At 64.5% G+C, this 57,671-nt stretch carries 46 protein-coding genes, 2 tRNA genes and 2 pseudogenes (2 of these 50 running past the window's edge); 22 read left to right on the plus strand and 28 right to left on the minus strand.

Annotated features, from left to right (window positions below):
- On the plus strand, positions 1-37 hold the 3' end of the coding sequence (locus tag AAC645_RS02290) for a calcium-binding protein (RefSeq protein ID WP_340313522.1). It extends 2,987 nt beyond the left edge of the window; 37 of the gene's 3,024 nt are visible here — the last part of the coding sequence; its start codon lies beyond the left edge, outside the window; it ends in the stop codon at positions 35-37.
- 25 nt (positions 38-62) lie between these two features.
- On the opposite strand, the gene AAC645_RS02295 is transcribed toward AAC645_RS02290, so the two are convergent.
- Together AAC645_RS02295 and AAC645_RS02300 are read right to left on the minus strand one after the other, a co-directional pair.
- Positions 63-1,868 carry a diguanylate cyclase gene (locus AAC645_RS02295; protein WP_340313523.1) on the minus strand — a complete coding sequence of 602 codons (1,806 nt, stop codon included), beginning with the start codon at positions 1,866-1,868 and terminating at the stop codon, positions 63-65.
- Positions 1,869-1,947: 79 nt separating this feature from the next.
- A complete protein-coding gene (locus AAC645_RS02300; protein WP_340313524.1) occupies positions 1,948-2,427 on the minus strand; it encodes an Lrp/AsnC ligand binding domain-containing protein in 480 nt (159 codons plus the stop codon).
- Positions 2,428-2,532: 105 nt separating this feature from the next.
- Here AAC645_RS02300 and putA point away from each other — a divergent pair, with 105 nt between their 5' ends.
- The 4 genes from putA (at position 2,533) to AAC645_RS02320 (ending at position 7,755) form a co-directional block, all read left to right on the plus strand.
- Entirely contained in the window at positions 2,533-5,631 is a 3,099-nt protein-coding gene (gene putA / locus AAC645_RS02305) for a bifunctional proline dehydrogenase/L-glutamate gamma-semialdehyde dehydrogenase PutA (RefSeq protein ID WP_340313525.1), read from the plus strand.
- A 176-nt stretch (positions 5,632-5,807) separates the two neighbouring features.
- On the plus strand, positions 5,808-6,557 hold the full coding sequence (locus tag AAC645_RS02310) for a prepilin peptidase (protein WP_340313526.1): 750 nt from the start codon (positions 5,808-5,810) through the stop codon (positions 6,555-6,557).
- A gap of 70 nt (positions 6,558-6,627) precedes the next feature.
- On the plus strand, positions 6,628-7,272 hold the full coding sequence (locus tag AAC645_RS02315; RefSeq protein WP_340313528.1) for a helix-turn-helix domain-containing protein: 645 nt from the start codon (positions 6,628-6,630) through the stop codon (positions 7,270-7,272).
- Positions 7,273-7,305: 33 nt separating this feature from the next.
- Positions 7,306-7,755 carry an SRPBCC family protein gene (locus AAC645_RS02320; RefSeq protein WP_340313529.1) on the plus strand — a complete coding sequence of 150 codons (450 nt, stop codon included), beginning with the start codon at positions 7,306-7,308 and terminating at the stop codon, positions 7,753-7,755.
- Between the two features lie 147 nt (positions 7,756-7,902).
- Here AAC645_RS02320 and AAC645_RS02325 read toward each other — a convergent pair whose 3' ends face one another.
- The 12 genes from AAC645_RS02325 to AAC645_RS02380 form a co-directional block, all read right to left on the minus strand.
- Entirely contained in the window at positions 7,903-8,271 is a 369-nt protein-coding gene (locus AAC645_RS02325) for a hypothetical protein (protein ID WP_340313530.1), read from the minus strand.
- 177 nt (positions 8,272-8,448) lie between these two features.
- Positions 8,449-9,957 carry an OprO/OprP family phosphate-selective porin gene (locus AAC645_RS02330; protein ID WP_340313532.1) on the minus strand — a complete coding sequence of 503 codons (1,509 nt, stop codon included), beginning with the start codon at positions 9,955-9,957 and terminating at the stop codon, positions 8,449-8,451.
- A gap of 38 nt (positions 9,958-9,995) precedes the next feature.
- Positions 9,996-11,009, minus strand: a complete 1,014-nt coding sequence (locus tag AAC645_RS02335) for a substrate-binding domain-containing protein (RefSeq protein WP_340313688.1) — start codon at positions 11,007-11,009, stop codon at positions 9,996-9,998.
- Positions 11,010-11,231: 222 nt separating this feature from the next.
- Positions 11,232-12,011: a phosphate ABC transporter ATP-binding protein PstB gene (gene pstB, locus AAC645_RS02340; protein ID WP_340313534.1), complete on the minus strand. Its 780-nt coding sequence runs from the start codon at positions 12,009-12,011 to the stop codon at positions 11,232-11,234.
- An 8-nt stretch (positions 12,012-12,019) separates the two neighbouring features.
- Entirely contained in the window at positions 12,020-13,309 is a 1,290-nt protein-coding gene (pstA, locus tag AAC645_RS02345) for a phosphate ABC transporter permease PstA (RefSeq protein ID WP_340313535.1), read from the minus strand.
- A complete protein-coding gene (gene pstC, locus AAC645_RS02350) occupies positions 13,302-14,687 on the minus strand; it encodes a phosphate ABC transporter permease subunit PstC (RefSeq protein WP_340313537.1) in 1,386 nt (461 codons plus the stop codon). The genes pstA and pstC overlap by 8 nt, the downstream gene beginning before the upstream one ends.
- A gap of 373 nt (positions 14,688-15,060) precedes the next feature.
- Positions 15,061-16,056: a sensor histidine kinase gene (locus AAC645_RS02355; protein ID WP_340313538.1), complete on the minus strand. Its 996-nt coding sequence runs from the start codon at positions 16,054-16,056 to the stop codon at positions 15,061-15,063.
- Positions 16,057-16,180: 124 nt separating this feature from the next.
- Positions 16,181-17,866 carry a tetratricopeptide repeat protein gene (locus tag AAC645_RS02360; RefSeq protein ID WP_340313539.1) on the minus strand — a complete coding sequence of 562 codons (1,686 nt, stop codon included), beginning with the start codon at positions 17,864-17,866 and terminating at the stop codon, positions 16,181-16,183.
- Positions 17,867-18,234: 368 nt separating this feature from the next.
- Entirely contained in the window at positions 18,235-19,041 is an 807-nt protein-coding gene (locus tag AAC645_RS02365; RefSeq protein ID WP_340313540.1) for an SDR family oxidoreductase, read from the minus strand.
- 19 nt (positions 19,042-19,060) lie between these two features.
- Positions 19,061-19,564, minus strand: a complete 504-nt coding sequence (locus AAC645_RS02370; protein ID WP_340313541.1) for a VOC family protein — start codon at positions 19,562-19,564, stop codon at positions 19,061-19,063.
- Between the two features lie 501 nt (positions 19,565-20,065).
- Positions 20,066-21,178 (minus strand): calcium-binding protein, encoded by a 1,113-nt coding sequence (locus tag AAC645_RS02375; RefSeq protein WP_340313543.1) that lies wholly within the window; start codon positions 21,176-21,178, stop codon positions 20,066-20,068.
- A 194-nt stretch (positions 21,179-21,372) separates the two neighbouring features.
- Positions 21,373-21,446, minus strand: a tRNA-Cys gene (locus AAC645_RS02380).
- A gap of 171 nt (positions 21,447-21,617) precedes the next feature.
- Between AAC645_RS02380 and AAC645_RS02385 the strand changes: the two genes are divergently transcribed.
- The 6 genes from AAC645_RS02385 to AAC645_RS02410 all read left to right on the plus strand — a co-directional run bounded on the left by AAC645_RS02385 (position 21,618) and on the right by AAC645_RS02410 (position 30,725).
- Entirely contained in the window at positions 21,618-22,262 is a 645-nt protein-coding gene (locus AAC645_RS02385) for a protein-L-isoaspartate O-methyltransferase family protein (protein ID WP_340313545.1), read from the plus strand.
- Between the two features lie 4 nt (positions 22,263-22,266).
- Positions 22,267-23,763, plus strand: coding sequence for a TolC family outer membrane protein (locus tag AAC645_RS02390; RefSeq protein WP_340313546.1), 1,497 nt, complete (start codon positions 22,267-22,269; stop codon positions 23,761-23,763).
- Between the two features lie 242 nt (positions 23,764-24,005).
- Positions 24,006-24,314 carry a DUF2497 domain-containing protein gene (locus AAC645_RS02395; protein ID WP_340313547.1) on the plus strand — a complete coding sequence of 103 codons (309 nt, stop codon included), beginning with the start codon at positions 24,006-24,008 and terminating at the stop codon, positions 24,312-24,314.
- 82 nt (positions 24,315-24,396) lie between these two features.
- Positions 24,397-26,427: a S9 family peptidase gene (locus AAC645_RS02400; protein ID WP_340313548.1), complete on the plus strand. Its 2,031-nt coding sequence runs from the start codon at positions 24,397-24,399 to the stop codon at positions 26,425-26,427.
- A gap of 221 nt (positions 26,428-26,648) precedes the next feature.
- Complete coding sequence (locus AAC645_RS02405) at positions 26,649-29,321, plus strand: valine--tRNA ligase (RefSeq protein WP_340313550.1); 2,673 nt, start codon at positions 26,649-26,651, stop codon at positions 29,319-29,321.
- A gap of 6 nt (positions 29,322-29,327) precedes the next feature.
- Complete coding sequence (locus AAC645_RS02410) at positions 29,328-30,725, plus strand: MATE family efflux transporter (protein WP_340313551.1); 1,398 nt, start codon at positions 29,328-29,330, stop codon at positions 30,723-30,725.
- A gap of 18 nt (positions 30,726-30,743) precedes the next feature.
- Here AAC645_RS02410 and AAC645_RS02415 read toward each other — a convergent pair whose 3' ends face one another.
- Positions 30,744-31,643, minus strand: a complete 900-nt coding sequence (locus AAC645_RS02415; protein WP_340313553.1) for a diacylglycerol/lipid kinase family protein — start codon at positions 31,641-31,643, stop codon at positions 30,744-30,746.
- Positions 31,644-31,759: 116 nt separating this feature from the next.
- Between AAC645_RS02415 and hemB the strand changes: the two genes are divergently transcribed.
- The 4 genes from hemB to AAC645_RS02435 all read left to right on the plus strand — a co-directional run bounded on the left by hemB (position 31,760) and on the right by AAC645_RS02435 (position 35,866).
- Positions 31,760-32,752, plus strand: a complete 993-nt coding sequence (hemB, locus tag AAC645_RS02420) for a porphobilinogen synthase (RefSeq protein WP_340313554.1) — start codon at positions 31,760-31,762, stop codon at positions 32,750-32,752.
- Positions 32,753-32,797: 45 nt separating this feature from the next.
- Complete coding sequence (locus AAC645_RS02425) at positions 32,798-33,337, plus strand: gamma carbonic anhydrase family protein (RefSeq protein ID WP_340313555.1); 540 nt, start codon at positions 32,798-32,800, stop codon at positions 33,335-33,337.
- Positions 33,338-33,424: 87 nt separating this feature from the next.
- Positions 33,425-35,230 (plus strand): aminopeptidase P family protein, encoded by a 1,806-nt coding sequence (locus AAC645_RS02430; protein WP_340313556.1) that lies wholly within the window; start codon positions 33,425-33,427, stop codon positions 35,228-35,230.
- A gap of 111 nt (positions 35,231-35,341) precedes the next feature.
- Positions 35,342-35,866, plus strand: coding sequence for a CAP domain-containing protein (locus tag AAC645_RS02435; RefSeq protein WP_340313557.1), 525 nt, complete (start codon positions 35,342-35,344; stop codon positions 35,864-35,866).
- On the opposite strand, the gene AAC645_RS02440 is transcribed toward AAC645_RS02435, so the two are convergent.
- Entirely contained in the window at positions 35,860-36,072 is a 213-nt protein-coding gene (locus AAC645_RS02440) for a hypothetical protein (RefSeq protein ID WP_340313560.1), read from the minus strand. The two genes, AAC645_RS02435 and AAC645_RS02440, sit on opposite strands and share 7 nt — an antisense overlap.
- 87 nt (positions 36,073-36,159) lie before the next feature.
- On the opposite strand from AAC645_RS02440, the gene AAC645_RS02445 reads away from it, so the two are divergent.
- Positions 36,160-36,234 (plus strand) — tRNA-Thr (locus AAC645_RS02445).
- 239 nt (positions 36,235-36,473) lie between these two features.
- On the opposite strand, the gene AAC645_RS02450 is transcribed toward AAC645_RS02445, so the two are convergent.
- Genes AAC645_RS02450 through AAC645_RS02460 form a run of 3 tightly spaced genes read right to left on the minus strand, consistent with a single transcriptional unit; the run spans position 36,474 to position 39,113 of the window.
- A complete protein-coding gene (locus tag AAC645_RS02450; RefSeq protein WP_340313562.1) occupies positions 36,474-38,147 on the minus strand; it encodes a recombinase family protein in 1,674 nt (557 codons plus the stop codon).
- On the minus strand, positions 38,140-38,589 hold the full coding sequence (locus AAC645_RS02455; protein ID WP_340313564.1) for a DUF2924 domain-containing protein: 450 nt from the start codon (positions 38,587-38,589) through the stop codon (positions 38,140-38,142). Before AAC645_RS02455 ends, AAC645_RS02450 begins: the two co-directional genes overlap by 8 nt.
- A gap of 2 nt (positions 38,590-38,591) precedes the next feature.
- Entirely contained in the window at positions 38,592-39,113 is a 522-nt protein-coding gene (locus AAC645_RS02460; protein WP_340313566.1) for a DUF3489 domain-containing protein, read from the minus strand.
- Between the two features lie 168 nt (positions 39,114-39,281).
- Here AAC645_RS02460 and AAC645_RS02465 point away from each other — a divergent pair, with 168 nt between their 5' ends.
- Complete coding sequence (locus AAC645_RS02465; RefSeq protein WP_340313568.1) at positions 39,282-39,551, plus strand: hypothetical protein; 270 nt, start codon at positions 39,282-39,284, stop codon at positions 39,549-39,551.
- A 3-nt stretch (positions 39,552-39,554) separates the two neighbouring features.
- Here AAC645_RS02465 and AAC645_RS02470 read toward each other — a convergent pair whose 3' ends face one another.
- Positions 39,555-39,713, minus strand: a complete 159-nt coding sequence (locus AAC645_RS02470; RefSeq protein ID WP_340313570.1) for a hypothetical protein — start codon at positions 39,711-39,713, stop codon at positions 39,555-39,557.
- Between the two features lie 457 nt (positions 39,714-40,170).
- Between AAC645_RS02470 and AAC645_RS02475 the strand changes: the two genes are divergently transcribed.
- Together AAC645_RS02475 and AAC645_RS02480 are read left to right on the plus strand one after the other, a co-directional pair.
- A complete protein-coding gene (locus AAC645_RS02475; protein ID WP_340313572.1) occupies positions 40,171-45,315 on the plus strand; it encodes an ATP-binding protein in 5,145 nt (1,714 codons plus the stop codon).
- A 121-nt stretch (positions 45,316-45,436) separates the two neighbouring features.
- Positions 45,437-45,847: a hypothetical protein gene (locus tag AAC645_RS02480; RefSeq protein WP_340313574.1), complete on the plus strand. Its 411-nt coding sequence runs from the start codon at positions 45,437-45,439 to the stop codon at positions 45,845-45,847.
- A 21-nt stretch (positions 45,848-45,868) separates the two neighbouring features.
- On the opposite strand, the gene AAC645_RS02485 is transcribed toward AAC645_RS02480, so the two are convergent.
- The gene (locus tag AAC645_RS02485) at positions 45,869-48,442 is read right to left on the minus strand and encodes a P-loop NTPase fold protein (protein ID WP_340313689.1); all 2,574 of its coding nucleotides are present in this window, start codon (positions 48,440-48,442) and stop codon (positions 45,869-45,871) included.
- Between the two features lie 272 nt (positions 48,443-48,714).
- Positions 48,715-48,862, minus strand: a pseudogene (locus tag AAC645_RS02490) (GcrA family cell cycle regulator); the annotation flags it as partial.
- Positions 48,863-49,023: 161 nt separating this feature from the next.
- Here AAC645_RS02490 and AAC645_RS02495 point away from each other — a divergent pair.
- Positions 49,024-49,812 carry a transglutaminase-like domain-containing protein gene (locus AAC645_RS02495; protein ID WP_340313576.1) on the plus strand — a complete coding sequence of 263 codons (789 nt, stop codon included), beginning with the start codon at positions 49,024-49,026 and terminating at the stop codon, positions 49,810-49,812.
- Between the two features lie 7 nt (positions 49,813-49,819).
- Here AAC645_RS02495 and AAC645_RS02500 read toward each other — a convergent pair whose 3' ends face one another.
- The 6 genes and pseudogenes from AAC645_RS02500 to AAC645_RS02525 all read right to left on the minus strand — a co-directional run bounded on the left by AAC645_RS02500 (position 49,820) and on the right by AAC645_RS02525 (position 56,443).
- The gene (locus tag AAC645_RS02500; protein ID WP_340313578.1) at positions 49,820-51,847 is read right to left on the minus strand and encodes an AAA family ATPase; all 2,028 of its coding nucleotides are present in this window, start codon (positions 51,845-51,847) and stop codon (positions 49,820-49,822) included.
- Positions 51,844-52,416, minus strand: coding sequence for a hypothetical protein (locus AAC645_RS02505; protein ID WP_340313580.1), 573 nt, complete (start codon positions 52,414-52,416; stop codon positions 51,844-51,846). Before AAC645_RS02505 ends, AAC645_RS02500 begins: the two co-directional genes overlap by 4 nt.
- Positions 52,374-53,699 carry an SIR2 family protein gene (locus tag AAC645_RS02510; RefSeq protein ID WP_340313582.1) on the minus strand — a complete coding sequence of 442 codons (1,326 nt, stop codon included), beginning with the start codon at positions 53,697-53,699 and terminating at the stop codon, positions 52,374-52,376. Before AAC645_RS02510 ends, AAC645_RS02505 begins: the two co-directional genes overlap by 43 nt.
- A gap of 182 nt (positions 53,700-53,881) precedes the next feature.
- Positions 53,882-54,512: pseudogene (locus AAC645_RS02515) on the minus strand (tyrosine-type recombinase/integrase).
- Between the two features lie 220 nt (positions 54,513-54,732).
- Positions 54,733-55,305, minus strand: coding sequence for a hypothetical protein (locus tag AAC645_RS02520; RefSeq protein ID WP_340313584.1), 573 nt, complete (start codon positions 55,303-55,305; stop codon positions 54,733-54,735).
- A gap of 427 nt (positions 55,306-55,732) precedes the next feature.
- Positions 55,733-56,443: a TetR/AcrR family transcriptional regulator gene (locus AAC645_RS02525; RefSeq protein ID WP_340313586.1), complete on the minus strand. Its 711-nt coding sequence runs from the start codon at positions 56,441-56,443 to the stop codon at positions 55,733-55,735.
- A 69-nt stretch (positions 56,444-56,512) separates the two neighbouring features.
- Between AAC645_RS02525 and AAC645_RS02530 the strand changes: the two genes are divergently transcribed.
- Both AAC645_RS02530 and AAC645_RS02535 read left to right on the plus strand, forming a co-directional pair.
- Complete coding sequence (locus AAC645_RS02530) at positions 56,513-57,553, plus strand: HlyD family secretion protein (protein ID WP_340313588.1); 1,041 nt, start codon at positions 56,513-56,515, stop codon at positions 57,551-57,553.
- A protein-coding gene (locus AAC645_RS02535; RefSeq protein ID WP_340313590.1) for an MFS transporter crosses the window boundary here: on the plus strand, positions 57,550-57,671 show its 5' end (the start). 1,375 nt of this gene lie beyond the right edge of the window; the window shows 122 of its 1,497 coding nt (coding positions 1-122); it begins with the start codon at positions 57,550-57,552; the stop codon falls past the right edge of the window. Before AAC645_RS02530 ends, AAC645_RS02535 begins: the two co-directional genes overlap by 4 nt.

Here is a 57,671-nt window from a genome sequence, read left to right on the forward strand (position 1 = left end):
GAACACGACGCTGATCGACACGGCGGATTTTGTCTAACAGGTTTTTCAGTTTCGGATTGACCTCACGCCGCCCGTCCATCCTGCGCATCTTCATGCTGAAGTCGAGAGGCGGTCATGACCTGGTCGCGTCCATGGCTTTTGGCAGCCAACAGGGCCGCATCGGCCGAGGCGACGAGGCTGGCGAACGCTATGCCGCCCGCCGGGGTCGCGGCAACGCCGATCGAAACCGTGATATGGCCGAGTATATGGCCTCGGAACGCGAGCGCAGCTGCGCGTATCTGCTTGCGCAGTTGCTCGGCCAGGGCTGCACTTGCCTCCTCGTCCGCATCTGGCAGCAGGATGGTGAACTCCTCGCCGCCAAATCTGAAGGTTCCTCCGGCATCGCCGACAGCGGCCGTCATCATGCCGGCCACGTGCTGCATGACCATGTCCCCAGCGTCGTGGCCGAACTCGTCATTGAAGCGCTTGAAATGATCGATGTCGATCATCAGGCAGCTGCATGGGCCAGGATGCGCCTCGCGTGCTCGCTGGTTGAGTGCGTCATCGAGACTGCGGCGATTGAGCAGGCCGGTCAGCGGATCGCGCGCGGCCAGGTTGGTGAGGCGTTCGCGAAGCCGCAGATTGGCCAGCGCCAGTCCGATATTCTCGGCCATCAGTTCCATGTAGAGCCGGGCGCTCTCGACGGTCGCTTCGGCGTCGTCAGGTGCTTCGAAATAGAGAAGGCCAATGGCATCGCCCTGCGCGGTCAGGGGCACGCATAGCGATGATCGCTCGACATGCTCGACATGAGGGCAGGCAATATCGTCGCGCCCGCTCAGATGTGGCCGGCCCCGGCGAAGACCCCAGCAGGCGCTGGCTGGGAGCGAGACCGTTTGGTTTACGGGATCAAGCCAGCTTCCGGCGAGTACCAGATTTTGCCGATGCTGGTCCAGAACGTAGAGATGACCGGGCAGGTCCGGGAAGGTCTGCGGGGAAAAGCAGGTGACCACCTCGGCAAGTTCGTCCTGGCTGTTGGTCGCTTGGAGCCGGTGCATCATCTGCAGGATGGCGTCCTTGATTCTCTGCTCGGCCGCGCGTTCGGCTTCGAGCCGCTCGCGCTCCAGCCCGTTATCGCGGAAGATCCCGATCGCCTGCGACATTTCGCCGATCTCGTCGCGGCGGCGATCAGGCGGAACCTCGACGCTGTAATCCTGCCGGGCAAGCCGCATGACGATGCCGGTCAGGCGCGATAGCGGCATGGAGACCCTGCGGCGCAGCACGAAATAGAGCACGCCCAGGAACAGTGCGGCCGTCAGCCCAAGCATGGTCCTGGCGATATCGGCGTAGCGGTCGCTCTTGATCTTCGCTGCCTGAACTTCGGCACCAGTCCGAACATTGACCAGTGAGCGAAAGCGCACGATCGGCTCGATCACCCCCTTCTGGGCACGCTCGTGATCCGGACCGAACAGTATCTTCGCCGCGGCGGGTTGCGCGCCTCGTTCAGCTTGCACCAGCGCGGCTCCCTCGATCACATCGAGTTCGCCGATATTCTGTTCCGCTTCGTCGAGCGCTAGCATTTCTGCAGGGGTGAGTTCGCGCTGTCGCAGCCGGGCTAAAGTCCGTTCCCGGGTTTTCGCTACCTGCTCTTCGTGCCGGAACGCACGCAGATGGCGCTCATTGCCGCGCATTGTATAGAGCCGGGCTTCGTCGGAGCGCTTCTCTGCCGAGATGGCCAGGTCGTCGCCCAGATCGTCAAGCTCGGCCCGCTGCTGCACAGCCACCCGTTCTTCGAGAATGGCGCTGGCCGAGGTGACGAACGCAATTGCGGAAACTCCGGTCAACAGCAATGTCGCGCCATAGGCGAAGTTGGTGATGGTGCTGATGCGCATCCCACCCGCTTATCGCGATGTGGTTAATGCGCTACTAAGATATTATCGGGAGGGGCAACCGGTCCGCTATTTCAGCGGCTTATACCGCCAGCCGCGTCGTCAGTTTCACCTCCTCCAGCACGGCATAGGTCCGCGTCTCGCGCACGCCCGGCATGGCGGTCAGGATGTCGCCGAGAAAGCTGCGATAGGCTGCCATATCGGAGACGCGGACCTTGAGCAGATAATCGAAGCCGCCGGCGACCATGTGGCATTCCATCACCTGGGGCACCCGGCGTACATGTTCGGAAAAGGCGGTGAAGACATCGTCGGTGGTGCGGTCGAGCAGCACCTCGATGAAGATCATCAGTGCCTGGTCGAGTTTCCCGGGATCGAGCAGCGCGGTATAGCCGGTGATTACCCCGCGCTCGCGCAGTCGCTTGACCCGGTCGAAGCAGGCCGCCGGCGAGAGGCCGCAGCGCTGGGCAAGCGCCTGGTTCGTGATTCGGCCATCCTCCTGCAGCACCCGCAGCAGCCGGCGGTCGGTTTCGTCGATCGGAACATGCTTCGGTGCAGCTGGCATGGTTCATCCATTTCTTCGAATATTTGGGCCTTAATATGAAGCACCTTCGCTGCGATCCGCAATATCATCGAGATTAGTCGGCAGGTTGTCGACGGTGGAGGATATATGGCGAGCCTGCTTTCGAACTGGGACATCATCGACTCCGGTAAATATGCCGACGAGGGCGAGGTCGTGCGCAGTCTGCTCGACCGCCAGCCGCTCGGTGAGCAGGATCGGGCGGAGGTCGTGGCCGAAGCGGTCGCGCTGGTCGAGGATGCGCGGCGGGCCACCCGCAAGCAGGGCGTGGTCGAAAGCTTCCTGCAGCAATTCTCGCTCGGCACCCGCGAGGGGCTCGCGCTGATGTGCCTCGCCGAGGCGCTGTTGCGTACGCCCGATGCCGAGACGCGCGACCGGCTGATCGCCGAGAAGATCGGGTCGGCGGATTGGGCGAGTCATCTCGGCCAGTCCGACAGCTTGTTCGTCAACGCCTCGACCTGGGGGCTGATGCTCACCGGTCGCCTGATCGATGTCGATGACGAGGCGAAGCGCGACCTCGGAGGCTTCCTCAAGCGGATGACGGCGCGGCTGGGAGAGCCGGTGATCCGCCAGGCGGTCGCGGCCGCGGTCCGGATGATGGGTGAGCAGTTCGTGCTCGGCCGCACGATCGGCGATGCGCTCGGCCGTGCCAGGCGCGAAAATTATCTCTGCTCGTTCGACATGCTCGGCGAAGGCGCCCGCACCGCCGCCGACGCCGCCCGTTACGAGAAGATCTATGCCGACGCGATCGAGGCAGTGGGGAAGGCGTCCAACGGAGCTGGGCCGGAATTGGGCCACGGCGTGTCGGTCAAGCTGTCGGCGCTGTCGCCGCGCTACGAGGCGGTGCAGGAAGCGCGCGTCTGGGACGAGCTCTATCCGCGGGTAAAGCGGCTCGCGCTGATCGCCGCCCGCCACGATCTGAACTTCGCAATCGATGCCGAGGAGGCCGATCGGCTGGTGATCTCGCTGAAGATGATCGAGCGGCTGGTCAGGGAACCGGAACTTGGCGGCTGGACCGGCCTGGGTGTTGTCGTTCAGGCCTATCAGAAGCGCGGCCTCGCGGTGATCGAGGCGTTGCGCGCGCTGGCGGAAAGCAGCGGGCGGCGGATCATGGTGCGGCTTGTCAAGGGCGCCTATTGGGATAGCGAGATCAAGAAGGCGCAGGTTGCGGGCCGCCCGGATTATCCAGTGTTCACCACCAAGGCGGCGACCGACCTGTCCTATCTGGTCTGCGCCAAGGCGCTGATCGACGCCAGCCCGGCGCTCTACCCGCAATTCGCCAGTCATAATGCTCATACGCTCGCCGCTGTGCGCGGCATGGCCGATGGCGCCGGGGTGACGATCGAGCACCAGCGACTGCACGGCATGGGCGAGGCGCTCTATGCGGCCGCGGCCAAGCGCTACGGGCCGCTGCGGCTGCGGGCCTATGCGCCGGTCGGCGGGCATGAGGAGCTGTTGCCCTATCTGGTGCGCCGCCTGCTGGAAAACGGCGCGAACACCAGCTTCGTCCATGGCCTGCTCGACGAGCAGGTGCCTGCCGAACTGGTGGTTGCCGACCCGATCGCGACGGTCGCAGCGCATCCCGCGCGCCATACGCGGATCGCGCTGCCCACGGACATCTATGGCGCCGCGCGCAAGAATCCGCTCGGCCGCGACTATACGCTGGTGGACACTCGCGAACGGGCTGCACGTGCTGTACGGCTGATGGCCGGCGAACGCGAAACGGCCGGCGCGATCGTCGACGGCCGCCTGGTCCCCGCGCCTGCCGAGCCGGTCACGAGCCCCGCCGGTCGGGGCCAAGTGATCGGATATTCTTCGGAAGCGAGCACCACCGACATCGATCGCGCCGTGATCGCCGCGCGCAAGGCGCAGCCGCGCTGGAATGCGCTGCGCGGCATCAGCCGGGCGGCGATCCTGCGCGCGATGGGCGATGCGCTGGAAGCGGAGATGGACCCGTTGGTCGCCCTGTTGTCGCTCGAGGCGGGCAAGACGCTAAACGACGGTGTCGCCGAAGTGCGCGAGGCGGTCGACTTCTGTCGCTATTATGCCGAGCAGGCGGAGCGGCTGTTTGGCGCGCCGACAATACTCGCCGGCCCGGTCGGCGAGGTAAACCAGATGGAGCTTGTCGGGCGCGGCGTGTTCGCCTGCATCAGCCCCTGGAACTTTCCGCTCGCAATCTTCACCGGCCAGGTCGTCGCGGCGCTCGCCGCCGGCAACGCCGTACTCGCGAAGCCGGCCGAGCAGACGCCGCTGATCGCCGCGCGCGCCGTCCGCCTGTTCCACAAGGCAGGGCTCGATCCGGCGCTGCTCGCGCTGCTGCCCGGCGACGGCGCGGCGGTCGGCGGCGCGATCGTGAACCACCCCGGCATCGACGGCGTCGCGTTTACCGGCGGTACCGAGACGGCCTGGGCGATCAATCGCCAGATCGCCGCGCGCGACGGACCGATCGTCCCTTTCATCGCCGAGACGGGCGGCCTGAACGGCATGTTCGTCGACACGACCGCCCTCAGGGAACAGGTCGTCGACGACGTCATCCTGTCTGCCTTCGGCTCGGCCGGGCAGCGCTGCTCGGCGCTACGCCTGCTGTTCGTGCCGCACGACAGCGCCGATGAGCTGATTGCGACGATCAAGGGCGCGATGGACGCGCTGGCCATCGGCGATCCCACCGATCCAGCGACGGATGTCGGCCCGGTGATCGATGCTGACGCCAAGGCTGCGCTTGTGGCGCACTATGAGCGGCTGAAGCGCGAGGCGGTTATCCTGCACGCTTGCGCTGAACCCGCGGACGGCGATTTCTTTGCACCGCTGCTGGCGGAGATTCCCTCGGCTGACTTCCTCGAACGCGAAGTGTTCGGCCCGATCCTGCACGTCGTCCGTTATGATCCGGCCGATCTGCCCGCGGTTGCCGGCAAGCTCGCCGCGCGCCGTTATGGACTGACGCTGGGCATCCACAGCCGGCTCGAATGTTTCGCCGAGGAGGTCCGCACGCTGGTGGCGGCGGGGAATGTCTATGTGAACCGCTCGATCATCGGCGCGGTGGTGGGCGTCCAGCCGTTCGGGGGCGAGGGGCTTTCGGGCACCGGCCCGAAGGCCGGCGGCCCGCATGCGCTGCTGCGCTATGCGACCGAGCGGGCGCTGTCGGTCAACATCACCGCGCAAGGCGGTGATCCCGCCTTGCTCAACCTTTGATCCAAAGGGTCTGGCCGGACGGCGTTGCGGGTCGCGAAGATCAGCAGCCGCCCAAGCAGGCCACAGCCGCAGGTTCCGATATTGCGCATCACGATCCCCACTATTCTTGCGGCTTCCGCTATTGCATGAGTGCGTGACGCCCGCATGACACGGGTGGAGCAGGGGTGGCACCAGCGATGCTGATTTGGGCCGGTGCGGTGCTGGGGGCGATCATCGGCAGCTTTCTTGCGACGCTGGTCATCCGATGGCCGGGGGGCCGCTCGATAGCGCGGGGCCGCTCTACCTGTGACGGTTGCGGCGCCCCGATCGGGGCTGCGCGACTGATCCCGATCTTCAGCTATGCCCTGCAGCGCGGGCGCGCCGCCTGTTGCGGCACCGGGATAGACGGCCTGCATCCGCTTGCCGAGATCGCGGCTGCGGGCATCGGGGCCCTGAGCTTCGCCGTCGCTGCGGATCCGGCCGATGCGCTCGCCGGTGCGCTGTTCGGCTGGCTGCTGCTCGCGCTCGCCTTATGCGATGCGCGGCACTTCTGGCTGCCTGATCGCCTGACCGGAGCATTGGCGCTCGCCGGGCTGGCGGCGGGCGCGGCGGGTATGGCGCCGCCGCTGGCGGACCGCCTGATCGGCGGCGCTGCTGCCTTCGTCTTCTTCGCGATGATCCGCCATGGCTACCGCTTGCTTCGCCACCGTGAAGGCATGGGCGGCGGCGACGTGAAGCTGTTCGGCGCAATCGGGCTGTGGCTCGGCTGGCGCATGCTGCCCATGGTAGTGCTGGGCGCGGCGTTGGCGGGGCTGTTGTGGTGCATTGTCGAACTGGCGCGTCGCCGTCCGTTGGACGCTGGATCGAAGTTGCCCTTCGGGATGTTCCTGGCGCTGGCCGGGTGGGCTGCATGGGTTGCAGACGCGGTGGGCTGGACCTCGCAATAGTTCGAAGATGCATGGCAAACTGGTCACAGCTGCCCTTTGGCACGGCGCCAAAGCGCGCTAAGGTCGTCGCATGGCCAAGCTCCTTTCCACCGCCGACGACGGCGGCCTCGCTACCGGATCCAGCGCCCCCCAGGTGGCCGAGCGCAGGCTGGAGCGCGCGCTCGGCATACAGATCCGGCAGCTGCGGCGGCAGAACGACCTGTCGGTGTCCGATCTCGCCTCGGCCGCCGGCATCTCCAACGGCATGCTCTCGAAAATCGAAAATGGCGGCATATCGGCTTCGCTGTCGACCTTACAGGGCATCGCCGTCGCGTTGAACGTGCCGCTGTCGTCGCTGTTCGCGTCGTTCGAGGAGCGGCAGGACTGTTCCTATGTGCCGGCCGGGCAGGGGCTCACCATCGAGCGGCGCGGCACCAAGGTCGGGCATGTCTACCAGCTGCTCGGGCATGTGCTGCGCGGGGATGTGGTGGTCGAGCCCTATCTGATCGTGCTGCGCGAAAACGCCGTTCCGCATACCAGCTTCCGTCACAGCGGAGTGGAGTTCATCTTCATGCTCGAAGGTGAAGTGACCTATCGCCATGGCAGCGAGCGCTACTCGCTCAGCGAGGGCGACTCGCTTCTCTTCGATTCTGGCGCGCTTCACGGTCCCGAGGCCCTGGTGAGTCCGACCAGCCGCTATCTTTCCATCATCATCTACCCTCGCGGCGAAGCCTGAGCGCTCAGCGGCGAAGACAAGGAGGGTTTCGGGATGCACGAATTGACTTTGACCCGGCTGATCGATGCGCCACGCGAGAAGCTGTTCCGAGCCTGGACCGATCCGGATATCATTCCCCGCTGGTTCTGCCCGCCACCCTGGGGCGTGTCGAAGGCCCAAACCGACCTCCGCGTTGGCGGATCGACCCTGATCGTCATGCGCGGACCCAATGGCGAGGAGGTGCCAAACCGCGGCGTCTATCTGGAGGTGGTTCCGAACGAGAAGCTGGTGTTCACCGATGCTTTCACAACCGCCTGGGAGCCCTCCGAAAAGCCGTTCATGACCGGGATCCTCACCTTCGAGGATGAGGACGGCAAGACGCGCTATACCGCCCGGGTGCGCCACTGGACTGCCGAGGACCTCGCACAGCATGAAGCGATGGGATTCGAGCAGGGTTGGGGCATCGCGACCGACCAGCTCGAGGCGATAGTGAAGACGATGTGAGGACCGGATCCAGCCAGCCTGAATGAAATGAATATGAAGGGTTTGGGGGTGGGCCGGCGATCGACGGCTCAGGGGCTTCCGGATCGCCACCGCGGGGGGACGGCGCCCACCCCCGGCCCCGCTGCAGGGAACAGCGGGGTGTTCGGATCAGTGTATGGCTCCACGCCGGCGGCGGCCGAGATAGGCGAGCAGGCCATAAGCCTGGCTGTGTGAGTAGCCGGCTTCGACAAGGCTCTGCACATGCTCCTTCGCGACGTCTCCGGCATGGTGCCGTGCCAGCGAGGCGAAGCGGCGTAACGCCTCGAGGCGAGGGTCAGCCAGCGGACGCGCGAGGCGGACGCCGAACGCCCACTCTACGAAGCGGCCCAACCGGCTGCCAGGGCCAATTTCCTCCGTGGCGTCGATCCGCTCGGCGAGGTCGATGACGCGCAGTTCGGTCGGCGAAAACTGCCCCACGTCGATGGCGGAAGCGGTTCTGGATGGGCCGTGAAGCGGCGAAAGATCGAGATAGGCCATGATCAGCTACCCTGCGATATGTTACAGATCGGTACGTCTGTGCTGATGCAGGTACCGTTCGGTAACATGTTCGTCAAGAGAGCCGCGCCCGTCGCCATGAAAGATATTCTGTCGAGGACACAAAAAAACGCACCGTCGGGATGAGCCGACGGTGCGCAAGTAAGGGTGGAGTGTTGTTTAGAAGTCGAGCTGCGACCGCAGGGTTACGGCGTCGACACCATATTTGTGCTGGAAGCCCGCAGGAGCGGCCGTAGTGAAGCCCGAGAAGGCGCGCGCCGAAGGGCCGCCGGAGATGTCCGAATGGGCGTATTGAAGCATGAACTTCACATAATCCATCGGCAGCCAGATGAGGCTGGCTTCATAGCCCTTAGAGACGCCACCATTGATATAGGTGATGCCGTTGCCGGTTAGCACCGTTGCCGGGCCGCCGACCTTGTCGTTGAGATCGGTGAAATCGGCGCGGGCGTTGATCTGGAGGGCGCCCATGCCGCCTTCGGTGACGGGGTGGAGAACCTTGGTACGGTCCCACTTGCCACCCTTGTAGCCGCGGGTTTCGCCGGTCAGGTAATAGCCGACCTCGACATAGCCGCTGCGGAACTGCGGATCGTCGATCGAGAAGTTGGTGGTGCCGGCTGCGTTGTTGATGCCGAAGACATGGCCCGGCTTGATGCTGCGAACCCAGACATGCTGATATTCGCTGGCGAAGTGGAACGACTTGTAGATCGCCGCAAGTTCGCCGCCCAGGATATCATCGCCCTTCGCCGCGATGGCGCCGGTATCGATGAAGCGCTCACCCGAAACCTGGGTGTAGGGCCGCTGGCGATAGCGGATATTCTCGGCGTCGGTGGGGGCTACGCGGTGCTGGAACTGGAAGCCGAGATGGCCCTGCACCTGGCCGATCATCGGCGAGTAATAGCCGCGAACGCTGGCCTGCCAGCCGGTGCGCGCGACGTTGGTGTTGGCGAGGTCCTCTGAATAGATGCCGCCGGCGAGGCCGAAACGGCCGGCTGGGTCGGTATAGGCGATGGTGCTGCCGAGGCGGCGGCCATAGCCCAGCGCGTCGGTCATGCCGGCACGCTCCATAAAGGTGGTGAAGCGGTTGCTGGTCAGCAGCTCGAGGCTGGACAGCGGATATTGATGGCCGACCGTGATGCTCCACGGGCTGCCGGGCTTTTGGTAGCTGATCACCATGTCTTCATAGTTGACGCCGCCCTGCGACAGTTCGAGCTCGAACTTGTAGCCGAAGCCGCCCGGCATGCTGCCTTCGGCGCCGACGATCAGGCGGCGAGCACGGGTGTTCCAGCCGAGATTGTTGGTGTTGACGCCTGATCCGGCGCTAGTGCCTGCGACGCCGACCGTGCCCGCGATCTTCTTCGGCAGCGAGACATAGCCCGCGTCGAACTGGATCACGCCCTTCGGCTTGAAGCTCCAGCCGGCGGTGTCGACCCACTGGGGGGCGCCTTTCCAGCTCGGCTCGGCCTTGGCGGCGCGAGAAGTGAGCTGCTGGACCTGCGCCTGCAGCGCCTCGACCTGCGCCTTCAGGAACTCCATGTCGGCGGCCGATGCCGGCTGCTCTTCGACGGTCTCGACCGGCGTATCGGCAGCAGGTGTGTCCTGGGCCTGAGCGGCGCTGGCGAAAGCCAGCGCGCTCGCTGCGACGAGCAGCATATGAACTTGAGTTTTCACGATATTTCCCCTTTTAACAATCGTTTCCACGCGAGCCGTTACTTGATCTCTGCGGGATTCAGCGGCGTCAGCGCGCGCGCGGCGGCGGCGCTCTTGGCGCGGATCGGTGCCGGTGCCGCGATCATGCCGCGCTTCACCAGATAGCCGCCCGGGCCCCAGGCCGCGTCCTTGGTGAACTCGGCGACATAGGCCTTGATCGCCGGGATGGCGCGGACGTGCGCGTTCTTCACATAGATGTAGAGCGGCCTCGAACCGGGATATTTGAACGAAGCGATCGAGTCATAGGTCGGCACGATGCCGCTGATCGCGATGCCCTTCAGCTTGTCGGCATTTTCTTCGAGATAGGAATAGCCGAAGATGCCGATCGTGCCGGGGTTGCTCTCGAGCTTCTGGACGATCAGGTTGTCGTTCTCGCCGCTCTCGACATAGGCGCCGTCTTCGCGGACGCCGGTGCAGATCGCCTTGAACTTGGCCTCGTCGCTCTTCTTGAGCGCGAGCATGGCGGGGCTGGTGCTGCAGCCGGCGGTCATGATCAGCTCGCCGAAGGCGTCGCGGGTGCCCGAAGTTGGCGGCGGGCCGAACACGCGGATCGGCGTTGCGGGCAGGCTGCCGTTGACGTCCTTCCAGGTCTTCGCCTTGTTCGGCTTGCCGAACGGCGTCTTGGCGAGGGCCTTGTAGATGTCGAGCGGGGTCACGTTGCTCATCGGCGTGGCTTTCGCCGTCGAGAAGGCGATGCCGTCGATGCCGACCTGGATCTCGGTGATCTCGGTCACGCCATTCTCGCGGCAGCTCTTGATTTCCGAGGCCTTGATGCGGCGCGAGGCGTTCTCGATGTCGGGGAACTGCTCGCCGACGCCGGCGCAGAACAACTTCATGCCGCCCCCGGTGCCGGTCGATTCTATGACGGGCGGCTTCATGTTCGGATTGGCTCGTGCGAGTCGCTCGGCGACCGCGGTCGCGAACGGATAGACGGTCGAGGAGCCAACGGCGCGGATCTGCGTGCGTGCTGCGGCCATGCTTGGAATGCAGGCCAGGCCGACGACACCGACCATCAGCGCCTTGTGACGAATGTACATTTTCTTCCCCCTTAGGTGGATGAGGCGAATGGCGACTCGCCTCATGGGCGGAGTCACTAGGCAGGGCCTGTGAAGCTGTCGTGACGCCGATGTTGCAATCGCGTGACAGCGGGGCGTGCGGGAGGGCCTGGAATCGAACAGCGCGCGACCGGTGTCCCGGCCGCGCGCTGCTTTATTGTTACAGTTGAAGGTCGCGGATCAGCCGTAGCGGCCGGTGATATAATCCTGCGTGCGGGTCTGGACCGGGTTGGTGAAGATATCCCCGGTGCCGCCATATTCGACAAGCTCGCCAAGGTGGAAGAAGGCGGTGCGCTGCGAGATGCGCGCGGCCTGCTGCATGTTATGGGTGACGATCACGATCGCGAAGCGGCCGCGCAATTCCGTGATCAGCTCCTCGATCTTGGCGGTAGCGATCGGATCGAGCGCCGAACAGGGCTCGTCCATCAGGATCACCTCCGGATCGACGGCGATGGCGCGGGCGATGCACAGCCGCTGCTGCTGGCCGCCCGACAATGCGGTGCCGCTTTCCTGGAGGCGATCCTTGACCTCGTTCCACAGGCCTGCGCGCTGCAGCGATCGCTCGACGATATGGTCCATCTCGCTCTTGCTCGAGGCGAGGCCGTGGATACGGGGCCCGTAGGCGATGTTCTCGTAGATCGACTTGGGGAAAGGGTTCGGCTTCTGGAACACCATGCCGACCCGCGCGCGCAGCAGCACGACGTCCATGCCCGAAGCATAGATGTCCTCGCCATCGAGCGCGATGCGGCCCTCGACGCGACAGCCTGCAACGGTGTCGTTCATGCGGTTGAGCGTGCGCAGGAAGGTCGATTTGCCGCAGCCCGACGGGCCGATGAAGGCGGTGACATTGTCCTTGTCGACGTCGATCGACACGTCCTTGATAGCCTGCTTCTCGCCATAGAAGACGTTGACGTTCTCAGCCGTCATCTTCAGCGATGCCGTGATAGCTGCTTCTTGCATGGTCGGGTTTACCACCGTCGTTCGAAATGGTTGCGGAGATAGATGGCGGTGGCGTTCATCGTCATCAGGAAGGCCAGAAGGACGATGATCGCTGCCGAGGTCTTTTCGACGAAGCCGCGGCTGACCTCGTCCGACCAGAGGAAGATCTGCACCGGCAGCACCGTCGCCGGCTCGGTTAACCCCGTCGGTGGCGACGATATGAAGGCACGCATGCCTATCATGATTAGCGGTGCGGTTTCGCCGAGCGCGCGCGCCATGCCGATGATGGTGCCGGTCAGGATGCCCGGCATGGCGAGCGGCAGCACATGGTGGAAGACGACCTGGACCGGCGAGGCGCCCATAGCGAGGGCCGCATCGCGGATCGAGGGCGGCACCGCCTTGATCGCATTGCGCGAGGCTATGACGATGACGGGCATCGTCATCAGCGCCAGGGTCAGCCCGCCGACAATCGGCGCCGACCGCGGCATGTTCATGAAGTTGAGGAACACCGCGAGGCCGAGCAGCCCGAAGATGATCGACGGCACCGCGGCGAGGTTGTTGATGGAGACCTCGATCAGGTCGGTCCAGCGGTTACGCGGGGCATATTCCTCGAGATAGAGAGCGGAGAGCATGCCGACCGGAAAGGCCAGCAGCGCTGTCACCGCCATCGTCAGCAGCGTTCCCTTGAACGCACCCCAGATCCCCACGACCGTTGGGTCGGTGGAATCCGAAGCGGTGAAGAAGGTTGTGCTGAACCCCGTCTGGACACTGCCCTTCGCCTTCAGCGCGGCAAGCTGGCGATCGGCATCGGGTTCGCCCGCACCTTTGGCGGCGGAGTCGATCTCGATCGAGGCGGGCACCCAGATATCGGCCTTTCGGGTGATCAGCGACGGATCGTTCTTGAGTGCCGATCGCAGCGACAGCCAGGCGCCGTCCGACAGGAGCAGAGGCCCGGTCTCGCCATAGGCGGCCGTTGCCGAAGTCGCCGCGAGGCTTTCCAGATCGAGTGTCGCCAGCGCATCGTCTGCGCCCGCGCCCTCAAGCGCCTTGGGCGTCACGCCCGCGGCGATGCTTGGAAAATCGACGGTCAGCCGTATCTCGGTCTGGGTGAAGCCGCCCAGGCCGTCGTACAGCATCTTGATCAGCAGGAAGGCGAGGAAACCGGCCGACAGGGCGACCGCGAACATGCCGACGGCGCGGAAGCGCCGCTCGGATGCATAACGCTTGGCAACGCGACGCTGCATCGCGTCGGATTTCCAGCCGCTCGCGTCGATCGTCATCGGCATCTCTCCGCCCGGCAGGTCCGCGGCGCTACTCATAAGCTTCCCGATATTTTTTCACCACGCGCAGGGCAATGATGTTGAGGATGAGGGTCACGATCAGCAGCGTCAGGCCGAGTGCGAAGGCCGCCAGCGTCTTGGCGCTGTCGAACTCCTGGTCGCCGGTGAGCAACTGGACGATCTGGGTCGTCACGGTGGTGACGCTGGCGAAGGGATTGGCCGTGAGATTGGCGGCGAGGCCCGCGGCCATCACCACGATCATGGTCTCGCCGATCGCGCGACTGACGGCGAGCAGCACTCCGCCGACCACGCCCGGAAGGGCCGCAGGGACGAGGACCTTGCGAATCGTCTCCGACGGCGTCGCGCCGAGCGCGAAGGAACCGTCGCGCATCGCCTGGGGTACTGCCGCGAGTGAATCGTCGGCCATCGAGGAGACGAACGGGATGATCATCACCCCCATCACCAGACCGGCGGCGAGCGCCGATTCGGAAGATGCGCCGGGGATATGCGCCCAGGCCGCGAAGTCGCGGATCGCGGGTGCCACCGTGAGCGCGGCGAAATAGCCGTAGACGACGGTGGGAACGCCGGCGAGCATCTCGAGCGCCGGCTTCATCCAGCGGCGCAGCCCGGGCTTGGCATACTGGGTGAGGTAGATGGCGCTCATCAGCCCGAGCGGGATCGCGACGATCATTGCGATGATCGCGCCGATGAAGATCGTTCCCCAGAACAGCGGCACCGCGCCGAACGCGCCCGACGAGCCGACCTGGTCAGCCCGCATCGCGGTCTGCGGGCTCCATTCGAGGCCGAACAGGAACTCGATCGGCGAAACCCTCTGGAAGAAGCGAAGCGACTCGAACAGCAGCGACACGACGATGCCGAAGGTGGTGAAGATCGCGATCAGCGACGCACCGAGCAGTACCAGCATTACGACGCGCTCGACCCGGTTCCGCGCGCGGAAATCACGGTGCAGCCGCGTCCATGCATAGCCGCCGCCGGCGAGCGCGAGCAGCGCAGCCGCTATCCCGCCCAGCATCGCATAATGATCGGCAGCGCTGCGATAGACCGGCGCCAGCTGCTCCGCGGCAGGATTGAAGCTCGCCTCGAGCGAGCCGTCGACGAGGCCGCGCATCTCGGCAAGCACCGAGTCGCGCTCGATGCCCGGCGGCGGCAGTTGCGTGGCCGATGGTGCATCGAGCACGGCCTGTGTCACCAGCCGGGGCGATACGAAGCTCCATATCGCGAGAAACAGCAGCGCGGGCAGGACGACCCACAACAGCATATGCGCGCCATGATAGTTGGGGCGCGAATGAAGGCGCTGGCCCGCTGCCGGCTTGAACAGCGCGGCGCGCGAACGCGCGGTCCAGAACGCGATCGCGCCCAACGCCAAAACTAACAAGGCAATCATCGACAACGACATAAAGATCTCTCTAGGGAGAGGCGAGGTATTTGCGGATGGGTGACCATGGGCTGCCCACTCTACCGCCTCAACGTCGCGTTGAGGCAGAAATTTAATATGTGCCCGAAACGATGGCAAAGGCGTATTGAACGTCTCCGGTTACCCTTTACCGACCTTTCCGTTGCAATTTCGTGACAGACCGGCGGTTCGCGGCTGTAGATCGTGTCGTGCCTGCCAAGCGCTTGTAACGGCACGTAATACCGGCTTGCGCTGACTGGAACCTGTGGAGCTCCTCCTCTTCGGGGGAGGGGCGAAGAGTCGGGCAGCGCACACGCGACTTTGTGACGGAGCGGTTCGCGCTGACCGGGATAGCGATGCTCCCGTCGAGCTGTCGTCAGTCCTGCGCCAGCGGTACCTTCAGATCGCACCGCGTTCCGCGATCGGTGGTCGTTGCGCTGCTTGTATGGAACTGGCCTCTCAAAGAGCGCGCCAGCAGATCGATCAGCTTCCTGCCGGTGCCCGCGCTGCCGGCATCGTTCAGGCCGACCCCGTCATCCTCGATGGTGATCAACACGTCGTCGCCCTCGGGGCGCAGCCACACAGCGACGGCACCAATGCCGTCGGGAAAGGCATGTTTGGCGGTATTAGTCAGGCATTCGTTGACGATCAGCGCGATCGCCACCGCGCTCTGCGCCGGCATTTGTACGGGCTCCGCGTCGAAGCTGAGCGACACGCCGGCGGGCAGCATGCCTTCGCGCACGCGATCGCATATCTCGCGGAGATGCTCGTGGAGCAGCACCGTCGAAAGGTCGGCGCTGCTCAGCGCGAGGTTCGAATAGGCTGCGGCGAGCGACTGCAGCCGCCCGGCGGCCTGCTTCAGTTCATCGCGCAGGCGGTCGTCGGCCTCGCCCGCGGCCTGCGACAGCAGCAGCGATGACGCGATCTGGAAATTATTCCGTGTACGGTGATCGACTTCGCGCAGTGCGAGTGACAGCAGTTCGACATGCCGCTGCTTCTCCTCCTGGAGCCGCATCGATGTCGCGCGGAACGATGCTACCGCCCACACCGTCAGCACCAGTGATGCGGTGGCGACGAGCAGGCCGATCGCGTCGGGCGTGCTGATCGCGAAATCGCGGCGCGGCGGAATGACGAAATACCAGATCAGCAGCTGACACCCCGCCGTGGCCATCCACCCCGAGCGCGCGCCTGCGATCAGGCTCGCGAAGATCACCGCGGGAAAGACGAACGCATAAGCGACGACCCCCGGGGCGAAGATGTCCACGAGCGCGCGTCCGATGACGGCAAGTCCAATTGCCGCCATCGCGATGACGATGTCGGTCGACAGTTTGGCGTTCCGCGCGGTCAGTCCGTGCGGGAGATCCCCGATCAACGCTATAACCCCTGCTCCTCGATGCCGGGCGAACGTTCGCCGGCGTGCCGTCGCCCATTACGGCAACATCATGTTACCCCCGTCTCGTGCGCAGCGGAAGCCGTTCCGGCCGGACGACATTTTTTTATCGGCCAGCAATCAGCCCGGCCTTGCGGAGATGGTCCAGTGCCTTGGCGCGGATTCCGGCATCATAGCCCAGCCGCGCCAGGAAACCCTGCGGGTCCTGTGCGATGGGCACGCCGATCCTCTTGAGCTCCGTCCAGGCGACACGCGCGCGCGGCAGATCGCCGATCATCGCATATCCAGCCGCGCTCACCAGATAGAATCGGCCATGCCGTCCGAACAGCGGCGGAGACATGTGCGACAGGGCCTCCTGGGCCAGCCTCGTGTCGTCACGGCCGATCGCGAGCAGCAGCAGCGGAGCATAGAAACGACCATCGGGATTGTCGTCGAGCGCGATGGCGCGGCGGATGAGTTCCTCAGCCCGCGTATCGCCGCAGTCGAGAAGATAGACGCCCGCGTCAGAAAGCAGAGCCGGATCATAAGGCTGCTGCGCGGCCGCGCGAAGCCCGAAGGCAACCGCCTGGGAACATGCCTTTCGCACCACGGCGATCCGCGCTCGCGCTGCATTGCCCCACGGGTTGAGCGGATCGATCGATCCCGAGATCTGCGCATGGCGTTGTGCGGTGAGCAGCAGCGCCGGCCGCTCGGCGGGATCGGTGTCCGAACTCACCATCTTCTCGATGGATAGCTGGGCCGCGGCGGCCTGGAGCTCGGCGTTGTTGGGATCCAGGTTGATGCTGCGCTCGACGCAGGTGCTGACATGATCGAGATCGTCGTCGGTGCGCTCCTTGCGGTAGCGGTGATAGAGCAGCAGGCAGCTATAGCCGGTCGCTTCCCGCCCGCCATGTTCTTGCAGCTCGTGGGCGGCGACGACCCCGGTAACGCGGCTGATGGTGGCGATCGCCGGCGCCAGCGCCTGATCGAGCGCCTCGCTGTCGATGCCCTGGTCGGCCGAAAGGCTGACGTCGCCGGACCAGATCAATCGATCCGGCGAGAGGCGTGTCAGGCGCAGGAACAGGCGCGGGCGCTCGCCGCCGACAAGGTCGGTTGCAAGGTGATAGCGCGCCGGGATGGCGAGCGGATCCGCCGTGCCCGAGCGGCGCTGGGCGCGGAAGTCATACATCCCGCTCCGGCCGAGCCCGTTGATCAGGGTCGCCCGGGCTAAGGTGCCGAGTTCGCCGCTTTTCGCCATTTCGGTTGCGCCGAGCTCGAGCACAGGACGTTCATGGCCGATGTCCGGCGGACTGAGGTTCAGGGGCAGGATCCGAATCAGCGCAGCGGTGCTCAGCAACAACAGGGCGATGAGCATTCCGGCCTGCCAGCCAAAGGTCAGCGGCGCGATGGGAAGCACGGGCGGCGGAGGCGCAACGACCGCATCTTCGGCCGCCGCTTCGACGGGCTGCAACGTCACCCGATAGCGCCCACTGGGGATAGTCAGTCGTAGCCCGCAGCTGGGCGGCTTGACGCTGTAATAACTGTCCAGCATCCGGCGGAGCCGGCCGACCTGCACACGCGGATAGCTGTCTGCCCGCGCGTCATAGTCCGGCGCGCGGCCCAGGCCATCCACCGCCACGGAATAGGCTTTCAGCTGGTCGCCGCGGCCCGCCACCGTTTCGCCGACCAGGAACGACAGCAGGCGCTTCATGATCGGAGCCCGCGCGAAGTCCGGCGAGGCAATCACCGACTGCAGCTCGCGGCACATCATCTCTGCGCTGTGTGCGGCTGAACCCGCAGGGGGTGGAGGCATATCCCCATCCAAGCGATTGGTCGCCAACTCACCCATATCACTCATGTCGAAGACGGCAGGTAGCGCGAATACCCGCGGGTGTCACCGCCGATTTCAGCCGGGGCCGGTGCTACGGTGTAACGGTAACAGAGACGGCTAGACACTGCCCAACTCGACGGGTTGTCCGCAGCAGCGGTTTAGCAGCATCACGCTGTCAGCCATCCGGCGGCGAGGCATTCTCCCGAAAGAGGATGCCTCGCCGTCCATATCTGGCGAAATTGGCCGATCGTCCTTTTGGCCCCCACCACCGGGCGATCGGCCTTTCCACTGCTCCAGGCATCAAGAAGTGCAGGTCCCTCCACGCCCGATGCGCGCGATGAGGGGATCGCTCAGGCCGCCGGTTGTGCGGCTTGGCCGTGCGCCTCGACGGAGGCGGCGATCTCCTCGCGCGTGGGATTTCGGCGCAATGTCAGCCCTCCGTTCACCTGCAAATTCTCGCCTGTCATGAAGCATTCGTCGGATGCGACGAAAACGCAGGCCGCCGCGATGTCGTCCGCGGTGCCCACGCGGCCCAGCGGGTAGCCGGGCAGGAATGCTTCGGCGATACCCGGAACGGCCAGGGCATCGGACGTCATCGGTGTCGCGGTGAGGCCAGGCGAAATCGAGTTCACCCGGATGCCCCGCGATCCGAATTCATGGGCGGCGACGCGGACCATGTGATCCGTGCCCGCCTTCGCGCCCATATAGGCGGCGTGGTCGTTCAGCATGATCTTCGCGGTCGCAGAGCTGATCTGGATGATCGAGCCGCCCTGATCCATCGCCTCGATCATTGCCTGCATGAACAGAAATGGTCCCTTGAACTGGAGCGCGCTCATCTGCTCGAACTCTTCCTCGGTGGTTTGGAGGAAGCCGGTCAGAAGGCCCCAGCCGGTAGCGTTCACGGCTATGTCCAGTCGCCCGAGCCTTTCCTTCCCCTGGGCCGCCAGCGCAAAGACCTCGTCGCGCCGGGTGATGTCGCATCGTATTGCATGGCCGCCGATCTCGCCTGCGAAGCGATCGAGTTCATCCATCTTGCGGCCGGCGACGACGACGGAGGCGCCCTCCTGAACGAGGCGACGAGCGATTACCTGCGCCATATTGTCGCGATTGGCCGCGCCGAGAACGATCGCGCCCTTATCTTTTAGCCTTCCAGCCATGCGATACCTGCCTTTCAGATCATGCGGACGGGGTTGCGCTGGCGTGCTTCAGCCGGCGGTTGGCGAAGTGGAACGGCCAATCCTCATCGCGAATCTCGAGGATTTCGATGACATTGCCGTCGGGATCGCGGCCATAGGTGCCGGTCACGGGCATGCCGGACTCGATCGGAGGGCAGTGAAACACCATGCCGGCCGCCTTCAGCCGCTCATATTCCGCCTTCGCGTCTGTCACGTTGAGCGCCAGGTGGGTGATGCCGTGGTTGATCACGGGACGCCTGGCATCGCCCGGCTGGGGCTCCGGCGACGAGAACTGGAAGAGTTCCAGGAAGCCCGTGCCCGTGCGCATCATCACGACGCGGGAGATGACATCATCCAGCTCCATCATCGCATCGATCGCGGCTATGGGTTCATCCCAGCCGCCATCATAGGCGACCTCGAACCCGATCACGTCGCGGTAGAAGGCCGTCAGCCGGTCGATATCCGGCGTAGAGATCGCGACATGATGGATGCCCGTGATCATCATCCATTCTCCTCGTCATTTTTTCCATTCCAGAGCGATCTCGCCTATCCGGCTGACGCTGTCGAAATCATGAGCTGCCTTGGCGACAAGCGCGTAGAAGGTCCGCCATCCGCGTAGAACTCGATCACCGCATGCGGCGTATGATGCTGGTTCGCTTCGCAGTAGAATATGGGGCATTCCAACGGGAACTGATGTTTTGCACAGGTGTTCGGCCGCAACCTCGCCAACCATCGCGGCGCGACATCGGCCTTCACCGTGGCCGGTCTGTGGTCCTTCGCCACGGCACGCGAGCCGAGAACCTACGGTGTCAGGCTGGGCCAGGAATTCTGAAGTCTGGGGACCGGAAAGTCCCGGAACCTTCACTAAAGACAGTATGACAAAGACAGTATGACTATGTCGTCGTCAGGGTTGGCGGGCTGTGGGCTCGCCGGACCCCGACGACGTATCGGGCGGATCAGGTCGAACTGGCATGGCGCTGGGATCAGCTACGCCCCGTGACTGCGACTAACCGAAGTCGGCAATGGTGAAGACGCTCGATCCGACATTCGCCACCAGAACCGCCGAGTCCGCGGACGCCCCGCCGTTGCTCGAATAGAACAGATAGGTATCGCTGCCGACGGCCAGGGCCGCCACTTCGCCATTGCCCCCGCGGGCGTCGAAAAGCTGCTGAGCGGCAGCAGCTGCCGCGGTGAGGCTCGATTGTACTGCGCCCGTAAGCACAATGGCGGGGGTGTACCCGACCGAAATGCGATCCGCACCGTCTACGAAGTCGGCGATGCGATCAGGGCCGGCGCTGACCATCGAACCCTGTCCCGAAACCACAAAAAGGTCCGAGCCATTGCCTCCGGTCAGGGTGTCGGTGCCGAGATCCCCCGACAGGATGTCATTTCCGTTGCCACCGAAGAGCTCGTCGTTGCCCTGGCCCCCGCGGAGCGAGTCATTGTCCGCGCCTCCGTCGATATGGTCAGCACCCAAGTTGCCGTTGATGGTATCGTTACCGTTGCTGCCGAGCAGCAAGTCGTTTCCCTTGCCACCGACAAGCCTGTCCGATCCATCCTCGCCATCTATGGCGTCATTGCCTGCATTGCCCTGCACATAGTCGCTGCCGGCTCCCCCGAGGATGACGTCATCCCCGTCGTTCGGGTTGGGGCTTGTTAAGTTATCACCCCAGATGTGATCATTCCCATCGCCGCCGACGAGGGTGTCCGCGCCCAATCCGCCGGATAGATTGTCATGGCCTGCAAATCCGATAAGAATATCATCGGATGCCCCACCTGTGATGCTGTCGTTGCCTGCCAGGATCGTGTCGATCGCTTCGAAGTCGGCACCGCGAACTACCCAGTCGACGAACTGGCCGACCTGTGTGTTCATGCCGGTAATCTGGAAGAGGGTTTGCCCGAAGATGGTTTCCGATATGCCCGTGATCGTGCCGCCTACCGGGTCTCCAAAGCTGTCGTAGGTGAAGCCGAAACCGGTAAAGGTGACATGGTCTCCAACGTCAACATCGACGACCAGCCGCGACGACGACCGTGATGCAATGTCACCGTCCAGAAGGAGCGAGAGATCCAGATCCGTGAAGTCGACATACGCACTCGCGCCGGTTGTGAATTGTACCATGACTACCCCCTGTTCGTTCCGCGGGAGCTTAGCCCATGATTAACGACGCGGACCAAAGGATTCGTCGGTTTTGCGCCATTTTGGACACGGTTTCGCAGCGCCGCGCGATCCCGCGCGATGGATGTCCGAACCGACGGCAACGTCGATACCCCGATGCCGACAAGGCAGGCGTTACGGATCAATGTTTTGGGAGATGGAGGCCCGAGCCGGAATCGAACCGGCGTGCAAGGATTTGCAGTCCTCTGCGTAACCACTCCGCCATCGGGCCAGCGGAGCGCGGCAATGGCGGCAGAGGGGCGGAATGTCAACTATGATCGGCGGCGATGGTCGCAATCCGGGGGGCGGTAATCGCGCTTGGCGGTGATGCAGTGACGCGGTAAAGCCTTGAACCTCGCCCTGCTGTATTGTAGGGATAAGACACCAATAGCGGGAAAGCCCAGTGACCGAGCAGAATTTCGAGCAGATGCGTCGAGCCATGGTGGTCAGCCAGCTCCGGACGACCGGGGTCAACGATCCGCGCGTCGTCGCGGCGATGGGCGAAGTGCCGCGCGAGCGCTTCGTGCCGGCCGACAAGGCGGTGCTGGCCTATGCCGATCTGGCGCTGCCGATCGGCGAGGGGCGTGAGCTCAGCCCGCCGATGGTGACGGGGCGGCTGTTGACCCAGGCGCAGGTGTCTCCGGGCGAGCGCGTGCTCGTGGTCGGCGCCGCCACCGGCTACACTGCGGCGCTGCTCGAGAAGCTCGGTGCGGATATCGTCGCGGTCGAGGAAGACCCCGAGCTGTTCGCGCTGGGCAAGAAGAACGTGCCGGGCGCGACCTGGATCAAGGCGGCGCTCTCGGCCGGCAGCAAGAATGGCGCAGCCTATTCGCTGATCGTGCTCGACGGCGCTGTCGAGGAAATCCCGCAGACACTGATCGACCAGCTCGCCGATGGCGGCCGGCTGGTCGGGGCGCTGATCGACGAGGGGGTTACGCGGCTCGTTTCCGGGGTTCGTGCAGGTCGGGGTTTCGGTATCACCTCTTTTGCCGATGCCGATGCGGCCCGTCTGCCCGGCTTCGCAAAGCCGGCTGCGTTCAGTTTCTGACAGGATGTCTTCGGTGAAGTTCAACCTGGGGGGCGCGGCGCCGGTGGTCCGCTGGAGCGTTTCGATCGCTGCGATGATGATCGCCGGCCTTCCCGGAGCGGCATCCGCCGATACGCTGCGCGACGCGCTCAGCCAGGCTTACGCCTCCAATCCGACGTTGACCGGCGCGCGCGCCGGACTGCGCGCCACCGACGAGGATGTCGCGATCGCGCGAGCCCAGGGCCTGCCCGATGTCAGCGCAGCCGCGAGCTACAATAAATTCGTCAAGCGCTCGGCTAACAGCTTTACCTCGCCCAAGGAGGCGCTCGTCGGCTCGGCGACCGTTACCGTACCGCTCTATGCAGGCGGGTTCGTGCGCAATTCGGTGGGCGCGGCCAAGGCCAGGGTCCAGCAGGGCCGCGCCAGCCTGCAGGCCACCGAAGGCGATGTGTTCACCAACGCCGTGGCCGCCTATATGGACGTGATCCGCGACAGCGCGATCGTCGATCTCAATGCGGGCAATGTGAAGGTGCTCGAAACCGACCTGCAGGCGAGCCGCGACCGTTTTCAGGTCGGCGACCTCACCCGCACCGATGTCGCCCAGTCGCAGGCGCGGCTGGCGGGTGCGCGCAGCAACCTGCAGTCGGCGCAGGCGCAGCTCGACGCCAGTCGCCAGGCCTATCTCGAAGTGGTCGGCAAGTTCCCCGACAATCTGGAGCCGCCGCCGCCGCTGCCCGGCCTTCCGGCGATGTCCGAAGAGGCAGTCGATATCGCGGTTACCAATAATCCCGATCTGGCCGCGGCGCGGCAGGCGGCGCGCGCGGCCGAATATGACATCGGGATCGCCCGGTCGCTGCGCATGCCGCGCATATCCGCGGTCGGCACCGGCGACTATACCGATTATCGCGGCACGCTGGCCGGCGGCGCCGCGGGCGTGAAGCAGATCGACAAGACCGCCACGCTGGGTGTGCAGGCGCAGATCCCGATTTTCCAGGGCGGCGAGCCCGGCGCTCGGGTGCGCCAGGCGCAGGCGCGCAAGAGCCAGGCGACTGAGGCGCAGACGGCGGCCGAGCGCGCGGTGATTGCCGACGCGCGCACCGCCTTCTCGCGTTATCAGGCGTCACTGGGCGTGATCGACTCATCATTGGCCGCGGTTTCGGCCAACGAACTCGCGCTCGAAGGCGTCCGCGCCGAGCAGGGGGTCGGCACCCGCAACGTGCTCGACGTGCTGAACGCCGAGCAGGAGCTGCTCAATGCACGCTCCACGCTCGTCTCGGCCAAGCGCGATGCCTATGTGGCCGGGTTCGTCCTGCTGGCTGCGATGGGGCGCGCGCAGGCCAAGGATCTCGGGCTCGATGGCGGCTCACTGTACGATCCGGTCGCCAACTATACGCGGGTCCATAACCGCATCTGGGATTGGGACAGCGACCCCAGGCCAAAGCCGGTCGCGACCTCAACGCTCGGCCAGCCGAGCTTTTCCGCGGTCCCGTCGCACAGCCCAGTGGCAAGCCCCGAGAAATAGCTTATATCGGGTGCATGGCCGATCCGCGTTCCGAACCCTCGATGGAAGATATACTGGCTTCCATCAAACGCATCATAGCCGACGATCCGCCGCCGCCCCAGGCCATACCGGCGGCGGCTCAGCGTACACCGGCAGCGCCCCAGGTACCGGCGGCATCGAGGCGGCCCGGCGAACCGATCCCCTCGCCGATTCCGCCATGGCCAAGGCGCAGCGATCCTCCGTCCGCGGATTCGATACTGGAGTTGACCGATCGCGCGCCCGAGCCTTTCGCGCCGCCGCCCGACCCATCGCCCCAGCCGGTGCAGCGCGCCGTCGAACGCCTGCGCCGCGCCGAGGCCGAGATGCCGCAGCCGGCGCCACGCCCAGTCCCGCGTGACCTGATGCCGCGCACTCCGGCGCCGCGGCCGAGCGGCGGCGACGTGACACTCGACGCCTTGGTGCGGGAGATGCTCCAGCCTCTGCTCTCCGAATGGATCGACAAGAACCTGCCCGACATGGTCGAGCGGCTGGTGCAGGCCGAGATTCGGCGGATGACGGAAAAGGACGGCTGATCTCTACAGCGCCGGTGGGTCACTGTACCACCTCGCTGATACAGCGCTTGGCGTCGGGCGAGGACTGGTCTACTCCCTTGCCATGCTGAAACTCCCGCTCCTGGCCCTTGGCCTTGCCGTGGGCATTGGCGCAGCCGCGCATGCCCGCCCGCTCACGATCAATGACGTAGCATCCTTCTCGCGCATCGGCGCTGCCGACGTGTCGCCAGACGGGCGCTGGCTGGTATGGGACCAGCGCGAGACCGATCTCACCGCGAACAAGGGTCGAACCGACCTGTGGCGACTCGACCTGTCGAGGAATGACGCCCTTCCCGAGAAGCTCGCCGCCGATCCCGCAGTCAATGAGGGTTCGCCGGCCTTCTCGCCGGACGGGCGCTGGGTGTTTTTCACCGCCGACAGGGGCGGGAAGGGCGGTATCTGGCGGGTCGCCATCGCAGGCGGGAAGCCCGAGCTGGTCACCGACCAGGATGTCGATGGCTTCAAGATCGCCCCGACCGGCGACAAGCTGCTGGTGTGGGCGGCGCGGCCGGTCGGCGCGAAATCGCTAGCCGACACCAAGCCCGCCGCCACCGGCGGAAGCGCGCGCATCTATGACGGCTACTTCATCCGCCATTGGGACACATGGAGCGACGGCCAGCGCTCACAGCTGTTCGTGCTGCCGCTGGCGGACGGCAAAGCCTCGGGCAAGGGCGTCGCGATCGAAGGCGGATTGGTCGGCGACACACCCTCCAAACCTTTCGGCGACGGCAGCGAGATCGCTTGGAGCCGGGACGGAAGGACCGTCTATTTCGCGCTGCGCGAGGCGGGCACGACCGAGCCGCTGTCTACCAACCTCGATATCTTCGCGGCCCCGGCCGACGGCTCGACACCGCCGGTCAACCTGACCGATTCGAACAATGCGACCGACACGATGCCGAGCGTTTCGCCTGATGGCACATGGCTCGCTTATGCGGCGATGAAGCGGCCCGGTTACGAGTCCGATCGGCTTGTGATCCAGCTGCGCAACCTTGCGACCGGGGAGGTCAAGCCGCTGACCGAAGCCTGGGACCGGTCGCCCGCAAGCCTGACCTGGAGTCACGACGGCACGGCGCTCTACGTGACCGCTCTGGAGACCGGCGAGGAGCCGCTATTCTCCGTCTCGGTCGCGAGCGGCGCTGTGACCCGGCTGACGGGTGCCGGCACCGCCGGGGGCGTGCTCGCGACCCCGAAGGGATATGTCTATACATTGAACAGCCTGACCGCGCCTGCCGACCTCTACGCCGCGGCCGGCAAGGGCGAGCCGGTGCGGCTGACCTCGGTCAACAAGGACAAGCTCGCCGGCATCGACATGCCGGGCGTCGAGCATTTCAGCTTCAAGGGCGCCAATGGCGACACCGTCTGGGCCTATGCGGTCAAGCCGGCCGGCTTGGCGCCCGGGGCGAAGGCGCCGATTGCCTTCCTGATCCATGGCGGGCCGCAGGGCTCGTTCGGCAATGGCTGGTCCTATCGCTGGAATCCCGCGGTATTCGCTGGGGCCGGCTATGGCGCGGTGATGGTCGATTTCCATGGTTCGAACGGCTACGGCCAGGCTTTCACCGACGCGATCAACCAGGACTGGGGCGGCAAGCCGCTCGAGGACCTCAAGCTCGGCCTCGCCGCGGCGACCGCCCGCTACAGCTGGCTCGACGGCAGCAAGGCCTGCGCGGCGGGCGGCTCCTATGGCGGCTATATGACCAACTGGATCGCCGGCAACTGGCCCGACGGGTTCAAATGCCTGGTGACGCATGCCGGCGTCTTCGATGCGCGCGCCATGGCCTATGAGACCGAGGAGCTGTGGTTTGATGAATGGGAGCATGGCGGCCCCTATTATGAGGTCCCGCAGAGCTACGAGAAGTGGAACCCGGTGAACCATGTCACCGCGTGGAAGACGCCGATGCTGTTCATCCACGGCGAGAAGGACTTCCGCATCCCCTATACCCAGGGCATCGCTGCCTTCACCGCCGCCCAGCGCCGTGGCGTCGAATCGCGGCTGGTGATGTTCCCGGACGAGAACCACTGGATCCTCAAGCCTAGGAACAGCATCCAATGGTATGGCGAGGTGCTCGGCTGGATGGACAAGTTCACCAGCAAATAACCTCGCCGCCCCTTGCTTCCTCTCACCGCTCATCCTGAGGAACCACTGAGCTTGGCGAAGTGGCGTCTCGAAGGATGGTCCGGTTCCTTCGAGACGGGTCTTCGACTTCGCTCAGCCCCTCCTCAGGATGAGCGGTGAGAGGAAGCTGTCGCTGAAGATACGAAAATCGTACCAAATAGGGTGGCGCGGTGCAGCATTCCCCCGCTAAAGCCACTGCCATCATGACGATAGACAAGACGTTCGACCCCGCAGCCATCGAGGCGCGCTGGTATGCCTATTGGGAAGAGCAGGGGCTGTTCCGCCCCGAGCGCCCCGATGCCGAGCCCTATACGATCGTCATCCCGCCGCCTAACATCACCGGCAGCCTGCATATCGGACATGCGCTCGACGATACGCTGCAGGACGTGCTGATCCGGCATGCCCGGCTGAAGGGCAAGGATGCACTGTGGGTGGTCGGGACCGACCATGCTGGTATCGCCACCCAGATGGTGGTCGAGCGCCAGCTCAACGCCGCCGGACAGAAGCGCACCGATTTCAGCCGCGACGATTTCATCGCGAAGGTCTGGGAATGGAAGGAAGAGAGCGGCGGCACGATCACCCGCCAGCTCCGCCGGCTCGGCGCGTCGTGCGACTGGGCCAATGAACGCTTCACGATGGACGATGGCTTTTCGAAAGCGGTCCTCAAGGTGTTCGTCGACCTTTACAACCAGAAGCTGCTCTATCGCGACAAGCGGCTGGTGAACTGGGATCCTGGCCTCAAGACCGCGATTTCCGATCTCGAGGTCGAGACGCGCGAGATCAACGGTAAATTCTGGCACTTCACCTATCCGCTCGCCGACGGCAGCGGCGCGATCTCGGTCGCGACGACGCGGCCGGAGACGATGCTGGCCGACATGGCGGTCGCGGTGAACCCCGAGGACGAACGCTACAAGGCGCTGATCGGCCGGCAGGTCAGGCTGCCGATCACCGGTCGGCTGATCCCGATCGTCGCCGACGACCATGCCGATCCCGAGCTTGGCTCGGGCGCGGTGAAGATCACGCCGGGGCACGACTTCAACGACTTCGAGGTCGGCAAGCGCGCGGGCTTCAAGGCCGGCGAGATGCTCAACATGCTCGATGGCGAGGCGAAGGTCGTCCAGACGGCGGACGGGCTGATCCCCACCGACTATCTGGGCCTCGACCGCTTCGCGGCGCGCAGCAAGGTGGTCGAGGCGATCGACGCGGCCGACCTGCTCGAAAAGGTCGAGGATCGCACGATCCAGACGCCTTATGGCGACCGCTCGGGCGTAGTTATCGAGCCGTGGCTGACCGACCAATGGTATGTCGATGCGGAGACGCTGGCGAAGCCGGCGATCGAGGCGGTACGCTCTGGCGCGATCCGGGTGGTGCCCGAAAGCTGGACCAAGACCTATTATAACTGGCTCGAGAATATTCAGCCCTGGTGCGTGTCGCGACAGCTGTGGTGGGGGCATCAGATCCCGGCCTGGTATGACGAGGACGGCCAGGTCTATGTCGCCGAGGACGAGGCTGGTGCCCAGGCCCAGGCGGGGGGCAGGAAGCTGACCCGCGACAGCGACGTGCTCGATACCTGGTTCTCCTCGGCGCTGTGGCCGTTCGGCACGCTGGGCTGGCCTGAAGCCCCGCTGCAGGGCGAGCCCGGCGGGGCGGGGAAGTCGCTGCTGACCCGCCATTACCCCAACGACGTGCTGATCTCGGGCTTCGACATCCTGTTCTTCTGGGACGCGCGGATGATCATGCAGGGGCTGCACTTCATGGGCGAGGTGCCGTTCAAGACGCTGTACCTGCATGGCCTGGTGCGCGCCGCCGATGGCTCGAAGATGTCGAAGTCGAAAGGCAACACGGTCGATCCGCTCGGCCTGATCGACAAATATGGCGCGGATGCGCTGCGCTTCACGCTGACGGCAATGGAAAGCCAGGGCCGCGACATCAAGCTCGATGAGAAGCGGGTCGAAGGCTATCGTAACTTCGCGACCAAGCTGTGGAACGCCGCGCGCTTCGCACAGGGCAACGGCATCGGTGCATCGAGCGGCCTCGAAGCGCCGAAGGCCGAACTCGCGGTCAACCGCTGGATCATCGCCGAGACGGTCAAGACGGTGCAGGCGCTCGACCTCGCCATCGCCGACCTGCGCTATGACGAAGCCGCGAACATCATCTACCACTTCACCTGGGCGAGCTTCTGCGACTGGTATATCGAGCTGACCAAGCCGCTGCTGGCCGAGGGCGCGGACGCGGCGCAGGCTACGGAGACGCGCGCGGTGGCGGGTTGGGCGCTCGACCAGATCCTCGTCATGCTCCACCCCTTCATGCCGTTCATCACCGAGGAACTGTGGCATGCTCTTGGCGAGCGGCCCTATGACATCATCGTCGCGAAGTGGCCGATGGCGGACGCGCGGGCGATCGATCCCGCCGCGCAGCAGGAAATCGACTGGCTGATCCGGCTGGTGAGCGAGATCCGCACCGCACGCACCGGCCTCAACGTGCCGCCGGGCGCCAGGCTGACCGCTTATGCCCGCGCCGCCAGCGATGTGACGCGGACACGACTTGCCGCCAACAGCGCAGCGATCGCGCGGCTCGCCCGGATCGAGCTGGTCGGTGGAGAGGCGCCTGCAGGCGGCGCGGCGCAGGTGGTGGTCGATGAGGCGACCTATGTGCTGCCGCTCGAAGGCGTGATCGACCTGGACGCCGAGCGCGCTCGCCTGGCCAAGGGGATCGCGGCTGCCGAGAAGGAGCGCGACGGCCTCGCCGGACGTCTCAATAACCCCGCCTTCGTCGAGAAGGCGAAGCCCGAGGCGGTCGAGAAGGCGCGCGCCGACCATGCCGAGAAGAGCCTCGAAGCCGAACAGCTTGCCGCGGCCCTGGCGCGGCTGGGGTAGGCGGACATGGCGGCCCCCAAACGCGATCTGATCGAGGGGCCGATCGGCAAGACCCTGCTGCTGTTCGCCATTCCCACGCTGGTGGGCAATGTCCTCCAGTCGCTCAACGCATCGATCAATATGGTGTGGATCGGCCGCTTCCTGGGCGAGGACGCGCTGGCGGCGACATCCAACGCCACGAACATCGTTTTCCTGGCCTTTTCGCTGTTCTTCGGCTTCGGCATGGCGGCGACGGTGCTGGTCGGCCAGCATGTCGGCCGCAAGGATATCGATGGCGCCCGCCGCGCCGTGGGGGCGGCGGCGGCGCTGTTCCTGGCGATCACGATCGTCATCGTAGCGCTCGGTGTCGGCCTCACCGACAGGCTGCTGCATCTGATGGGAACGCCGCGCGAGGCAGCGCCGCTGGCTTCGGCCTATCTCAAGATGATGTTGCTCACCATGCCGTTCAGTTCGCTGACCGTGCTGCTGATGATGACGTTGCGCGGCGCCGGCGACGCCATGACGCCGCTGTGGTTCATGATATTGGCCATTGTCATCGATGCCGGCCTCAACCCCTTCTTCATCGCGGGGATCGGGCCGTTTCCTGAACTAGGCATCATCGGCTCGGCGGTCGCCACCCTCATCGCGAATGTCGTGTCGCTGCTGGGCATGCTGGTCGTCGTCTATTGGCGCGACCTGCCGATCCGGCTCCGCGGTGCCGAGTTCCGCTATCTCCTCCCCCAGCCGGCGTTGCTGCGCCTGATCCTGGGCAAGGGCGCGCTGATGGGCATGCAGATGCTGGTGATGACGCTGAGCGGGCTGGTGATGGTCGGGCTGGTCAATCGCGCCGGCGTCTATGCCACCGCCGCCTATGGCGTCGCCTTCCAGTTGTGGAATTATATCCAGATGCCGGCGATGGCGATGGGCGCCGCGGTCAGCGCGATGGCGGCGCAGAATATCGGCGCCGGGCGCTGGGATCGGGTGGGCGCGATCACGCGCGGCGGGCTGGTCTATAATCTCCTGTTGACCGGCGTGCTCATCGCGCTGGTCACCTGGTTCGACCGCCCGATCCTCGGGCTGTTCCTCGGCGTGGATAGCCCGGCGATGGCGATCGCACAGCATATCCAGTATCTTGCCGGCTGGAGCTTCCTCTTCTCGGGGATGACGCTGGTGCTGTTCGGCACGGCGCGCGCCAATGGCGCGGTGGTAGGGCCGCTGATCATATTCTTCCTCGGCCTGTTCGTCTGCCGGATCGGCTTCGCGCTCGCGGCGCACCAGTGGCTGGGGTTCGACGCCCTATGGTGGGCGTTCCCGTTCGGCTCGGTCGTCACCTGCGCGATGGCGTGGGGTTATTATACGGCCGGCAGCTGGAAGAAGGTCGTGCTCGCCGACAGGGCGGAGCAGGCGGAACTGGCGGCCGTCTAATGCGCGGGCACTGCGGAATCAGTAGCGCCGCGGCGCCATCACGCAGACGGCCTTCGCCGCCACCCGCGCCGTGCACGGCGTCCCGGCCACCACTTCGCCATCGATCGAGATCTTCATCGGCGGCACCGTTTCGATGTGGATCTTCTTGCCGCGATATTCGATCGTCGTGTCCTTGCGGGCGCGCAGCCTCAGATAGCTGGTGAACCAGCTCCAGCCGAGCCGTGCCGGGGAGCTTCCGGTGACGGCCTGCACGACGATCTCCCCGCTCTCCGGATCGGCCTCGTCGACCAGCTCGACACCGCCATGATAAGGGCCATTGGCGATCCTGACCTCGAGTGCCTCGATCTCCTCGCGCACGTCGTCATGGGTGACGATCAGCCGGAACGACTTGAACTTCATCGACTGGTAGGTGGCCCACAGCAGGTAGCCGACCCGGCCGAGCGTCTTCTTCAGCAGCGGCGGGATATGGTCGCCGATCTTGGTCGACAAGCCGATCGCAGCGCAGTTGCAATAATAGTCGCCGTCGATCACACCGAGATCGATCCGGCGCGGTTCGCCACCGGTAATGACGCCGATCGCGCCGTCTATATCGAGCGGAATTTCCAACGACCGGGCGAAGCTGTTGGCGGTGCCGAATGGCAGCACCGCGAACATCGTGTCGGTGCCCACCAGATGGTCGATGGCGGAGGACAGGGTGCCGTCGCCGCCGCCCATGATCAGCATCGGCGGCGTCGTGGCCATGGCCCTGCGGACCGCCTCCGAAAGCGTCCCCGGCTTGTCCACCGCGATCGCCTCGATCAGGTCGATGCCGGCGTCGCCCAAGCGGGCGCAGGCGGTTTCGAAGTGCTTTCGGCCCTGGCGAGAAAGGGCGTTGACGATGAGGATCGCCGATCGCGGCGTAGCTGTTGGGTCGGTCATGCGGCTGTGGAACGCGCCACAGGTTTTTTCGGGCGCAGCTCCAGCTCAGCGGAGCGGATATGGCGCGGGGCCGGCCGCCTTTGCGCCGGTCGCGCGCACCCGCTAAAGCACCGCGCATGACTCACGCTTCCTATCCCGCGCTCCGCCTGCGCCGTCCGCGCCGCCATGGCTGGAGCCGCGCCATGTTCGCCGAGAATGTGCTGACGCCGGCCGATCTGATCTGGCCGCTGTTCATCGCCAATGGCGAGGCGGAGGAGCCGATTGCATCGCTGCCGGGCGTTTCGCGCTGGCCGCTCGCGCAGCTTGCCGAACGCGCCCGTGAGGCGAAGGCGGCGGGCATCCCTTGCCTGGCGCTGTTTCCCAATACGCCGCGCGAGCTGCGCAGCGACGACGGCCGCGAGGCGCTCAATGCCGATAACCTGATGTGCCGTGCGATCCGCACGATCAAGGCGGCCGTGCCTGATATCGGCGTGCTGACCGATGTCGCGCTGGATCCCTATACCAGCCATGGCCATGACGGGCTGGTCGATGCGGGTGGCCATGTTCTCAACGATTCCACGAGCGAGGTGCTGGTCGCGCAGGCGCTGGTGCAGGCCGAGGCAGGCAGCGATATCGTCGCACCTTCCGACATGATGGACGGCCGGGTGGGCGCAATCCGCGGCGCGCTGGAGAGCGGCGGGCATATCGACGTCCAGATCATGGCCTATGCCGCCAAATATGCGTCCGCCTTCTATGGCCCCTTCCGCGACGCGGTCGATACCCGCGGGCTGCTGAAGGGCGACAAGAAGGGCTATCAAATGAACCCGGCCAATGCCGAGGAAGCCTTGCGCGAAGTGGCGCTCGATCTCGCCGAAGGCGCCGACAGCGTGATGGTGAAGCCGGGCCTGCCCTATCTCGATATCGTTCGGCTGGTGAAGGAACGGTTCGAGGTGCCGGTGTTCGCCTACCAAGTGTCGGGCGAATATGCGATGATCGAGCATGCGGTGGCCGCCGGCGCGGCGGATCGCGACGCGATGGTGCTGGAGACGCTGATGGCGTTCAAGCGGGCCGGCGCTTCGGGCGTGCTGACCTATCATGCGCTGCACGCGGCGCGCCTGCTCGGCGCGTGATCGACATCGGCGAGCGGCATATAACCTAAGCATCGGAAGCCCCGTATGAGCGACGCGACCACCATCCTGAGCTTCGGCGGCATCGCGCCGACGATCGACCCCACCGCATTCGTGGCGCCTGGCGCGCGGGTGATCGGCGACGTCCACCTCGGTGCAGGCGCCAGCCTCTGGTATAATGTCGTCGTGCGCGGTGACGTAAATCATGTCAGGATCGGCGCGCGCACCAATATCCAGGACGGCAGCGTCGTCCATGTCTCGACCAAGACTCATCCCACCCTGATCGGCGAGGACGTGCTCATCGGCCATATGGCGATCGTGCATGGCTGCATTCTGCACGACCGCGCCTTTGTCGGCCTCGGCGCGGTCGTCATGGATGGCTGCGTGATCGAACCCGACGGCATGCTCGCGGCCGGCGCGATGCTGACGCCGGGCAAGCGCATCCCCAGCGGCCAGCTGTGGAGCGGCCGACCCGCCAGGTTCATGCGCGAACTGTCGCCGCAGGAGATGGCGCAGAACCAGAAGGGCGTTGCCGCCTATGTCGAGACGGCGAAGGCGCATCGCGCGGCGATCGTCGAGCAGGGCTGAGGCCCTCCTGGGTCACCACAGGGGAGGGCGTTGCCGCGCCTCCCCCGTCCGCCTATCTTGAGCCATAGCCATCGAGGACGCATTCCTATGTCCACCTATGAAGACCGGTTAAAGGCCCTGCGCGAGGAATTGGCGCGGCGCAGGCTCGACGGGTTCGTCGTGCCGCTGACCGACGAGCATATGAGCGAATATGTCGGCGCCTATGCGCAGCGTCTGGCCTGGCTGACCGGCTTTCAGGGATCCGCCGGATCGGCTGTGGTGCTGCCCGCCGAAGCGGCGATCTTCGTCGACGGGCGCTACACGCTGCAAGTGCGGGAGCAGGTGGACGGCAAGCATTGGAGCTATGAGTCGGTGCCGCAGACCAGCATCGCCGACTGGCTGGAGGCGCATGCCGCCGCCGGCGGCCGGATCGGTTATGATCCGTGGTTGCATACCAAAGGCTGGGTGACGGCTGCGCAGAAGGCTCTGGCGGCCAAGGGCGCCGAGCTGGTGGCGGTCGATACCAATCCGGTCGATGCGATCTGGCCCGACCGGCCGTCGCCCTCCATGGCGCGGCTGGTGGTGCAGCCCGATGCGCTCACCGGCAAGGCCTCGGCCACCAAGCGCGCCGACATCGCCGACTGGCTGACCGACACGAAGGCCGATTCGACGGTGCTGTCGGCGCTGGATTCCATCGCCTGGACCTTCAACATACGCGGCCAGGACGTCGATCGGACGCCGGTCGCGTTGGCCTATGCCATCGTCCATGCCGATGCGACGGCGGACCTCTATGTCGCGCCCGACAAGATCGACGATGGCGTGCGCGCGCATCTCGGCAACGGCGTGCGCCTCCACGACCGCAATGATTTCGAGCCGGCGCTCCGGGACCTGACCGGCAAGACCGTCGCCGTCGATCCCGAGCGCGCCGTGGCCGCGATCTTCGAAGCGCTGAACGCGGGCGGTGCTGTGCTGGTCGAGGCGCGCGATCCGGTGGTGCTGCCCAAGGCGATCAAGAATGAGGTAGAGGTTGCCGGGCACAAGGCGGCGCAGGCCCGCGACGGCGCGGCATTGAGCCGTTTCCTGCACTGGCTGTCGGTCGAGGCGCCTGGCGGCGGGCTCGACGAGTTGACCGCCTCGGATCGGCTGCAGGCGTTTCGCGCCGAAACCGGGCTGCTCAAGGACCTGTCGTTCGACACGATCTCGGGCGCCGGACCCAATGGCGCGGTCGTTCATTACCGCGCGAGCAAGGAAACCAATCGCCGGCTCGAGCCGGGCTCGCTCTACTTGGTCGATTCGGGCGGCCAATATCAGGACGGCACCACCGACGTGACCCGCACCGTCGCGATCGGCGCGCCGACCGGCGAGATGCGCGACCGCTATACGCGGGTGCTGAAGGGCCATGTCGCGGTGGCGCAGGCGATCTTTCCCAGGGGCACCCGCGGCGGGCAGCTCGATATCCTGGCGCGCCAGTTTCTATGGGCCGCCGGACTCGATTATGCCCATGGCACGGGGCATGGCGTCGGCGCCTATCTGTCGGTGCACGAAGGGCCACAGCGCATCGCCACCTTTGGCGGCGGCGACGAACCGCTGCAGCCGGGCATGATCCTTTCCGACGAGCCCGGATATTACAAGGCCGGCGAATATGGCATCCGCATCGAGAACCTGATCCTGACCGTCGAGAAGGATATCGCGGGCGCGGAGAAGGAGATGCTCGGCTTCGAAACGTTGACCTTCGCGCCCTATGAGCGCGCGCTGATCGACACTGACATGCTCGAGCGGCATGAGATCGCCTGGATCGACGCCTATCATGCCCAGGTGCGCGAGATCGTGGCGCCGCAACTCACCGGCGATGCTGCGGCATGGTTGCAGGCCGCGACAGCGCCGCTGCTTGAAAGCTCCACCGCACAGGCATAAAAATCGCGACGATCGGGGAGCGGCGAGTCGTTGCCAAGGCCGGGCGGATCGCGCGGCCGGTGGCGGGGCATAGAGGATTGGGCTGACCAGCGAATGAAGCCGTGGCGCCGAATGACGGCTCGTCTGCTGATCGCGCCGATGGTCTGGCTGGCCGCGGGCGGTGCCGCGCCGCTGTGGACGCCGCAGGACCTCAACGATCGGCTGCTGGCGGCGCATAATGCGGAGCGGGTGCGGCTGGGAATTCCGCCGCTGAAATGGAGCGACAAGCTGGCCCGGCAGTCGCTCGAATGGGCGCGGCAGCTCACCCTGATCGACGGGCTCGAGCATAGCGACACCGCCGATTACGAGGATCCCATCGACGGCGAGGAGGGCGAGAATCTCTGGCGCGGCACGAGGGGCTATTACACGCCCGAGCAGATGGTGAACCTGTGGGTCGACGAGCGGCGGATCTTCATCAATGGCCCATTCCCGCGCAACAGTACCACCGGTCAGTGGCGCGATGTCGGCCATTATACCCAGCTGGTGTGGCGCTCGACTACCGAGGTGGGCTGCGCGGTCGCCAGCAGCGACGATGACGATGTGCTGGTGTGTCGCTATCTGGAAGGCGGGAACGTGATCGGCGAAAAGCCCTATTGATCCGGCTTGTCGCCCTGTGTGCCGTCTTGCGCGTCGCCCTGTGCATCGCGCTCGCCGGCCGCGCGCGCCTGCGCCTTGCGACGGCGCAGATTGGTGCGCAGCGCCTCCGCCAGCCGCGCCGCACGGTCATCCGCCGCGGATGCGCCTGATCGAGGAACGGGCTTCTTCATCGCCGATCGATAGCCATATTCGAAGACAATCGGCAAGCCGCCTTGACGCAGGCTCCACCATTGTCCATAGGCCCCCGACACCGCCGGGGGAGACCACCCGGCCGCCCGCTTTTCGCAGGCAATGCTGCCGTAGCTCAGTGGTAGAGCGCATCCTTGGTAAGGCTGAGGTCGTGAGTTCAATCCTCACCGGCAGCACCACCCAGTCCGAAGTGAACTGGGTTTGAGAGACCATTCCAGAGTTCTCTCCAAAAACCCCGCGTTTCCGGGCGATTTTCCTGCAGGAGTTCAAAAAGTCAGGACAGAGACCGCGCGGTCTCGGGCCATTTCGTCAAGTTTTGCGGCGCCGTCTCAGATGCCGAAAAAACTGTCCTGAGATTTGTTTGGGCCCAACAAGCAAGGCGCGCCAGCGGCGCGCCTTGCTTGTACAATAGGTGCCTTCAGCTGAAGCCGAGCACCCGCCGCTGCTCGGTCCATTCGATGGGCAGGTCACTGACGCGCAGCAGCGTGCGCGTGTTGAGCTCGACGGGTTGGCGGCCATCAAGGATGGCGGTCACGATATCCGGTGCCAGGAAGTGGAGGCGAGCCAGTCTCAAGCTGTGCGACCGCGATGCCCCAGTGGCTTCGCTGGACATGAGCTGCTGATAGGCGCGACGCCCCTGGCCAAGGAGCTGGATCAAACGGTCGTCGCGGGCAGCAGGTCGCGCATCGGGTGCAGCGTAGATGAGCTTCATCTCATGTCCCCGCCTGCGCATCTGCACGGCGATGCCGATGGTGATGGTGCAGGATTGATCGATCTCGGCATCACCATAGGACAGCTGCCGGAGAAGCTTCGCGCTGCGGATCCGGATGGACACAAGATCCTGTCGAACAACGATGCGCGCGTTGAGCTCATCCAGCAGATCGCCAACCAGCATTCCGTCCGCGGCCCGCGCCGCGAGCTTGTCGCCTTCGATCTTCAGTCCCTCACTGGCCTTCAACGCATCGCCCAGCTCAGCCGAGATGCGTAGCCCGTCGTTGAGGAACCCCGCCAGCCCCCGCTGCACGATCGCTTCCAGTTCCTGCGCCGGAAGTCGCCATGCAGCTTCTGAATGTTCGGGGTTCTCCCGCGAGACATAATAGCGGTAGCGCCGGCTCCCCTTGTTGGCATGCGCCGGTCCCATCGGGCGCCCGAGTGCATCCTCGAGGAAGCCGCCGAGCGGGCTCGGCTCGCTCTTGCGCGGTCGAGGCAGGTTGGTGAGCTTGCAGAACAGCCGCTGGTTGGCTTCCCAAAGCTCGGGCGGGACGATAGCTTCGTGCTCACCCCCATAGACCTGATCGCCATGCCGGATCTGGCCGATGTAGAGGACGTTACGGAGCAGATAGGAGAGGCCACCCACCGTATAGGGCTGCCCCCCGACGACCCTGCCATCCTGCATCGTTCGCAACTTCGACCGGGTACCCCTGGCTTTCAGGTCCAGCGCCAGTTCTCGCGTTGAACGCAGCTCGACATGGCGCGTGAAGATGTACCGGATGATCTCGGCCTCAGTCTCATTGATCAGTAGTTTCCGGTCGCGGAGATCATAGCCCATGGGAATGGGGCCTCCCATCCACATGCCCTTCTTCTTGGAGGCGGCGATCTTGTCGCGGATCCGCTCGCCGGTCACCTCGCGCTCGAACTGCGCGAAAGAGAGGAGGACATTGAGCGTCAGCCGCCCCATGCTGGTGGTGGTGTTGAACGCCTGGGTGATCGAAACAAAGCTTGCCCCATTGCGATCAAGGATCTCGACGATGCGCGCAAAGTCGGACAGGGCACGCGTCAGGCGATCGACCTTGTAGATGACGATCACCTGGATGCGACCGCTCTCCACGTCGGCCAGCAAGCGCTTGAATGCGGGCCGCTCGATAGTCCCGCCGGAATAGCCGCCATCATCGTAGATGGTGGGATCGAGCTGCCAGCCCTCATGGCGTTGGCTTGCTATATAGGCAGCGCAGGCCTCGCGCTGGGCGTCGAGGCTGTTGAACGCCTGGTCGAGCCCTTCGTCGGTCGACTTGCGCGTATAGATGGCGCAGCGAACCAGGGGAACGCCGGCGGGGCCCGTGGTGGCGAGCGTGCGGGGTCCGCGCTTAGCCATGGTGTGCCACTCCCTGCGATGGCGGAGCGGATCGCTGTTTCAGTCCGAAGAAGCGGGGTCCTGACCAGTGCGCTCCGGTGATCTCGCGCGCGACGTGCGATAGCGAGGTGAAGCGCCGCCCGTCGAAGCGGAAGCCGTCCTCCTCGACCATCACGGTGTGTAGCTTGCCGTCCCATTCGCGCAGCAGCCGCGATCCTGGCTTGATCTGGATCGGAGGGGCGGGGAGGGGCGTCACATCCCCGGCGACGATGTCCAGCATGCGCTGGGCATGGAGCGGCAGCCCTCCCAGCGCCGTCTCCTGCAGCTTGTGAGCCAGTACCCGCCGGACCATCGAGATGGGCAGGTCTGGCACTTGCTCTTCGAAGACCGAGGTCCACTCGTCGCGCAGCTGCGCCGGCGACATTGTCGTCAGCGCAGCCAGTTGCTCGTCGAGCTTCGCCATGCTCAGGCGGCCGCCTTGATTTGATAGCGGGTCGCGCCGTCCACCTTCTCCTTCGCGATCGCGTGACCCTTCTTGCGCAGGCCGGTCAGGGCCGCCCGTGACGTGTGCGGCAGCCAGCCAGTGGCATCGACGATATCGGCGAGCGTGGCGCCTTCGGTGCGCTTGAGCAGGTCGATCAGCAATGCCTGCTTGGTGGCGGGCCGCGTAGATGCAGCTACGGTATCTGCAGCAGGCGTTGCCTCCGGACCGCCTCCGGTGCCAACCGAGGCGGGCGGGTCGATAATCGCGCGCCCGGCGTCGGTGACAACGACGCCGATGGTGAGGTCGCCATCGGTCCGCCAAAGCTGAGCGCTGGTCATGCCCTCCTGCTCGGCGACAAGCTCCTTCTTGATTAGGGCCTCGATCGCCTTGCGGATGCGGGCAGGCTGATCGCCGAGGCTCTCGGGTGCGGGCAGCAGGCTGCCGTCCTCGCGCCGGCCGGCGCTGGTGAGCAGCACGAGCTGCATGTCGTTCAACTTGGTCATCCGGGTGGTTCCTCATCAGGGGCCGACCCTGTTGCCGGCCCCACCACCCAGAGCCCCGCCGGTCACCCGGTCGGGGCCTGCGCCGGTTCATCTCGGCGCTGATCACGCACGTACCAGTGCTCGGTTTCGCGCAGCAGTCCAGCGAATAGTGCTCTCGAAAAGCTCCATATGGACTGCGGGCGGGCACTTGCCGCAGGTGCCGCCTCGGAGGTGGCCATGGACCGAGACGAACGCGCCGAGCTTGTTTCCCGACTGTTCGCGCTGATGACCAGCAAGCTGGAAGACGCAGCCGGGGAGGCTGCCGATGGTCAGGGCAACGGCAAGGAAGATCGCGAGCAAATCATCCGGGCGGAACGGATCGAAACGACCGCCAGAGACGTCGGTCTTCTGGCGGAAGCAACAGCGGCGGTCCTTCGCGGCGCTACCGCTGAGGCCTGACTCCTATTTTGCCGGGCTCAGCGCTGCCGCGATCATCGCGGACAATGTCTCTTCGGCACGAGTTCGCAGCACCGGATCCTTCGACATCAGATCCTGGCGCAGCCACTCGGGCGCGCCCTGCACGACCTTTGTTATCTTTGCTGTGAAATCGTCCGGTATCATTGCCCGCTTTGGCCCGAGACCGGCTTGAGATCAATGACTGCTATGTCGGACGATCCGGACAGGCAGGTATGGCTGTGGAAAGGATGAAGCGGACATCCGTTCACCCGCGTCAACCGGCGCCGGCATTGCGCCCTAAACCCGGTCATTCCGCGTCGCCTTGGTCGGCCCTGTAAGCCGCCATTCGTTCATGCGGCGCGGAACAGCAATAATTGGTCGATAGCTGCCGGGCGACAACGCGCCCTAATTTCGGCCATTAAGCGCATGGGCCTGAATTCCCGAAAGCTGCCCTCTATGAGGCCGCGCCGCACGGCCGCTATGGGCTGTTCGCCACTCTTGCACGATGGCGCGTGCCTCTGAGATGGCCTTTCAGATATCGAAGGCAAAATCGCCAGGAACCGTTGTGAAGAGGTCTGCTCCGTCAGTATTGTCGCGGCCTATGAGCGACGTGAGGGAATCAATGGTGACCAACGGCTACGACAAGCCAGCCAAAGGGTCGAGCCCGGCGGCGCGCGGCGGCGCCGGCGCCTATATCGAGGGCGAGCTGGGCGCGCTCTATCTGATGACGATGCTCGCCGGGGCCGAGCCCCGCGGTATGCGCCATGCGGCGATCCATCGGGTGCGCTTCCAGGGCGCCGACAAGGACTTCGCGCTCGACGATATCGTCATCCACGGCGTTCGCCCGTCCGGCCCTGCAGTGCTGGAGATTCAGTCGAAACGCGACGCCACCTTCGCGCCGAAGGACAGCATCTTCGAAAGCATCTGTGCGCAGATCGCCAAGGTCGGAACCATCGACGGTATCGCGGCCGACGATCATCTGCTCGCCGCCGCGACCCAGCGCACCAGCCGCCAGATCTCGGGGTCTTACCAGGACGTGCTCGAATGGGCGCGATGCGACGAGGACGCGACCAGCTTCTTCGCACGGCTCGCGGCGCCCGGCGTCGCCAATCCCGAGATGCGGAGCTTCGTCACAACCTTCCGCGCGCATCTCGTCGCGCATGGCGTCGCCGACGATGATGCGACGATCTGGCAGCTGCTGCGCCGGTTCCAGATCATCGAGTTCGACTTTGAATCCAGCGCGCCGCAGGCACGCGGCCAGGCGCTGTTCATGGCGCAGATCATCCTGGCGCCGGGGGATGGGGGCCGCGCCGACGCGCTGTGGAGCACGCTGATCGAGATCGCGCTTGCCACCGCGAAGACCGGGGGCGCGATCGACCGGGCCGCATTATGCGAGACGCTGACCAATCGTGGCTTCAGGCTGGCAGGGAACCGGAGCTTCGCCGATGCGCGCGCCCGGCTCGCCGACATGGCGCGGCACGCGCTGGCCGCGATCGGGACCGACATCGACGGGTTTCATCTTCCGCGCCACGGCGCGATCGCCGCCATTGACGCGGTGCTCGATACGGGCCGCTATGTCGAGATACGGGGAGGCCCCGGCGTCGGCAAATCGGCGTTGCTCGCCCAGCTCGCCCAGCGGCTGCAGCGCGAATCACCGATCATCGTGCTCGACCCGATCGGAACCCCTGGCGGCGGATGGATCGCCCTGGCGCAGGCGCTCGGGGTCGATGGCACCGCGCGCGCGTTTCTGGCCGATCTCGCTCTGGCGGGAGGGGCGACCCTGTTCATCGACAATATCGACATGGTCACCGATCCTGGACGGCGGCGCACCGTCAATGATCTGCTGCGCGAGGTCGCTACGATCGAGGGCTTCAGCGTTGTCGCCACCGCGCGATCGGACGCCGACCATGACGCCGACAGCTGGATTGCCGCCGATGCCATCACCCGCCTCGGCGGTGCGCGCCCGGTGGAGATCAAAGAGCTCGATGACGCCGAAGTCGCCGTGCTGTGCGACCGCGCGCCGAGCCTTGGCGCCTTGCTGGCACCAGGACATCCCGCCGCGACCATCGCTCGCAACCTGTACCGCCTCTCACGGCTGTTGCAGACCACCGACAGTGGCACGATCCGCACCGAGGCCGATCTGGCCGAAAGCTGGTGGACGACGGGCGATGGCGCGCCGGCCGACCAACACGCGGCGGCGCGGCGCATCCTGATCGCCGTCGCGGATGCCGCCATCGCGGGCGAGGATGGAATCACCCTCACCACCGACAGCCCGGCGAGAGCCCATCTGCTGGGTCGCCTGTCGTTGCGCGAGCCGAGATTGGACCGCTTGACCGTCTACCATGACGTGTTGCGCCACTGGGCAGTGGGTCTGCGGCTCCACGACGATCCGACGCTGCTCGCCCGCCTCGATCTTTCGCGCGCGGCGCCGCTCGCGCTCGCTCGCGGCGTCGAGTTTGCCGCCCGCCTTGCGCTCGAGCGGTCGGAGGGCACGCAAGCCTGGGATATGTTGCTCAGCCGCATCTCCGGCCCCGCCGCCCATGGTTCGTGGCGCCGACACGCCTTGCTGGGCCTGCTGCGGTCCGAACGCGCGGTCGAACTGCTCGAACGCCACAGCGCGCGGCTCCTGCACCAGGGCGGGCGGCTGATGATCGAACTCGTCAACGCGACATCTGTCGCCGAGACACGAGCGGCCGCCGAGCTGTTTGCCGGGATCGATCTGCCCGGCGCGGACGTCATCGCCCAATTCCCGCCCTCGATACGCTTGTCGGTCACGCCGTCCGCGCGGCGTTTGCTCAGCTGGGCGGTGCGGCACGAAGCTGAATTGTGGACCCAGATTATCCCGCCGGTGCTGAGGCTGGTCGAAATCCAGACGCCGATGAACCTAGTCGCGCCGGGCCTTGCTGGACCGACAGCGGCGATGCTGTTCCGACTGCTCCGCCAGGCCGACATCCACAATGTCCCGCGCAGCCTGAAGGCCGACCCCGAGGGCGCGCCGCTCGAAGGCTCGGCCTACCTACGTATGGTCGAGGATCTGCGTTCGACTGCACTGCTCAACGCGGCCGCCGATCCTGACGGCACCAAGGCCTATCTGACCGCGCTTACCCCCGAACGCGACCATTACAAGGTCAAGGCGGTGCGCCGGATGAGCGGCGTCATTGCCCCCGTCGCTCCTCGCGAACTCGCCGATCTGGTCGAAGCCAGCCTGATCGAACCAGCGGAACGAACCTCGCGACACCATGCCGGTCGCGACCGCGTCCTGTCGCACGCCGACACCGACTATCTCCCCGCATCGCCGGCGCAGCGGCCCTTCCTCGACCTGCTCGAGGCCGATGCCGCCATCGGACTGGGCCTGATCCGCCGACTGACCGTCCATGCCGTCGCGTTCTATGCGGGGGGCAATGACCCGGGCGCCAAGGGCATCACGCTCCTATTCGACGACGGCCCGCGCTTCTTCCCCTGGACGGACACCTATTTGTGGACCCGCGGACAGGCGCGCGAATATTCGGTCGCCTCGGGGCTTCTGGCGCTGGAAGCGTGGGGCCACAAGCGTCTAGAACAGGGCGAGAATATCGCAGATGTCCTTGCCGACATCCTGGGCCCTGAGGGCAGCTGCGCCGCCTATGTGATGGTCGCGATCGACCTTCTCATGTCCCACGGCACCCGCGCGCGCGCCGCGCTCGTCCCCTTCGTCGCCTGTCCCGAACTGCTGGCGCTCGATCGCCAGCGCCAAGCCCGTGACCAGATGGGGGGCGACCATGTCGGTATCGGCGACGAGCCCGATGGCCCGGTCCGGATCAAGGATCTGCGCGCCACCCAGTCGCGCGCCATGCCCCTCGAGCAGCTGCTGCCCTATTATCTAAAGGCCGACCCCGCGGGCGACGCGGTGCGCGCCCGCCTCGCCGACGCCGTCGGAAAGCTCAGGCCCTATGACGATAATGACGATTTCGCAGATGCGGCTTTCATGGGGCGCTATGCCGCCAACATGCTCGACATCGCGAACTGGAAGGAGGTCGAAGGCGGGCTCGGCTATCATTCGCCGCCCGAGGAAGCGCGCCATATCGAGAAGCTGCAGGCAAGCCGCGCTGATCTTCTGCGATCGAGCGATGTCTCGGCGAAGATCCAGCTGGCGATCTGGGATCGCGCCAAGGGCTCACCGGCGGTTGCCTGCGACGCGGCCGACTTCGCGGACAACGGGACCGACCCCCATGTCGGCGAACTCGCCGACGACATGAAAGAAACGCGCCGGGTATCGACCGCGCTGCTGATCGCCCGAGATGGCGACGACGCCCTGCTCGACGCCAAGGAGGCCTGGGTCCGCGATGTCGTGGCGGGCGCGCTGGCCCAACAGGCCGACCGGTACCGCGACAAGCAGTTTGCCTATAATCGCCAGGCCCTCGCGGCCTGCGCACTGGCGCATCTCTGGCTGCGCCGCCGCAAGACCACCGACCGCGATGCGCTGGTCGCGCTGGGCGCGCGCGAGGACCGGTGCGGCGCAAGCGCGTTCGAGCAGGCGCGCATCGAACTGGTAGATGCCGAGCCTCGGCTGATCAAGGCGGCGATGCGGGTCGCGTTCGCCACGAACCGCTGGCGCCGACCGGCGCGGAACACGACCGAAGACGCCAAGGACGCTGCCGCCGCACAGAAAGCGACGCATGACGCGGCTGCGATCGCGGCCGAGATCGCCTGGCTTCAGGGTGGGGCCGAGCCCGACTGGCCCGCTTTTCCCGACGAGATTCCCATCATCCGTCGCTCGAACCGGATCACCCTCAACGCGGAGGGCGCGCGCGCTGTCGACGATCAACCGTCCCGCCCCGCGCGGCGCCGCCCTGTCGAAGACGAGGTGCATGTCGACAGCCGCGCGCTAGCCCATTGGCTGCAGATCGCGGCAGAGGCGTCGCCCGCGCTCGACTGGTTGCCTGAGCTCGTCGCCGTCTATGGTGATTGGACCGCGGTCATGAATGGCCATGGTTTGCCCGCCGAAGCCGAGATCGACCGCGAACCCAGCGAATGGAACGCGCAATTCTACGCACTGGCGGCGCGGGTCATGCTCGAGGGATCGGCGGAGGCGTTCGACCGCCAGGTTGAGCTCGTGGTTGCCTTGCCCGACCGCTCGTTCGGCGATGTCGGGGAGATCCTGCTGCACGCGGCCGACATCTGGTACTTCAACGATGCGACCCGCCCATCCGAACGCGCCGTTGCGCTGCGCGCGCGCCACCGCGATCGCGCGATGAAATTGAGCCGCTGGGGATCGAACCTGCGCCCAGGCGACCTGTCGATCAATTGGGACACGGGCGGCATCGTGGCGCGCCTGTGCTTCAACCATCATGCCCCCCTCGGCAAGACCAGCACCTATCTGGTGCCGGCGGTGTTCGACCGTGTCGATCCGCTGCTCGACACATTGGCGCCGATGATGCTGTCGGGGCCGACGCCGTTCATCGCTCTGTGCACGTTGAACATGCTGATGGTCGCGCCGCGTGCGCGCCACGCCGGCTTTCTGGTCGCGGCGGCAGAGGCGTGGCTCGACCGGCTGCAGGGCGACGCGTCGATCTGGACCGAGCTTGGCCTGGGACGGCGAGTGGTGGAATGGCTCAATGCCGCCGCCGTCGAGGATCCCGCGCTGCTCGCGCCCGGGCATGAGCTACGGGTCCGCGCCGATGCGGTCCTTGGCCGCTTGATCGCCTTCGGGGTTGCCGAGGCACATGAGCTTGAGGGTCGCATCCAGCGCGCGGCAACCTTGCCCGCCGGGAACGACTATGGCGCCTAGCCGGCGCAACGTTTCGTGTACGAAACGATAGCGGTGCACCTTGAACGTCCTTGCCGGCACGCGGTATGTGTCTCACATTCGAGAACTTGCTGAAATGCTTCGCTAAATTCCGGTTTGATCCATGGGCAGATCATGGGCGATCACGTCTGGCAATGCCCGTCAGTCGACGCCGCGGGTGGAGGCCAAGAAGCTGCGCTATTATGACGATCGCAATTTCACCGCGCGGGTCTTGCCGCCGCTGCTATTGGCCCAGGGTGGCTTTGCCGATCGGCCGCGCCCAAGGCCCGATGACTGTTCGGGGCTGGCGCCGATCGCTGTGACGGCCGCCGGTTCTGGCGGTGGTGAGGCGGTCGATGAGGGCGGTCTTTACCGCGCGCCGGAGTTAGGCGAGCTCGCCGATCGGCCGTCGCTCGTCCCGGCCGACATCCCGCTGCTCGACGACGAGGCGGGCGAGGATGACATGACCGGAGCCGCGTTAAGTCGCGCCGCGCGACGGGCGGCGCTCGATCCCGATGACGGAATTGCGCTTTAGGCGATCGCGCACCCGCCAATTTCAGGCATTCAGTCTGAACGAAAACTGGCTGACTATACCGAGCGCAAGCCGCACGTCGGATAGATCCGGCATTCGTCCCGTTACTTCGATCATCGCGAACAAAGCTCGATTGAACCTCGCAAGGTTCTGGCCGCCTGCCAGCGCTGCGGTCACGGCATTTGGTGATGAGGGTTCTGCCGTTGCGACCGAACCAACGAATAGGATCCAATCGTCCTCATTGATCGACGCGATGGCCTCAGCGAGATTTGTCATCGTTGCGACGGGCAGGCCGACGTCGCAAGCGAGGATGAACTGCACGGCTGAACAGGAGGCAACGCTAAGGTTCTGGCCTTCGCGGGCTTCCTCCGCGTCCCAGTCCGATATCGATACTCGGATCAAGCGGTAGAGATTGACCATGCGCTTTACCGCTCGCGGTGATTTTGCCGCCAGCGGGCCGAGCGCAAGCAGGAGTTCGCGCTCCTCGCGGCTTAGGGTGAGGCGCCGACCCAGAATCTGTTCGCGTTCTCCGGGCTTTAGCGGCGCGACACGTCGCATCGTCCGGCCACTGCCGCCGATATCGTCGAGAGCGTCATCATCCGTCTCGCGTGTCTGATGCGAGACGTCACCGAGCAGCGACGCCATATACCGCCGATAGCGGCTCGCCGTATCGCTGCCATCGTCGATGGGGCGCACCCAATAGGGAATCTGGAAGATTTTCTCGAGATAGTCGGCGGGAGTAACGCCGTGGCCCGCGGCCGCGAGGGCGCGGTGCTGGTCGCTCAACGCATGTTCGAGCCAGCGGGCGTCGACGGCCGCCACAACAACGAAACAGGGGAAGGCGAGAAGCAGATGAATGGCTTCCAGCACCTGGACCACCTGGCGCTCGCTGCAGCGATCGAGATCGTCGAGGTAGATGACGATCCGCTGGACCGGGCTATTTGGGTCGGCCGCGCGGGCATGGTCGATGACGGCATTGAGTTGATCGAAGCAGCGGCGCACGGTTCCGAGGAAGCCCATCTTCCCCTTGATCGCGGCAATGTCGATCGATTCCTTCAGCAGATAATCGAGCATCAGTGCAGGTGGCGCTGACGCCATGTCCTCGATGTCGCTGTAGCGCGACAGAAAACGGTCACTTTCGCGCAGAGCCACCTCGGCGGCCGCCTTGTCCGCGCGGCCCTGCTGGAGCTTCGTCTCCGCCTCGTCTTTTTCCCTGGCGAGGCGATCCTTGGTCGCGCGGATGGTTTTGTTGAACACGGCCAAAACCCTCAGTGCTGGCCATAAGAGGTTCCCGGCCGCGAGCAGCATCGGAAGAGCTGGTCCCACGCCTGCAAGCCAACGCGGAATCGATGGCGCCGTGAACGACCACGAGCCTCGGAGCCATGCGATGATCAATAAGGTGATGATCATGCTGGCGCCGAGCAGCCCCCAGCGGAACAAGCTCGCGCGGCTCTTGGCATAGTCTCGAAACAGCAGACCGAAACGGGTGATGGATCCCGCTGCTTCGATATAGGCGCGGACCTTGGCATCAGGCTTAACGCAGTTGTTGCTCAGGATGATTTGCCGGAACGGCGCGAGCGCATCATGGGCGACGGGCTCCGGCTTCCCCTTGTCCTCATCGTCCTTCGGCTTCGCGTCATCCGCAGCATGACCGACCAGTTCAAGGAGCGCCTGTGCCGCGGCGTCAATGGCTCCAGTCGACCGGGATTTGGCGTTCTGACTCAGGATCGCTTCTGCGTCTGCTATCTTGGATGTACTGGCTCGTAATTGCGCTTCGGCGGTCAGGCGCGCTTGGGTCTCCCGGCCCGTCCGCGCGGCGACCTCCTGGACCAAATGGGCACCGTGTCGCGCGGCCTTCTGATCATGGCCACCGGCGGCAATCTGATCGAACAACTCGGCCGTCATCGAGGCCCAAAGATTATCGCTGTCAGCAAATGTCCAAGCGTTGAAGTCGACCTGGATGACACCGGCGACGCGTGCCAGCTCCCCTTCTCGGCGCTCGGTGCCAGCTGCAATCCGGTCGCGCTCTTCGGTCGTTTGGCGGCTAATTTCCTGGCGCAATTCGGCGAGCAGGGTGCTCTTGCCCGATCCCCACGCTCCGAACACCCCGATGGCAAGGGGCGGTTCAGCGGCCTCGAGCAGTATGAGATTTGCGAGCGCGCGGGCGTCGTCGCCGACGTCGAGGGCATCGCGACCCGCAGAAACGCGGTCGCTCGCATAGTCTGGACGTGCCTCGATCTGGATACCCAGCGGTCGCTGATTGCGGATGACATCCTCGACTTGATGCCATTCGGGATGGCCTGGGGTTGCGCCGTTCAACGCGTCGGCGATGACCGCCAGGGTCAGGCGCCGCAATCGATCAAATCCGGCGGCCATTAACCCTGCATCGCTAAATCCTAGATGCCCAGCGGTGGTCAGCATCATTCCGCACAACAGATGGCGAAGATCGAGCGATTTGGCGGCGTCTCCCGTTCGGAGGCGCGTGTGCGTCGCCCGCTGGATAATTTCGACGATGTCCCACCGTAGCACGCTCTTAGCTACCGCCGTGTCGTGCGGGGGAACGACAAGCCGATCGACGATCTCCAGGGCGTCGGTCATCACCGAGATATCGGCGTCGGCCGAATGCTGGCCGATCCTATTTCCGAGCGATTTTGAAGAAGGATAACGCGTCACTGCGACAAAGGCGTCAACGAGATGGTGAGCGTTCACCAATGGGGTCGAGCTGCCCGTACGAGCTGCAGCGATAGCGCATGCGGCATGAACCACACGGGCCGTGTCTGGATGCAAATATTTAGGGCCGTTTGCCCACCGATACTGCACGAGATCGATAGCCGGAACAGAAGCACCGACAATGGGGTAGACCGGATCTTCCGGGCGAGCTTCGAGACCGAGGCGGTGAGCTTTGCCAATCACCGCATTGCGCGATACGCCGCCTAACTCCTCCGCAATCTGGGAGGCCGATAGGCCTCGCCCCCACAATTTCTTCAATGCGTCGATACGCGCGTCAGTCCAAGCCACCCTGTCCCCCTTTGCACCACTGTGCACGTTCGTGGGGCCAATTCAATCGTTCGGGGAATTGCGACTTACGTCGCTGAACGTTCTTCGATTTGTGCAATGGCTGAACACCACGTGATCGGCAGCCCCTTTGCGAAAACAGAAGCCATCACCATCTTCATTTTATGACCGATGGCATCATCCAGCTGGGCCTCCTCGACGACGATCAGATCCCGCTCGACGAGGCGGCGCTTGCGCTCGCGCTTCTCGACAATCCCGAAACCGATCTCGATCCCTATCGCGACATCCTCGACGACATCGCGACCCGGCTCGTCGAAGATGGCGCCGACACCAACCGCGAGCGCGCGGTGCTGTTGGCCCAGGTGATCGCCGGCGAATATGGCTTTACCGGCGACATCGATCATTATGATGATCCCGCCAATGCCGACCTGATCCGGGTGATCGACCGGCGCTGCGGCCTGCCGGTCGCGCTCGCGATCCTCTATGTGACGGCCGCCAGGCGTGCCGGGTGGAGCGCGCATGTCCTCGACGTGCCGGGCCATGTCCTGATCCTGGTCGGCGATGAGGTGGTGCCCGTGATCATCAATCCATTCAAGGATGGGGCTGCGATTGGTCCCGGGGATTTGGCGGCGCTGGTGACCTCGGGCCGGCGCGGTGCGCCGGCGACCGTCCAGATCGCGGCGATGCCCAACCGGGCGCTCCTCGTGCGGCTGCTGCTCAACCAGGCGAAGCGCGCCGAGCAGAGCGGCGATGTCGAGCGCGCGCATGACCTGTTCGAGCGGATCACCGCCTTTGCGCCGTCTTACGGCGGTGTGTGGTGGGAGCGGGCGCGGCTCGAGCTGATCGTCGGCGACACGGTCTCGGCGCGGGCGAGCCTTGTGGCGGTGCTCGAGACCACGCGCGATCTCGACGTCCGGGCGCGGGTGAAAGAGACGCTGGCGACGCTGGCGTGACCTCAGGTCAGGCGCTCAACGGCTGATCGGGCAAAACGAGGGCGCGGCGGATGAGGGGCGCTATTTTTTGTTCGTAAGTGATGGCAAGTGCGCCGCTGGGGTCGGTTCCCAAGCTTATCCGCTTGCCAGGCGCCGCGGTCGAGGATGGCAGACGGCGGCACATCAAATCCGCCAGAGCGCTATCCTCAACGGCGCAGATGATCTGGCGACCCGATTGGCAAAGCTGCGCCAGAACCTCGGCAAGGTGAACCGTTCGGAAGTCATCGACATGTTGGACCGGATCATCGAGCAGGATGCTTTGCCATTTGCTCCAGGCGATCGAAAGATTGACGGACAGCAAAAAGGCTAGGCCGGTTGCGCGCCTTTGGCCGCTGGAGAAGACGAATTGGGGGTTGACCTCACCGCCGACCTTCAAGGTCAGGAAACGCTTAACGTCCCCGCGAACGCTGTATTCGATATCGCTCCAGATCGGATGCGGGCGAAGTCGCTTATAGAGTTCAGACATCAACGGAATAACGCGATCGAGCCGCTGTTGAAGGGTTTCCGCGGCGGAACGGCGCGCGGCATCGTGGATCGCCTTTGCTCGCGCCTCGGCAAGACGGAATCGCCCAAGGCGCATTTCTGCCTGTCGGACCCGCTCTGTCGCCGCACTCTGATCGCTCGAGGCGCGCGTGATTACGCGATCGAGTGAGAGGGTGTCGAGAACCCGGAGGTCGGCTGCTAGACTCTGTTGTTCCGCTTGTACGCTGCTAAGTCGCTGCTCAAGGTCGGACAGCGTCGCCTTGGAAAGTGAAGATGCCGTGAGGCGCGCCTCATACGTCTCGACGTATGATCGAATCCGATCACGCTCATCGTTGACGTCCTCGAGCGTCCGGTCGGCTAATTGAGAGTTGCGAAGGGCAGTGTCGCGTTCGCGTTCCTTTTGGGCCTGTTCTACAGCTTGAGCGTCGAACTGCCGCGCGATCGTCAGGGCTTGTTCGAGGCCGTGATCAAACTGGTCATGGCTGACACCACTCTCGCAGAGCGGACAATGGCCCTCCCGTCGGCCAAGTTTCCGGCCGAGGTCGACCAAGGCTTCGAGCTGACGCGCCTGCCCGGATAAATGACTCGCTACTGGGGCGGTTGCGAGCGCGGCCAGGCTTTCTTCGTAAGTAAGCTGGGCAAGGACAGCGTTGACGGACGCTTCAGAGGCGCGCTCCTCAAGGTTGGGCAAACTGTCGCGTACTCGCTCATAGCGGACGAAATTCTTGATCAGGCCCTGGAGGGCCTCGGCCTCGGCAGCAAGGTTGGCCAAGCGCTGACGGGACAGATCTGGCAGCTGCGCGCCAGACGCGGGCACTCCGAGGAGGCGCTGAATCCGCGCGCTTGCCTGACCAATGAGATCGGCCGCGGGCAGCGCGGCGCGGGCCTGATCGATTTGGCGAGCAGCGGCGGCTTGGCTGGAAGTCGCCGTTTCAACCTCACTGGCGGCAATCTTCACCCGGTTCGACGCGGTCGAGTGCAAGCTCTGGGCGCGCTTTATCCAGTCTTCGGCATCGACGGCGCCGATCGCATCGCGCAACAAGTTGAACCGGTCGCCCTCCTTCAAATCAAGGCTGAGGCGGGCGATATGCTCGTCGCGAATAATTGTCGAGTTGCAAAGTTGCGCTATCGCCTCGCGCGGTGCGGCGTTCGGTTGAAAGAGGCCCTCGACTTTCGCGCGCACATCGAGGGTCTGGGGATCTAACGGAGTGCGCCTGATCTCAAAATGGCTATTGCCGTCCCGGAACCCGACCTCGACAAAATGCTTTCCGAGATCATCGTCAGAACCATCAGGGCCCGTCCACCAAAGATAATCTGCAACGGTTTCCCCGTCCGCTTTGGCATCGAGATATTTGCTGATTGTGCCGGTCAGCGCGAACTCGACGGCGTCGAAGATTGTGCTCTTGCCCACGCCGTTGCGCCCATCGACAATCGTGAAGCTCTCGGCAAAATCGATCCGCACCGGCTTTCGATAGCCACGAAACCCATGGACATGGATGTAGCTGAGCTTCACTGGCCGCCCTCGAGTAGCTGGAGGAGAGCGGTATCGGCCGCGCCGCTTACGAAAGCATCGATCAGTTCGACGGGAAGCTCGGACGTCCGCAGACGAACTTCCGCCGCCATGTCGACGGCATCGAGTTGTGGCGCGTGTTGCATCGATAGGAGCGGTAAAAGCGCACCACGCGCGTCCATGTCGGTAACAATGCCGGCACGCGCAATTTTGCGTGTTCCGGTTAGGTCTTCTTCGATCGTGCTGAGCGTGACGCTTGGACCATAGTCTGCGGCGGCCTCGGCAAGGAGGATAAGGTAGGCGTTCCAGGCTTTGACCTCTGCGCGGCGCAGGCCAAATTGCGCGGTCTTGAGGATGTGCTGGCTTTGCAGGCGCCAGCGCTCGATCAGCGTGGCTGCATCCGCGTATCCGAGGACAAAGCCCAGTACAGTATCGCTTTCAAACATCAGATATGGGCCATAGCTGTCATCGACGACCATTATCGAATAATCGGCGGCAGCAAGCTGCTCGGCGGCGAGTTGGAGCGTCGTCACAGGCCTAATTCCGCCACTGCGTCTGGCCGTGACCGCCATTTGGTTGAAGATCCCCGGGCAATCGAACCCTTGGGCGCTCCACGCGCGATGCTCGAAGGCAGCGGTAGCGCTTCCGCTCCGACGGCGATGACATATTCGGGCGCGACAAGCGGTGGCGTCTCCCGCCCATAGGCGGCCTCGACCTCGTGGAGCGGACGATTGATCGAGCGGAGCACCCGAATTCGGGTTCCACCCAGATTCCAGCAGCTGTCCTCGGCGGTCGCGCCTTTCGCCTGAAGTTGGAGCAAGGTCATGCCGAGAAGTGGCTCCTCGATCGGCTGATGAGATTTCGCGGGTTCATTCGGGTTGGCGCCTTCAAGATCGCGCCGGATGCGCCATAGCGTTTTAGCGTCGGCCATAGCGGGCTCGAGCCAAGCAGGATCAGGCGCACCGCCCGCATGTGCGGCGTAAGCGTCAGAGCCCGAATGCAGGACGCGGCGAAGTAAAGCGCGCGAGAAGTCGACGCGAAGCTGATTGAGGAACACGGCACCGGATGCCTGCACGTGGAAAAAACCCTTGGATGCGCGTTGCCCGAGTTCAAACAGCGCTTTAGCCTTGGTTTCGAAACTAGCGGTGTCGCAGGGGTCGACAACGATGATGCGGCTCGGGCTCACCGCGCCCAGTGACTGCTCGAGCACATCGTTGAGATAATCCCAGTCGGTCCAATATCCGACGATGATGAGATCGCGGTCAAGGAGCCTCTGGGTAAGCCACGCGCCGCTCTGGGTCACGCGTGTATGGATGGGATCGACGCCGACTTGCCCAACCGCCCAGACGGTGCCCGGCGGATCGGTCCAACAGCCATGGATTTTCAAAAGGGGCGCTTTCGACGCCGGCAACGCTGCGACCTGCTCACGGCTCACACCGACGCCGACATGACCGAACAGCATGTTCCCGGCCGTCTCAATAAGCGTGTCGACATTAGTCGAGATCGCGGTTCCGATCGCTCCCGTCAGGAGCAGATCGGCAGTAGCGAAATGGCCATCATTTGGTTCGCCTGCGAAGGCGTCATGATCGACATAGGTGCGAAGATAGACGTCTGCGAGTTCGCCGCGCTGAAAGAAAAACTCAGCTTGGTCGTCTATGGAGTCCGCCAGTGGCGGCCGCGCAGCGCCATGCGTCGCGTCATATTTTTGTTTCGCTTTCCAGGCCAGTGCTGCCGCACTGGGCACCGAACTCGGCGCGGCCATCGAAAGACCCGCACCGCAGAGCAACGCGAGGCGGTCTGCGAACAGCGCATCGACGGCCTTCTCCACGCCGGATTGCAGATCAATGACGTCCATGGCGTTGCTGCGACGAGCTCCCCTTCCGCCAGTGTAACGACAATGTTCGAAAGGGAAAGTCGGTAGCATCACGAAGTCAGCGCTAATTCTCGGGGCGGGTCTGCGTTCAAGGTAACGAGACTAAAAGCTGCCAGTCGGCTATCGGCCCCAATCAGCCCCTCGCCGGGCGAGGGGCTGCCCAGTTAGATTTCAGTACGTTCGGCCAACGTGAGGGCGTCATCGATATCCACACCTAAGTAAAGGATCGTGTTTTCAATCTTGCTGTGGCCTAACAAAATCTGCACCGCACGAAGGTTGCCGGTCGCCTTGTAAATCATAGATGCCTTCGTTCGACGCAGCGAATGCGTGCCATAATCGCGTGCATTGAGGCCGATGGCAGAAACCCACTCGTCTACGAGGCGAGCATATTGTCGAGTGCTCAGATGGCCGAGAATCGACCCGGCTCGGGAACACGAAGTCGTTCGTAGATCCGCCACGGCGCGAAAGCCAAGCCAACAGACTTGCTCGCGCGTCCGTCATCAGCTCGAACTGGACGGGCCGTCCGGTCTTCAACTGGATGATGGTCGCACGATTCCGGATGGTGCCACCAGCTCCCAGATCGCCAATTTTGATCTTCACGACGTCACAGCCGCGAAGCTTACTATCGATGGCGAGATCGAACAGGGCGCGGTCGCGCATCCGGTGATGCTCATCCAAGAAGAAGCGAATGGCCCAGACATCCCGCGGCTTGAGTGGTCGCTTGGCTCCAACCAGACTACCGGCGTTCCACGCACGACGCCCGCGAGCGTCAGGATCGAGATCAGAAACTCCCATGACACATCTCCATTGGCCGGAATGGCCAATGGAGAGATTATGCCTGATCAGCCTGCGCCGCCGCGATCTCGGACCCCGCAGTTATCCTGAATCGACGGCAACTTTTGCGAGCAGGATTTTCACCGCGGGATGTCCGAAATTAAGGCGCAAGCAGATGGAATCCGACACCCAGTTCTCACCAAGGGCGGGATTACCGCTCTGAATAAAGGCCTTTGGTCGTTTAGCCAAAGCGTGGGGGAGGCGTGTCACCCATCACCATATCCGGCCGCCACTCGAACATCGTACGATGCTGCGACTTTCGCCGGATACGAGCCCACGCGTATCGCCAGATGGACAACAATGTACGAGGCGCATCAAAGTCCACCGTAATGCTCAGGGAACCCTCCTGTATCCCGATCTTCCTTCCGTCCTCGCCGTGCGCATCGAGCTCATGGGCGTCCAGCAGGAATAGCTGGAGGACTTGGCCGGGCGGCATTTGGGCAATCGGAACTTCGAAAAGCCCGCCAAAATCACGACCTGACGCTCGACAAAAATCGCCGGCGCGCGTTAATTTGACGTTCGTGGCGCGCATTCCACCGACATTGACCAGCAAGAACTGAATGTATAAATCCTGCGATCTTATCGTATCCGCTCTCGTCACATCGCCAGTACCCATCAATGAATGATAAGTCGTCTCTGGTCCGAACTGGTTGATCACTTGATAATAGATCTCGAGGTGAGGACCGCGATAAGCTGTGGCAATCTGCACCCCTATCCGCATTGCTCCCGTCACCGCTGATGCAGATAGCTCCATCCCATGGCTCCCCGGCAAGCTGTCGGAAGCTTTCTGAGACGTTCTGCAATGGCTTGCAATCAACTAGCGGTTGCGGGAGCAGAAATATGAGGTGCGATTGCTGAGCCAAAATCTAGCTTAAGACACACATTCTGGGCAGGTGGTTAATAATTAAAGGCGAACAGGATCCGCGCCGCAGGTGCGGCTTCGATATGATGTCCGCTTTTCATCGCATGGCGGCAGCGGCGATCGTCAGACCGCATTCAAAAGCTTCCGGTCCGGATTTGGGGCCACTAAATGGGCACGCTATGGCTGCTATTGCGGCGCGTTGCTGACCGGCGGATTCTTCGAATGAAGCTGGGCGATTCCCGTCTGACGGTTTTTTGCGGTGCCCCTGTGGAATAGCTGCCGTCCTTCCGAAGCTCGTTCGAAGGGCAGCTCGCTACCGTTAGCGGCAAATCACCTTGACCGCCTTCAGAGCGAGTTCTCTCAGCTGATCCCGCGGCGCGCCGGCGCGAGCGCGAATAGCGATGCTCTGCATGGCGGCGCAAGCCAGCATCGCGAGAGCCGCCGTATCGGCACCTGGGTCGAGCTCGCCTGCCTCAGCGGCTGTTCGAAGTCGGGCTTCGAAGTGGGCATCAAGCTTTTCGAAACCGTTACTGATGATGTCTCGAATCTCCTGATCCTCAGCGGATTCAGTTATTGCTGTCCCAAGGACAAAGCAGCCGCGCGGCCCCTGGTCTCCTGAGAAGTAAATCGACAGCGACGCCTCATAAGCTCGCATCAGCGCCTCTTGCAGAGTTCCGCCGCTGAGCGCCTTACTCATCGCCGCAAATTTAGCTTCCCAATAGGCACGGAGCGCCTTGAGGTAGAGGGTGCGTTTGTCCCCGAAAGCCGCACTAAGGCTCGGTCGGTTCATACCGGTTGCGGCGACGATATCGTCGAGTGAGGTGCCAGCATATCCGCTCTTCCAAAACGCCTCCATGGCGCGTTGGAGCGCTATCTCGGGATCATAGGCTCTGGGCCGCCCGCGACGTTTCAATTCCGGCCCTGCAGTGTTTTGTACCATATCGCATAAAACTCTTGACGACTCGTTCTTGCGAGGAATATTTATGCGGAACAGTACAAAAAGCAATGAGGAATGAGATCCGCCATGCAAGTCACTTCATCCTCTTCTGCTCAGGCGGACTTCAATGTGGCCAGGGAACCGGCGGTCAGAGCAGAAAAAGTGAGCTCAGGACCTGGGCTCCGGCAACGGCTGCGCCGGCCGCTGATGGTAGCGGTTCCGATCTTGCTGCTGGTGGGCGCAGCAGCCGAATACCAGGCGAATGAGCGCTATGCATCCACCGACAACGCCTTCATCCGCGCCACTAAAGGTTCGATCAACGCGCGCGTGTCGGGCCAGGTCGTGGAAATTGCGGTGCGGGACAATCAGTTTGTTCGGAAGGGCCAGTTGCTGTTCCGCATCGATCCCGAACCCTATGAAATTGCTGTCGAGGAGGCTGAAGCGCGACTGGGCAATGCGCGGATTCAGATCAACGCCTTGAAGGCGACCTATCGTCAGCAACTCGCCGAGCTGCAGTCGGCGCGGGACTCTGGCGAATTCGACGCTCAGGAATTTGATCGAAAGAAGAACCTGCTCGCATCCGATTTTACATCTAGGTCGGCTTATGAACGGTCCGAGACCGACTACAAGGTCGGCCGGCAACATGTTGCGTCGGCCGAGCAGCAGGTCTCCACCACGGTCGCCGCACTGAACGGCAATCCGAACATCGCGGTGGACCAGCATCCGACCGTCCGCGAAGCAAAAGCGCAGCTCGATCGCGCCAACCTGGACCTCGCCTATACGCGGATTCTAGCGCCTGACGATGGTATCGTGACGAAGGTCGACGACCTCCAATTGGGGGATTTCGTCCATAGTGGCGCTGCCATATTCGCGATGATGTCGGCCCGCCATATGTGGGTAGAGGCGAATTTCCGCGAAACACAGCTGACCCACATGCGCCCCGGGCAACGGGCGACGATCGCCGTCGATGCTTATCCGGGGCACAGCTTCAAGGCGCATGTGGTCAGCATGAGCCCCGGCACCGGATCGCAATTCGCGCTGCTGCCGCCCGAAAATGCGACCGGCAACTGGGTCAAGGTGGTGCAGCGACTGCCGATACGGCTGGAACTGGACGCGATCGACCCCAGGTGGCCGCTTTATTCGGGCATCAGCGTCACCGCGCGGATCGACACCGACGCGCCGGTAAGCGGAACAGCGCTATGACCGCCGCGGCCGCTCCGAACGCCACGACGAGCAGCCGCTATTGGGTGGTTTCGGCGGCGCTGGTCGCGAGCTATCTGCAGGCGGCCAACATCTCTCTGCCCAACGCGGCGGTGCTCCA

Source organism: Rhizorhabdus argentea, from assembly GCF_037861105.1.
In the GTDB taxonomy this organism is placed as follows: domain Bacteria; phylum Pseudomonadota; class Alphaproteobacteria; order Sphingomonadales; family Sphingomonadaceae; genus Rhizorhabdus; species Rhizorhabdus argentea.

Excerpts from the sequence above, each read along its gene's own strand:
- AAC645_RS02505 (WP_340313580.1), bottom strand. The coding sequence starts at position 52,416 with ATGGCGGTCACGGCCAGACGCAGTGGCGGAATTAGGCCTGTGACGACG.
- pstB (WP_340313534.1), bottom strand. The coding sequence starts at position 12,011 with ATGCAAGAAGCAGCTATCACGGCATCGCTGAAGATGACGGCTGAGAAC.
- AAC645_RS02450 (WP_340313562.1), bottom strand. The coding sequence starts at position 38,147 with ATGGCTAAGCGCGGACCCCGCACGCTCGCCACCACGGGCCCCGCCGGC.
- AAC645_RS02315 (WP_340313528.1), top strand. The coding sequence starts at position 6,628 with ATGGCCAAGCTCCTTTCCACCGCCGACGACGGCGGCCTCGCTACCGGA.
- AAC645_RS02295 (WP_340313523.1), bottom strand. The coding sequence starts at position 1,868 with ATGCGCATCAGCACCATCACCAACTTCGCCTATGGCGCGACATTGCTG.
- AAC645_RS02510 (WP_340313582.1), bottom strand. The coding sequence starts at position 53,699 with ATGGACGTCATTGATCTGCAATCCGGCGTGGAGAAGGCCGTCGATGCG.
- AAC645_RS02485 (WP_340313689.1), bottom strand. The coding sequence starts at position 48,442 with ATGACCGACGCCCTGGAGATCGTCGATCGGCTTGTCGTTCCCCCGCAC.
- AAC645_RS02425 (WP_340313555.1), top strand. The coding sequence starts at position 32,798 with ATGAGCGACGCGACCACCATCCTGAGCTTCGGCGGCATCGCGCCGACG.
- AAC645_RS02300 (WP_340313524.1), bottom strand. The coding sequence starts at position 2,427 with ATGCCAGCTGCACCGAAGCATGTTCCGATCGACGAAACCGACCGCCGG.
- pstA (WP_340313535.1), bottom strand. The coding sequence starts at position 13,309 with ATGAGTAGCGCCGCGGACCTGCCGGGCGGAGAGATGCCGATGACGATC.
- AAC645_RS02415 (WP_340313553.1), bottom strand. The coding sequence starts at position 31,643 with ATGACCGACCCAACAGCTACGCCGCGATCGGCGATCCTCATCGTCAAC.
- AAC645_RS02335 (WP_340313688.1), bottom strand. The coding sequence starts at position 11,009 with ATGGTCGGTGTCGTCGGCCTGGCCTGCATTCCAAGCATGGCCGCAGCA.
- AAC645_RS02475 (WP_340313572.1), top strand. The coding sequence starts at position 40,171 with ATGGTGACCAACGGCTACGACAAGCCAGCCAAAGGGTCGAGCCCGGCG.
- AAC645_RS02480 (WP_340313574.1), top strand. The coding sequence starts at position 45,437 with ATGGGCAGATCATGGGCGATCACGTCTGGCAATGCCCGTCAGTCGACG.
- AAC645_RS02365 (WP_340313540.1), bottom strand. The coding sequence starts at position 19,041 with ATGGCTGGAAGGCTAAAAGATAAGGGCGCGATCGTTCTCGGCGCGGCC.
- AAC645_RS02520 (WP_340313584.1), bottom strand. The coding sequence starts at position 55,305 with ATGGAGCTATCTGCATCAGCGGTGACGGGAGCAATGCGGATAGGGGTG.
- AAC645_RS02310 (WP_340313526.1), top strand. The coding sequence starts at position 5,808 with ATGCTGATTTGGGCCGGTGCGGTGCTGGGGGCGATCATCGGCAGCTTT.
- AAC645_RS02430 (WP_340313556.1), top strand. The coding sequence starts at position 33,425 with ATGTCCACCTATGAAGACCGGTTAAAGGCCCTGCGCGAGGAATTGGCG.
- AAC645_RS02400 (WP_340313548.1), top strand. The coding sequence starts at position 24,397 with ATGCTGAAACTCCCGCTCCTGGCCCTTGGCCTTGCCGTGGGCATTGGC.
- AAC645_RS02325 (WP_340313530.1), bottom strand. The coding sequence starts at position 8,271 with ATGGCCTATCTCGATCTTTCGCCGCTTCACGGCCCATCCAGAACCGCT.
- AAC645_RS02460 (WP_340313566.1), bottom strand. The coding sequence starts at position 39,113 with ATGACCAAGTTGAACGACATGCAGCTCGTGCTGCTCACCAGCGCCGGC.
- AAC645_RS02360 (WP_340313539.1), bottom strand. The coding sequence starts at position 17,866 with ATGCCTCCACCCCCTGCGGGTTCAGCCGCACACAGCGCAGAGATGATG.
- AAC645_RS02375 (WP_340313543.1), bottom strand. The coding sequence starts at position 21,178 with ATGGTACAATTCACAACCGGCGCGAGTGCGTATGTCGACTTCACGGAT.
- AAC645_RS02495 (WP_340313576.1), top strand. The coding sequence starts at position 49,024 with ATGACCGATGGCATCATCCAGCTGGGCCTCCTCGACGACGATCAGATC.
- AAC645_RS02410 (WP_340313551.1), top strand. The coding sequence starts at position 29,328 with ATGGCGGCCCCCAAACGCGATCTGATCGAGGGGCCGATCGGCAAGACC.
- AAC645_RS02435 (WP_340313557.1), top strand. The coding sequence starts at position 35,342 with ATGACGGCTCGTCTGCTGATCGCGCCGATGGTCTGGCTGGCCGCGGGC.
- putA (WP_340313525.1), top strand. The coding sequence starts at position 2,533 with ATGGCGAGCCTGCTTTCGAACTGGGACATCATCGACTCCGGTAAATAT.
- AAC645_RS02390 (WP_340313546.1), top strand. The coding sequence starts at position 22,267 with ATGTCTTCGGTGAAGTTCAACCTGGGGGGCGCGGCGCCGGTGGTCCGC.
- hemB (WP_340313554.1), top strand. The coding sequence starts at position 31,760 with ATGACTCACGCTTCCTATCCCGCGCTCCGCCTGCGCCGTCCGCGCCGC.
- AAC645_RS02465 (WP_340313568.1), top strand. The coding sequence starts at position 39,282 with ATGGACTGCGGGCGGGCACTTGCCGCAGGTGCCGCCTCGGAGGTGGCC.
- pstC (WP_340313537.1), bottom strand. The coding sequence starts at position 14,687 with ATGTCGTTGTCGATGATTGCCTTGTTAGTTTTGGCGTTGGGCGCGATC.
- AAC645_RS02470 (WP_340313570.1), bottom strand. The coding sequence starts at position 39,713 with ATGATACCGGACGATTTCACAGCAAAGATAACAAAGGTCGTGCAGGGC.
- AAC645_RS02370 (WP_340313541.1), bottom strand. The coding sequence starts at position 19,564 with ATGATGATCACGGGCATCCATCATGTCGCGATCTCTACGCCGGATATC.
- AAC645_RS02320 (WP_340313529.1), top strand. The coding sequence starts at position 7,306 with ATGCACGAATTGACTTTGACCCGGCTGATCGATGCGCCACGCGAGAAG.
- AAC645_RS02405 (WP_340313550.1), top strand. The coding sequence starts at position 26,649 with ATGACGATAGACAAGACGTTCGACCCCGCAGCCATCGAGGCGCGCTGG.
- AAC645_RS02455 (WP_340313564.1), bottom strand. The coding sequence starts at position 38,589 with ATGGCGAAGCTCGACGAGCAACTGGCTGCGCTGACGACAATGTCGCCG.